At 47.1% G+C, this 57,045-nt stretch carries 41 protein-coding genes (1 of these 41 cut by a window edge); 23 read left to right on the top strand and 18 right to left on the bottom strand.

The window, feature by feature from the left end; all coding sequences use genetic code 11:
- Positions 1-175: 175 nt before the first annotated feature.
- On the bottom strand, positions 176-1,930 hold the full coding sequence (locus QUA47_RS05955) for a CapA family protein (protein WP_333430054.1): 1,755 nt from the start codon (positions 1,928-1,930) through the stop codon (positions 176-178).
- Positions 1,931-2,844: 914 nt separating this feature from the next.
- On the opposite strand from QUA47_RS05955, the gene QUA47_RS05950 reads away from it, so the two are divergent.
- The 10 genes from QUA47_RS05950 (at position 2,845) to QUA47_RS05905 (ending at position 14,176) form a co-directional block, all read left to right on the top strand.
- Positions 2,845-4,038: a HEAT repeat domain-containing protein gene (locus tag QUA47_RS05950; RefSeq protein ID WP_333430053.1), complete on the top strand. Its 1,194-nt coding sequence runs from the start codon at positions 2,845-2,847 to the stop codon at positions 4,036-4,038.
- 107 nt (positions 4,039-4,145) lie between these two features.
- A complete protein-coding gene (locus QUA47_RS05945) occupies positions 4,146-5,231 on the top strand; it encodes a glycosyltransferase family 4 protein (RefSeq protein WP_333430052.1) in 1,086 nt (361 codons plus the stop codon).
- A gap of 133 nt (positions 5,232-5,364) precedes the next feature.
- On the top strand, positions 5,365-6,126 hold the full coding sequence (gene map, locus QUA47_RS05940) for a type I methionyl aminopeptidase (RefSeq protein WP_333430051.1): 762 nt from the start codon (positions 5,365-5,367) through the stop codon (positions 6,124-6,126).
- 312 nt (positions 6,127-6,438) lie between these two features.
- A complete protein-coding gene (locus tag QUA47_RS05935) occupies positions 6,439-7,368 on the top strand; it encodes an LD-carboxypeptidase (protein ID WP_333430050.1) in 930 nt (309 codons plus the stop codon).
- A gap of 165 nt (positions 7,369-7,533) precedes the next feature.
- On the top strand, positions 7,534-8,316 hold the full coding sequence (locus QUA47_RS05930) for a hypothetical protein (protein ID WP_333430049.1): 783 nt from the start codon (positions 7,534-7,536) through the stop codon (positions 8,314-8,316).
- Between the two features lie 239 nt (positions 8,317-8,555).
- The gene (gene hemE, locus QUA47_RS05925) at positions 8,556-9,620 is read left to right on the top strand and encodes a uroporphyrinogen decarboxylase (RefSeq protein ID WP_333430048.1); all 1,065 of its coding nucleotides are present in this window, start codon (positions 8,556-8,558) and stop codon (positions 9,618-9,620) included.
- 409 nt (positions 9,621-10,029) lie between these two features.
- Positions 10,030-10,995, top strand: a complete 966-nt coding sequence (locus QUA47_RS05920) for an NAD(P)-dependent oxidoreductase (protein WP_333430047.1) — start codon at positions 10,030-10,032, stop codon at positions 10,993-10,995.
- Positions 10,996-11,374: 379 nt separating this feature from the next.
- On the top strand, positions 11,375-12,967 hold the full coding sequence (locus QUA47_RS05915) for a B12-binding domain-containing radical SAM protein (protein WP_333402994.1): 1,593 nt from the start codon (positions 11,375-11,377) through the stop codon (positions 12,965-12,967).
- A 99-nt stretch (positions 12,968-13,066) separates the two neighbouring features.
- Positions 13,067-13,231 carry a hypothetical protein gene (locus tag QUA47_RS05910; protein ID WP_333430046.1) on the top strand — a complete coding sequence of 55 codons (165 nt, stop codon included), beginning with the start codon at positions 13,067-13,069 and terminating at the stop codon, positions 13,229-13,231.
- Positions 13,232-13,276: 45 nt separating this feature from the next.
- A complete protein-coding gene (locus tag QUA47_RS05905) occupies positions 13,277-14,176 on the top strand; it encodes a M48 family metalloprotease (protein ID WP_190738289.1) in 900 nt (299 codons plus the stop codon).
- Positions 14,177-14,357: 181 nt separating this feature from the next.
- On the opposite strand, the gene QUA47_RS05900 is transcribed toward QUA47_RS05905, so the two are convergent.
- From QUA47_RS05900 to QUA47_RS05880, 5 genes are all read right to left on the bottom strand, one after another.
- Entirely contained in the window at positions 14,358-14,882 is a 525-nt protein-coding gene (locus QUA47_RS05900; protein WP_333430045.1) for a hypothetical protein, read from the bottom strand.
- A gap of 30 nt (positions 14,883-14,912) precedes the next feature.
- Positions 14,913-15,356, bottom strand: a complete 444-nt coding sequence (locus tag QUA47_RS05895) for a Tse2 family ADP-ribosyltransferase toxin (protein WP_333430044.1) — start codon at positions 15,354-15,356, stop codon at positions 14,913-14,915.
- A 309-nt stretch (positions 15,357-15,665) separates the two neighbouring features.
- Entirely contained in the window at positions 15,666-17,534 is a 1,869-nt protein-coding gene (ftsH4, locus tag QUA47_RS05890; protein ID WP_333280849.1) for an ATP-dependent zinc metalloprotease FtsH4, read from the bottom strand.
- Between the two features lie 226 nt (positions 17,535-17,760).
- Positions 17,761-18,234 (bottom strand): tryptophan-rich sensory protein, encoded by a 474-nt coding sequence (locus tag QUA47_RS05885; protein WP_333430056.1) that lies wholly within the window; start codon positions 18,232-18,234, stop codon positions 17,761-17,763.
- A gap of 112 nt (positions 18,235-18,346) precedes the next feature.
- Complete coding sequence (locus QUA47_RS05880; RefSeq protein ID WP_333430043.1) at positions 18,347-19,192, bottom strand: M48 family metallopeptidase; 846 nt, start codon at positions 19,190-19,192, stop codon at positions 18,347-18,349.
- A 261-nt stretch (positions 19,193-19,453) separates the two neighbouring features.
- Between QUA47_RS05880 and QUA47_RS05875 the strand changes: the two genes are divergently transcribed.
- Both QUA47_RS05875 and QUA47_RS05870 read left to right on the top strand, forming a co-directional pair.
- Positions 19,454-20,818 carry an ATP-binding protein gene (locus QUA47_RS05875; RefSeq protein ID WP_333430042.1) on the top strand — a complete coding sequence of 455 codons (1,365 nt, stop codon included), beginning with the start codon at positions 19,454-19,456 and terminating at the stop codon, positions 20,816-20,818.
- A 181-nt stretch (positions 20,819-20,999) separates the two neighbouring features.
- Positions 21,000-21,578 carry a hypothetical protein gene (locus QUA47_RS05870; protein WP_333280839.1) on the top strand — a complete coding sequence of 193 codons (579 nt, stop codon included), beginning with the start codon at positions 21,000-21,002 and terminating at the stop codon, positions 21,576-21,578.
- Between the two features lie 314 nt (positions 21,579-21,892).
- On the opposite strand, the gene QUA47_RS05865 is transcribed toward QUA47_RS05870, so the two are convergent.
- Both QUA47_RS05865 and QUA47_RS05860 read right to left on the bottom strand, forming a co-directional pair.
- Entirely contained in the window at positions 21,893-23,089 is a 1,197-nt protein-coding gene (locus tag QUA47_RS05865; protein WP_333430041.1) for a GNAT family N-acetyltransferase, read from the bottom strand.
- Positions 23,090-23,367: 278 nt separating this feature from the next.
- Complete coding sequence (locus tag QUA47_RS05860) at positions 23,368-24,198, bottom strand: dihydrofolate reductase family protein (protein WP_333430040.1); 831 nt, start codon at positions 24,196-24,198, stop codon at positions 23,368-23,370.
- A gap of 286 nt (positions 24,199-24,484) precedes the next feature.
- Here QUA47_RS05860 and QUA47_RS05855 point away from each other — a divergent pair, with 286 nt between their 5' ends.
- The 6 genes from QUA47_RS05855 (at position 24,485) to QUA47_RS05830 (ending at position 33,526) form a co-directional block, all read left to right on the top strand.
- Positions 24,485-24,868 carry a photosystem I reaction center subunit IV gene (locus QUA47_RS05855; protein ID WP_333280831.1) on the top strand — a complete coding sequence of 128 codons (384 nt, stop codon included), beginning with the start codon at positions 24,485-24,487 and terminating at the stop codon, positions 24,866-24,868.
- A 2-nt stretch (positions 24,869-24,870) separates the two neighbouring features.
- Positions 24,871-25,803, top strand: coding sequence for a DNA-formamidopyrimidine glycosylase (locus QUA47_RS05850; RefSeq protein WP_333430039.1), 933 nt, complete (start codon positions 24,871-24,873; stop codon positions 25,801-25,803).
- Positions 25,782-25,949 carry a hypothetical protein gene (locus QUA47_RS05845; protein WP_333430038.1) on the top strand — a complete coding sequence of 56 codons (168 nt, stop codon included), beginning with the start codon at positions 25,782-25,784 and terminating at the stop codon, positions 25,947-25,949. Before QUA47_RS05850 ends, QUA47_RS05845 begins: the two co-directional genes overlap by 22 nt.
- A gap of 195 nt (positions 25,950-26,144) precedes the next feature.
- Complete coding sequence (locus tag QUA47_RS05840; RefSeq protein WP_333430037.1) at positions 26,145-26,360, top strand: NAD(P)H-quinone oxidoreductase subunit O; 216 nt, start codon at positions 26,145-26,147, stop codon at positions 26,358-26,360.
- Between the two features lie 123 nt (positions 26,361-26,483).
- A complete protein-coding gene (mdh, locus tag QUA47_RS05835) occupies positions 26,484-27,437 on the top strand; it encodes a malate dehydrogenase (protein ID WP_190659655.1) in 954 nt (317 codons plus the stop codon).
- A 1,529-nt stretch (positions 27,438-28,966) separates the two neighbouring features.
- Positions 28,967-33,526 (top strand): PAS domain S-box protein, encoded by a 4,560-nt coding sequence (locus tag QUA47_RS05830; protein ID WP_333430036.1) that lies wholly within the window; start codon positions 28,967-28,969, stop codon positions 33,524-33,526.
- A gap of 659 nt (positions 33,527-34,185) precedes the next feature.
- Here QUA47_RS05830 and QUA47_RS05825 read toward each other — a convergent pair.
- Positions 34,186-38,316, bottom strand: a complete 4,131-nt coding sequence (locus QUA47_RS05825; protein ID WP_333430035.1) for an EAL domain-containing protein — start codon at positions 38,314-38,316, stop codon at positions 34,186-34,188.
- 573 nt (positions 38,317-38,889) lie between these two features.
- Between QUA47_RS05825 and acnB the strand changes: the two genes are divergently transcribed.
- The 4 genes from acnB (at position 38,890) to QUA47_RS05805 (ending at position 42,952) form a co-directional block, all read left to right on the top strand.
- Positions 38,890-41,505, top strand: a complete 2,616-nt coding sequence (acnB, locus tag QUA47_RS05820) for a bifunctional aconitate hydratase 2/2-methylisocitrate dehydratase (RefSeq protein ID WP_333280815.1) — start codon at positions 38,890-38,892, stop codon at positions 41,503-41,505.
- Positions 41,506-41,664: 159 nt separating this feature from the next.
- Entirely contained in the window at positions 41,665-42,021 is a 357-nt protein-coding gene (locus tag QUA47_RS05815; protein ID WP_333430034.1) for a hypothetical protein, read from the top strand.
- 9 nt (positions 42,022-42,030) lie between these two features.
- On the top strand, positions 42,031-42,486 hold the full coding sequence (locus tag QUA47_RS05810) for a nucleic acid-binding protein (protein WP_333430033.1): 456 nt from the start codon (positions 42,031-42,033) through the stop codon (positions 42,484-42,486).
- An 85-nt stretch (positions 42,487-42,571) separates the two neighbouring features.
- Entirely contained in the window at positions 42,572-42,952 is a 381-nt protein-coding gene (locus QUA47_RS05805; protein WP_333165736.1) for a cupin domain-containing protein, read from the top strand.
- Positions 42,953-43,227: 275 nt separating this feature from the next.
- Here QUA47_RS05805 and QUA47_RS05800 read toward each other — a convergent pair whose 3' ends face one another.
- From QUA47_RS05800 to QUA47_RS05760, 9 genes are all read right to left on the bottom strand, one after another.
- The gene (locus QUA47_RS05800; protein WP_333430032.1) at positions 43,228-43,887 is read right to left on the bottom strand and encodes a pentapeptide repeat-containing protein; all 660 of its coding nucleotides are present in this window, start codon (positions 43,885-43,887) and stop codon (positions 43,228-43,230) included.
- A 161-nt stretch (positions 43,888-44,048) separates the two neighbouring features.
- A complete protein-coding gene (locus tag QUA47_RS05795; RefSeq protein ID WP_333430031.1) occupies positions 44,049-45,698 on the bottom strand; it encodes an ABC transporter substrate-binding protein in 1,650 nt (549 codons plus the stop codon).
- Between the two features lie 59 nt (positions 45,699-45,757).
- Positions 45,758-45,889: a hypothetical protein gene (locus QUA47_RS05790; RefSeq protein WP_333137299.1), complete on the bottom strand. Its 132-nt coding sequence runs from the start codon at positions 45,887-45,889 to the stop codon at positions 45,758-45,760.
- Entirely contained in the window at positions 45,864-50,696 is a 4,833-nt protein-coding gene (locus QUA47_RS05785) for a PAS domain S-box protein (RefSeq protein ID WP_333430030.1), read from the bottom strand. Before QUA47_RS05785 ends, QUA47_RS05790 begins: the two co-directional genes overlap by 26 nt.
- Positions 50,697-51,547: 851 nt before the next feature.
- On the bottom strand, positions 51,548-53,023 hold the full coding sequence (locus QUA47_RS05780) for an adenylate/guanylate cyclase domain-containing protein (protein ID WP_333430029.1): 1,476 nt from the start codon (positions 53,021-53,023) through the stop codon (positions 51,548-51,550).
- Positions 53,024-53,093: 70 nt separating this feature from the next.
- Positions 53,094-53,438 (bottom strand): slr1659 superfamily regulator, encoded by a 345-nt coding sequence (locus QUA47_RS05775; protein WP_190659765.1) that lies wholly within the window; start codon positions 53,436-53,438, stop codon positions 53,094-53,096.
- A 46-nt stretch (positions 53,439-53,484) separates the two neighbouring features.
- Complete coding sequence (locus QUA47_RS05770; RefSeq protein WP_333430028.1) at positions 53,485-54,063, bottom strand: DUF6272 family protein; 579 nt, start codon at positions 54,061-54,063, stop codon at positions 53,485-53,487.
- 77 nt (positions 54,064-54,140) lie between these two features.
- Positions 54,141-55,646 carry a PP2C family protein-serine/threonine phosphatase gene (locus tag QUA47_RS05765; protein WP_333430027.1) on the bottom strand — a complete coding sequence of 502 codons (1,506 nt, stop codon included), beginning with the start codon at positions 55,644-55,646 and terminating at the stop codon, positions 54,141-54,143.
- Positions 55,647-55,664: 18 nt separating this feature from the next.
- A complete protein-coding gene (locus tag QUA47_RS05760) occupies positions 55,665-56,084 on the bottom strand; it encodes a hypothetical protein (protein WP_333430026.1) in 420 nt (139 codons plus the stop codon).
- A gap of 558 nt (positions 56,085-56,642) precedes the next feature.
- Here QUA47_RS05760 and QUA47_RS05755 point away from each other — a divergent pair.
- A protein-coding gene (locus QUA47_RS05755; RefSeq protein WP_333430025.1) for a hypothetical protein crosses the window boundary here: on the top strand, positions 56,643-57,045 show its 5' portion. The gene runs 182 nt beyond the window's last position; the window shows 403 of its 585 coding nt (coding positions 1-403); it begins with the start codon at positions 56,643-56,645; the stop codon falls past the right edge of the window.

The following is a 57,045-nucleotide window of genomic DNA, read 5'->3' as shown; positions in this document are numbered from 1 at the left end:
GGCAGGTTTTTTTTCATAATTGCTATATTCTACTTTCCAGGATCACACTTGTCAATACCCACCACCTGAATCCTTACTTTCGGACGTTGATTAGAGCAGCGGGTCACAATAGTTTTATTACTGGTTCCCAGCCCAAGCCTGGGAACCAGTTATTGTTGAGGGCGACGCACCCTACTCACTTACTCTTTTTCAAAATTTGTCCCTTGTCATCAATTGTCAAACCGCTATTGGGAAAATCGCTCTTTGTCAAACGGTCAATTAACCCCACAGTCCTAAAATTGTTATCAACAGCCGGCACACCTCGCCCGTCAAGTTGGATGGGGATAATCTTACCAGAAACAAAATCCCCTTGCGGAGTCATTTTCACATCCAAAATTAGAGATTTACCGAGTGCTCCTGCTGAGGACAAAGTGCGATAACCCAAAAAATTGCCCAGCGAATAAGCAACCAATTTCCCTTTATAAAGTTCCATAGCTCTGGGAACGTGCGGGCCATGTCCCAAAATCAAATCTGCTCCCGCATCAATCATCGTCCGCGAAAACAAAACCATATTTCCCCGGTTTTCTCCGTAAAAGAACTCAGTTTTATTTCTCACATTCAGAGCTCCCGTTCCTTCAGAGCCAGCATGAACTGATATCACTACAATATCAGCTTTTTCCTTAGCTTTTTTGACAACTTCGGCTCCTGCTTTCAGTTCCAGCAAAGAATTGTGAACGTCGCCGTAGTTGCTGAAACCGATAAATGCAAAATTCACACCCTTGACATTTTTATAAACAATTTGATCTCTTTTGCCAACAGCCTTCATGCCATTGCTGTCGATGTTTTTAATCGTGTCATTAAATCCCTGCTCGTGAAAATCGTAAGAGTGATTGTTGGCAATACTCAAAATATCAAAACCAACATCTTTGAAGATTTTGGCATAACTCGGAGGCGTCCGAAAGGCAATCAGCATTCGTCCGCCGCCTGCTTTGGAACTGTAAGGATAATCGGTCATCGTGCTTTCAAAATTGCCAAACAGAATATCAGCTCCTTTGAGGTACGGTTTTACCGACTCTAATAACATCTCTTTTTTTGCCGGCAGTTTGTTGTAGGGATAATTTGTACCGGGAACCATGTCGCCAACTGCTTTGATGCTGACAGTTGCGGGCACAGTGGCAGGTTTTTTGGCAGCCGGGGAGGGCGATTTTGGATCTGGAAGGGGTTTGGCTGCGGCTGCTGGTGCTGGTGTCGAGATCACTTCTTGTACCGCAGGCTTGGACGTTAGAGGGTTATTAGTAGCGGTGGTTGAGGATTTGTAAAGTTGAGAAGCCAGCACAAAGCCGGATATCGGCACGAGAATTAGACTCAGAGCACCGAGTGACAGCCCAGATTTTTTAGTTTTAGTGCGGGCTAACTCTGGCTGGGGTGATTGCTTTTGCTGCCCTTGGTTTGTGGGTTTTGGGGTGGGGATTTTAGGGGGTTGGGGCGGAGATTTTTCTGGTGTTGGAGGGGGCGCAGTTGTGACATTTTGAGGTTCTTCTAGCTTGGGCAAAGTTACAGGAATGGGAGAAGCGGGTAGACTCGCGGCTACTGCTACACTCGCAGCTACTGCGGCATTCACGGCAACTAATGGACTCACGGGTTCGGAAGTCAAGCGTTTTTTTAATTCTACCGTCTGAGTCCAAGCGGGTAATTGCTGGCCGCCCTGCCGCCCGTAAACTGTCACTGAGTAAAGGTTATTTGGTTGCAGCCGCTGCAACCCTTTGACTGCGACTCGGAGACAGGCTTCTTCTGCGGGCAATTGTTCTGCTTCCAGCAGCAGGTGCAGGGTGTCATTTTCCCGGCTGGCTTTAGCCGTGACGCCGAAGCTTTGGAGTGCTTGGCCGATCAGAAATGCGATCGCCCTAGCATCGCCTTCTTTTGCTAAATTTAAAATATCTTGTTGGCTCACAAACGCCTCTACTCTCACACTAGAAATTTAGCTCGATCTTATATCAAATTTGGCGGCACAGCATTAAATACCGATTGATTTAACTTAAATAAGTGGGTAGAAATAAACAAAACGTTGGCATAGGACGCCTGCGTGAAAGGGTCTACTCGCTGTCACTATAGCTCCTAACTAAATCCGACCCTACTTTTACAAGATAGTATGATTTTTGGCGCTGGCTAGCTGAATACAATATTTCCTAACGGTTATCTTAGCCGATCGCCCAAACACTTCTATCCGGCATAATTGCCCCCTTCAAATTAACATCTGTCAAATCAGCGCTCTCTTTCTTACAGCATTTTTGGTAAATAAAACTGGTTTACGATCTCCAGAGTGCGTCCTTGAATGTACTGAAAATATGCGGTTTAGTAGCGAAGAATTAACGAAAAAACCAGGTTTCTCGTTTCCAGTGCCAATCCCCCTGTCCCACTTCCGCCCAAATTCAGACAAAAACGATCGACCCGCAGGCTCGGAAGCTTGTTAAACTCTTGGTCATACCACGCTATTAGTGAGAAATCGACGGCGAGCCACAATCGTCTGCTAGTGCCCCCGCAGTGCTGCGCTGCGGGGCCTGCACTGCACACTGCACGTAGGTGAGATTAGCTGCAATCAACTTTCGGGATGCCGCGGCTAAAGTCGCGGCCGCCGATGTAGTTGTTCGTTTTAAACTAATTAAACTAATGATTTAAAGGAGTTGCACGTCAATGACACAATTGTGGTTATGAGAGCTGGCTCGGTGCCCTCTCAAACCAGGGTTTTTCGTTAGTCTGGTGCTATTAGTGAGTTAGTTAAGTCCATAGCAGCTAGGATCGAGCTAACTCAAGGTTAAACTAAAGCTCGTCATGCGGCGTTGCCTCTCAAAACCCGGATTGAGTCTTATGGCGCATTACCGCTCCTCTGTATGTTTGTTCACCTGCATTGCCTGTCTGGGCGCTGCGTTCAGTCCAAGTGCGGACGGAAAGCACCAGGCTCTCAATGCTTCCTACCGGGCTGTTTCCCCAGAAATTGCTCAGGCGAACTCTCCCCCGGGCGATCGCCAGGATTCCAAGCCTTCAAAACTGTCTCCAGCGCCCGATAAAAACAAATCTCAGCCGTCCAAAACGTCCAAATCTAATTCTAAGATCCCGAAATCAGTATCCAATTTGATCGTCATTTTGTCTCGTCAGCGGGGGTTCTTAATGTTGGGTTTGGCAGCAGTTGTCGTCACGGCAGCGGCAGTATTTATCATGCTCAAATTAGTTAGCAGTGACGAGTCAAATTATTCTAAGCGAAGACGGGGAAGATTTGAGCGCCACAACCAAAGAAACTCTCAATTTACTAATTCCGATTCTCCTACAAACTCGCACGCAATTACACAGCAAGAGGCTTCTTTTGGGCTATCAAAACCGCTGTCAGCCTTGCCCTACCCTTTGGATTTGCCAAAAGACAACAGTCTCGACAGCAGCGATCGGCCTTTTATCCTGGAATCCGGGGCATCAGAATCCGACGATGCAGCATTCGAGGGCGATGGAATTAATTCCGACACCTCGCCCTTGGAACATCACAGCAATGGGTACAGCAACACAGGTTTCAACATTCCCGAAACAACTAATCAAGGCGATTCCCTAGCGAGTCCCAAGAAAGATATTGCCCTTCCCGAAACGGATGGTAGACCTAAAGTTGATATTATTGAAGCACTGATTGAAGATTTGCAGCACCTAAATCCGGCAAAGAGGGGCAAAGCAATTTGGGAACTCGGCCAGCGGGGAGATTCCAGAGCAGTTGAGCCGTTGCTCGATTTGCTAGCAAATTCCGACTCCAAGCAGTACAGTTTAATTTTGGCAAGTCTCTCGGAAATTGGCATTCGCACGCTCAAACCCATGAATAATGCGTGGTCAATTTCGCTGCAGAATGAAAATCCCGAAGTGCGTAAAAATGCAATTCGCGACTTGACGCGGATTTACGAATTGGTGAATCAAATCAGTTACTTGTTGCACCGTGCGACGGACGATCCAGATCCCGAAGTTCAGGAAGTTGCTCGCTGGGCAATCAATCAGTTGAATCGCCTCCGTCCGCGTTCTGGGAGGGATTAATAAATGTAGCAATTTTAAAATTATTTTAAAATTGAGATTTGAGATGGGAGAATTTATAATTTAGATTATGTTAAAATTAGTGAATGCTGACTAATGATTAAGGATTAATGACTAATAACCCTTTAAAACTATTGTTCCTGTCAACTTCTGTCGGTCAACTAGGTTCGGGGTTGGGTGGCGGTGTCGAACTTACAGTCCTTAACATTGCTAAAGAATTGCAGAGTCGCGGTCATAAAATAGCAGTTGTAGCGCCGATAGGTTCAGTCTTAGAATCAATTCCAGTAATCGAAATAACGGGCGATTTGCAAGTAACCGCCCAAACACAAGATTACAACGATCCTATTGTGATGCCCGCAGATTCTGTGCTGGCGAATATGTGGGAATATGCTCGCCAAGTTCAGGATGAATGGGATGTCATTGTTAACTTTGCCTACGATTGGCTGCCGTTTTATTTGACACCATTTTTTAGGACTCCGATCGCACATTTGATCAGCATGGGCTCCCTTTCCGCAGCCCTCGATCGCATTGCCGGACAAACCGCCCTCCAGTTTCCTGGTACGATCGGAGTTCACACCGCTTCTCAAGCCAAAACATTCGCCTTTGCCGATGAATGTCAGTTGTTGGGAAATGGCATAGATTTATCCCTGTACGAATTTTGCAACAAACCGCAGTCTAAATTAGCTTGGCTAGGCCGCATCGCCCCGGAGAAAGGCTTAGAAGATGCAGTAGCAGCAGCGAAAATTACAGGCATTCCCCTAAAAATTATGGGCAAAATGCAAGATGAGGATTATTGGCAAAAAATTTGTGCAGATTACCCGGATGCTCCGGTAGAATATTTAGGGTTTCTGACAACAACCCAAATGCAAGAGCAAGTCCGTCAGTGCCAAGCATTGTTGATGACACCACGTTGGGTGGAAGCTTTCGGAAATGTCGCGATCGAGGCTTTAGCGTGCGGTGTGCCCGTGATTGCTTACGAGCGCGGGGGGCCGGCAGAAATTGTTAGAGACGGACTGACGGGCTTTTTAGTGGAGCCTGATAGTGTAAATGGCTTGGTAGGTGCGATCGCCCACTTAGACCAAATTGACCGCAGCGCTTGCAGGCGACAAGCAGAGGTAGAATATTCTTTAGCAGCTTTGGGCGATCGTTGTGAACACTGGTTCAAATCTATCACTGCTAGTAGGGTGTGTAAGTAATAATACTGGCCAAATTTTACCAATATTCCCTGACGGACGCACCTTACAAGTTTATTGAACAGCAATTCAAATCTATTCTAAAATTGAGTTAAATTAACTCTTAAGCGACTACACAAAAAAACAAAAAAAAACCATGGCAACCGAACGTTTAGTGCTTTTATCCAGTAGAGAAATCGAAAAAATGCGCCAAGCAGGCCGTTTAGCGGCCGAACTTCTGCTACATCTCGAACCGATGGTTAAACCGGGAGTAAGCACTTTAGAAATTAACGATGAAGCCGAACGCTGGACTTTGGCACACGGAGCAAAAAGCGCTCCGCTAGGCTATAAAGGATTTCCAAAATCTCTGTGTGCTAGCGTCAATGAAGTAGTCTGTCACGGCATCCCCAATGCGAAACAAATTCTGAAAGAAGGTGACATTGTTAATATTGATGTAACACCTTTAGTTGATGGTTATCATGGCGATACTTCCAAAACTTTTTTTGTGGGAAAACCTTCACCTGTAGCGAAAAAGTTAGTTGAAGTAACCGAGGAATGTTTAAGAAGAGGTATTGCGGAAGTCAAACCGGGTGCTCGTACCGGCGACATCGGTGCAGCGATTCAAGAATATGCTGAAGCACAGGGCTTTTCGGTAGTGCGAAATTTTGCGGGACACGGGATTCACCGAGTCTTTCACACTGAACCGGAAATTCTGCACTACGGCAAACGGGGCACAGGAAAAAAGCTCAGACAAGGCATGGTTTTTACGATAGAGCCGATGATTAATGAGGGTACTTGGGAAGTGGAAATTCTCGCCGATGGTTGGACATCTATCACCAAGGATGGAAAGCTTTCGGCTCAATTCGAGCACACTCTGGCTGTGACTGATTCTGGGGTGGAAATTCTGACTTTACCGTAGTAATGATTAACAAACAATCTGAAAAACTCACTCCTAAATCAATAATCAACCATATCCCCTAGGGGCGGGTTTCACCGACAATATCTAACGATTATCAACAATCTAGATCGACCCGCCCCGCCACAACCGATAAGCTACATCAACCTGAAAATTGCATCGAATCCGAAAATGTAGGTTTGTATTTATGGATGGGTGGGGGCGGGTTGTCGAGATTGTCTGTTTCAGTCAGAAATGGTCTGTAAAACGCGCCCCTACAGAATTAGGCTCGATTCACCAAACACGATATAACTAATAACTAATAACTAATAACTAATGACTGACATACAATTTCTGCAACCAGGAGATTTGCTCAAAGTAATTGCCCCTAGTGGCACTTTGCGAGAATCAACTAACTTTGAAAAGGGTGTAGAAATTTGGAAATCCCGCGGCTATCGAATTGAATTAACACCGGGTTTTGACGATCGCTGGGGCTATTTGGCCGGTTCCGACGAAAACCGCGTCCGACAGTTGGCAGATGCCCTTAATGACCCGGATTGTCGCGGTATTCTCTGTGTTCGAGGCGGTTTCGGCAGCACTCGACTTTTGGAAAAAGGAAATGTGGGAAAGGCGGAAAATTCCCAATTTCCAACTCCCGATTCCCATTCGCCGAAATGGTTAATCGGCTTTTCAGATATTACTGCTTTGCTGTGGAATCAGGCTAAATTGGGTGTTTGGGGTGTTCACGGGCCGATGCTGACAACTTTGGCTGCTGAACCGGATTGGTCTGTCGATCGACTTTTTGACTGCATAGAAGGTCGTCCCTTACAATCTTTGCAAGGTAAAGGATGGGGCAGCTCAAAAGCCACCGGGCGGCTGTTTCCTGCGAATCTGACGGTCGCTTCTCATTTGCTCGGAACCCCGTATCAACCGGATTTGACCGGGGTTATTCTCGCATTTGAGGATGTTTCCGAGGCTCCTTACAGGGTCGATCGAATGCTGACTCACTGGCGGATGGCGGGGGCTTTCGCTGGGGTGCGAGGCATTGCTTTGGGACGTTTCAGCCACTGCGAGATTGACCCGAGTATTCCCAGTTTTAGCATTGAAGAAGTTTTGCGCGATCGGCTGGGGGACTTGAATATTCCCATTGTCTCGGATTTGCCCTTCGGGCACGAGGGGGTTAACGCTGCTTTACCTATGGGAATCATGGCTTGTCTCGACGCTGAATCGGGATTGCTGATTTGCGGCGATAAATCGCAACTTTAGATTACAGATCAACGTCTATAACTTTAACTTGAGATTTTCCACCAGCTAAATAGCGGGGTTGGGTGAGGTTGACACGGTTGGCAGAAATTACATTTAAAATGGATTGTGTATGCAAATGTCGGCGCCAAGAAAGCAAAAAGATTTTAAATTTTTCCAGAGGTTGATATGAGAACGCACAACTTGTTAAACAGTATTGCGGCCACTGTGCTAGTTGCAGGATTGGCACTCACTGGCATTTCGTCTAGTGCAGTTGGCGAACAGATAGGGAATAACGATCGCATAGATGGAGTAATTCGCCGCACTTCCCCGATTTACCGTTTCCGAAATATGTGGGTTCCGGGTTCTCCGACGGAAGAATTGCGCGGCCAAGAATATACATTCAGCGCTCGGGAAGGCGATAACATTGAAGTGTTTTTAGACACAGATACAAGGAGCGGTTTTGCTCCCGTCATGGTGCTGTTTTACGGGAACAACAAACAAGTCGCTTTTACCCAAGAGCGTTCTTTTAATTATCAAATTCCCCGTAGCGGCGATTATAAACTGTTAGTGTTAGCAAAAGATGCTGCCAGAGGCGGTAGCTACACGCTGGAAGTTGCGGGAATTGATGGGGGCGGCAGACAATCTCGCAATTCGCGGGACGATTGGTACACGAGGCGAGATGACGGTCGATATGACGGTCAATATGACAGAGCACAGCTTCTGCAAGATGATTTTGGCTTGCGGTCTGTTGATTGTCGCGAGAGACGTTCTATGGTGAGAGTCAGGTTTGACGATGCTAATCAAGACTCGACTTACTGCGCTGTCCCGACTAGAAACTTTCCGGCGGGAGATTATTATTACAATTCGCGGACTAGAGATTTAGACTCGGCGAGGCGGAATGATAGTAGATTCGATGCGGGCCGAGATCAATGTCGGGTAGTGGTGGGCGGAGTCTGCGTGACGAGGTAAGTAGGTCAAACTGTAGCGCGGAATCAGAAACCGGGTTTCTACGAAGAAACCCGGTTTCTGAGCCTATACACAGGACTTATACACTCCTTTATATACGAGTCGATGTCTGGCTATCGCCTCACTTTCTTTGGCAGTGACAAAATACACATTTGTACACACAACGATTTTGTCAAAAAGGACGATCGCACAGTGGTAAGCTACCAAAGGCATTGAAATATCTAAGGTAGAGAAAAGTTAAAATGTCGGCATTAAATGAAGTTCCCTTGTTGTTGCGGGCAGCCCGCGGCGAAACCCTAGACCGCCCGCCCGTGTGGATGATGCGTCAAGCCGGCCGCTACATGAAGGCTTATCGAGATTTGCGAGAAAAGTATCCCTCGTTTCGCGAACGTTCCGAAATTCCCGAAGTTGCGATCGAAGTTTCCCTTCAGCCGTGGCGCGCGTTTCAACCAGACGGCGTAATTCTGTTTTCCGATATTGTCACCCCCATGCCGGGTTTGGGCATCGACATGGACATCGCCGAAGGTAAAGGCCCGATTATCCACGCACCCATCCGCACTCAGCAGCAAATCGACAACCTGCAACCGCTGAACCCGGAAGAAAGCTTGCCGTTTATCAAAACAATCCTGAAATCCCTGCGCGAGGAAGTCGGCAACAAATCCACCGTGCTCGGTTTTGTGGGCGCGCCGTGGACGCTGGCGGCCTATGCCGTTGAGGGCAAAGGTTCTAAAGATTATGCCATCATCAAAAACATGGCATTTTCCGATCCAACTTTACTGCATCAGTTGCTGTCGAAATTCGCCGATGCGATCGCCGTTTACGTGCGCTATCAAATCGACTGTGGCGCGCAAGTAGTGCAAATGTTCGACTCCTGGGCCGGCCAACTCTCCCCGCAGGACTACGACACCTTCGCTCTACCTTACCAGAAACAAGTATTCGAGCAAGTCAAAAAAACCCATCCCGACACACCGCTAATTCTGTTAGTCACTGGAAGTGCCGGCATCCTCGAACGTATGGCAACATCCGGCGCGGATATCGTCAGCGTCGATTGGACGGTTGACATGGCCGACGCGCGCCGACGTTTGGGCCCGAATATGAACGTTCAAGGAAATCTCGATCCGGGCGTGTTGTTTGGTTCTCAACCGTTTATTCGCGATCGAATTCTTGATACAATTCGCAAAGCCGGTCCTCGCGGACACATCCTCAATTTGGGACACGGTGTCTTACCGGGAACTCCCGAAGATAACGTGCGTTTCTTCTTTGAAACCGCAAAACAAGCCGACAAATTGCTTGCAGTTGCTGCTTAATTTGATTTCGATTGTAGAATCCGATCAAATCCGGTTAATTGCACCTGATACTTGTAGGGAGACGGCATTGCCGTCTCCCTACCGTGGAAAAAGATTATATAATCGGAGCGAATCCGGTTAATTGCACCTGATAGTTGTAGGACACTCCAAGAGCCCATTAGTGTCAACTTAACGTAAAACCGACCGTATCTCTTGTTTGTATCAAAGTCTAGATCCCCCCTAACCCCCCTTAATAAGGCGGGGACCTGAAGCACTCAAAGTCCCCCTTCTTAAGGGGGATTTAGGGGGATCGGGACTCGAATAAAAGCGGTATTCCTCATGGACTGTAGGCTTAAGTGGACACTCATAGGCTATGCCGTGTCCCTACCGTTGAAAAAGCGTCAAATCCTCCCTCTTCCCCTGCGGCAAAATGAACTCCAAAAAAATTTTTGTGACGGGTGCAAGTGGCTGTATCGGTCACTACATGGCCGAAACTTTGATTCAAGAGACAAACCACGAACTTTACCTCTTAGTTCGCAACCCCGAAAAATTAAAATTTGATTGGAAAGCCCGCCCCGGCATCCATATATTACAAGGCGATATGCGAGATATCGATCGACACGCCGAACTTCTGCAAACAATTAATGTCGCAATTTTAGCTGCCACTGCTTGGGGAGGAACTCAAGAAGTGTTGGACGTTAACGTAACCAAAACTCTGCGCCTAATTCAACTACTTTCGCCACAGACTTGCCAGCAAGTAATTTATTTTTCAACGGCCAGCATTCTCGGTAGAGACAACAATTTGCTCAAAGAAGCCGGGGAACTGGGGACAGATTATATTAGCTCAAAGTACAAGTGTATGGTGCATTTGTCAGCCTTGACAAATGTGCCTCCGATTACTGCACTTTACCCGACATTAGTATTGGGAGGAGACGCAGAAAAACCCGTCTCTCACTTGTCATCTGGCTTGCCACTTGTCGCAAAATGGATTGGTTTGATTCGCTGGTTTAAGGCAGATGGCAGTTTTCACTTCATCCACGGCGCAGATATTGCTAAAGTAGTTAATTATTTAGTTGAACATCCGCCGGCTTCCGAGGAACCGCGACATTTTGTGCTAGGAAATCCGGCGATTACAGCTAACGAAGTGGTAGAACAAGCTTGCCAGTATTTGAATAAAAATATATTTTTTCGGATTACTCTGTCACCTTGGCTGGCCGATTTCTTTATTTGGCTGTTCCGAATTCAGGTGGCTGCTTGGGATAGATTTTGCATCACCTACCGCCATTTTACCTATCAAAATCTTGTGAATCCCGAAAGCATAGGAATGCCGAGTTACTGCGGCACAGTGGCCGATATGTTAAAAACTAGCGGGATTCCGGGCAAAGATTCAAATTAGGTGAGAAGGAAGAGGGAAGAAGGAAGAGGGAAGAAGGAATGTGCACCAAACGAGTAATCTAGGGTGATCCGTGCACACCAAACGACTAATTTACTGTTTCCAGTTCTTTTTTGCCTTAATCCTATGCTTTTTAAATGCGATTATCGTCAATTAAGGGTCAAATACGATAAGATATCAGCATTTGCAAACTTTAACAGGGAACTGCAAGCTAAAAATTGCGCTCATTGTGTGTGGCTTAGGGGGTGTCACCCCTCGCCAGATATTCGATCGAGTGCAAGATCGTAATTTTAGCCTTAACATTAAGTCTTGAGAGTCGATCGAACTCTCAAACACGCCAGCCCGATCGCAAGTTGTTTACTGATGTGAGGTTTAACATATAATGCGAGTTCTTCTAGTTTACCCGCTGTTTCCGAAAACATTTTGGTCTTACGAGAAAATTTTAGAATTAGTCGATCGTAAAGTTCTGCTGCCACCGCTGGGTTTGGTAACGGTAGCAGCTATTTTACCCCAAGAATGGGAATTTAAGTTAGTCGATCGCAACATCAGACAAATCACCGAAGCAGAATGGGAATGGGCAGAGCTCGTTATTCTGTCCGCAATGATTGTCCAAAAAGAAGATTTGCTAGACATCATTCGCGAAGCAAAACGGCGCGGTAAATCCGTAGCTTGCGGCGGCCCCTACCCGACTTCCGTACCCGAAGAACCTCAAGCAGCGGGCATAGATTACCTGATTCTCGACGAAGGCGAAATCACCTTGCCGATGTTCGTCGAAGCAATAGCGCGCGGCGAAAAAAGCGGAATTTATCGATCGGACGGCGTAAAACCCGATGTTACCACAACCCCAATCCCCCGCTTCGATTTGCTGGAATTAGACGCCTACGATTCGATGTCGATTCAATTTTCCCGAGGTTGTCCCTTCCAGTGCGAATTCTGCGACATCATCGTCCTCTACGGCCGCAAACCCCGCACCAAAAACCCCCAACAATTGATAGCAGAATTAGACTATCTCTACAACTTGGGCTGGCGGCGCGGCGTGTTCATGGTAGACGACAATTTTATCGGCAACAAACGCAGCGTCAAACTGTTGCTAAAAGACTTACAAGTCTGGCAAGAAGAACACAAATTCCCGTTTACTTTCAACACAGAAGCATCCATCGATTTAGCCCAAGACCAAGAATTGATGGATATGATGGTAGCGTGCAATTTTAATGCAGTATTTCTAGGGATTGAAACTCCCGACGAAGAAAGCCTGCAAATGACGAAAAAATTCCAAAATACCCGCAATTCCCTGATCGAATCCGTAGAGTTAATTGCCAAATCCGGTTTGCGAGTAATGGCCGGATTTATCATCGGATTTGACGGCGAAAAACCCGGTGCCGGTCAGCGGATTGTCCAGTTTGCCGAAGCAGCCGCCATTCCGAGCACAACCTTTGGAATGCTGCAAGCTTTGCCGCACACTGCATTGTCTCACAGACTAGCAAAAGAAGGGCGGTTGCGCGACAAATCTGGCAACCTCAACCAGACTACTTTGATGAACTTTATCCCGACGCGGCCTCTCGAAGATATTGCCCGCGAATATGTCGAGGCATTCTGCGAAGTGTACGATGCTGAGAAATATTTAGACCGGACTTATCGCCATTTCTTAATGTTGGGTGCACCTACAGCAAATATACCTGCAAGAATTCCCAGTTGGATCGATTTGCGAGCACTGCTAACTGTGGTTTGGCGGCAGGGAGTCAAGCGCAAAACTCGCTGGAAGTTTTGGCATCATTTGTTTAGCATTCTCAAGCGCAATCCTGCGGTTTGGGATCATTATTTAACAGTGTGTGCTCACAACGAGCATTTCCTGGAATACCGCCAGATTGTGCGGGATGAAATCGAAGCTCAATTGGCCGAGTTTTTGGCTAATGAGTCTCAAACTGTATATCAAGAACCTGTTGCTGTTGAGGAAAAGCAAGTACAAGCTGTTTAGGGTTGGAGAATTCAACCGCAGATGAACGCAGACAAACGCAGATGAATGTAAGATTCTCTGCGTTTATTTTGTTGATTTAATCTGGTTTCCAGTCAGAGGGTGGAAATCTCATATCCGGTGGCTGTGTCGCCTGTTGAGAGCAGCCTGAGAGAGCATCCCGATATCCCTTCGGAGTCTATAACTGAACAGGTAATATACTACTATTGGCGGCAGCAGTTATTTCGGCAGATAGAGGCGCGATCGCCCGCAGTTATGAAAATCTAATTACAAGATAAAAAATATCAAAATAGCGATCGCCCTCAACCCGCCATGCTAGGAACCAATCAACTCAGAACAGCCGCTCTCTTAGGACTTCTAAGCGGCCTTCTCGTTTTAGGAAGTTATTATTTAATCGGCAACGAGCAAGGACTTTACATCGGTTTAGCGCTAGCCGCCTTCTCAAGTTTTAGCTCTTGGTACTATTCCGACACCGCCGCGTTAATGGCTTACCGCGCTCAGCCGATCGCCCGCAGCGAAGCACCAGAAATCTACGATATGGTAGCATCGCTGAGCGAAAAAGCCCAAATTCCGGTGCCGAAAATATTTCTAGTTCCCACTCAATCTCCCAACGCATTCGCAACAGGAAGAGACCCGGAACACGCGACAATAGCAGTTACTGAAGGCATCATCAAGCTGCTTTCCCGCGAAGAATTGGAAGGGGTTTTAGCGCACGAACTTACCCACATCCGCAACCGCGATACCCTCACTCAAGCAGTTGCAGGAACAATTGCCGGCGCGATTACATTTGTCGGGCGAATTCTGACTTTTGGAGCGCTTTACGGCCCGGTAACGCGGGACAGCAGACAAGGCGCGAATCCGTTTGGTTTGCTGTTTTTAATCATTTTAGCACCGCTATCAGCAACCGTAATTCAATTGGCGATTTCTCGAACGAGGGAATTTGCAGCAGACAGCGGTGCGGTAGAAATTACCAATAACCCGATCGGCTTAGCAAACGCGCTGCAGAAATTGGAGAAACTGGGTCATGAAATTCCCATGCACGGCAATCCTGCGATGTCGCCGCTGCTGATTGTGAATCCTTTTTCGACTAAAGGTTTGCAGTCACTTTTCCGCACTCACCCGCCGACAGAGGATCGCATTCAACGCCTTTTGGAAATCGCGCAGCAGCAGCAGCAAGGTACTCCAGTTATGGCCTACGTGCCCGGAATTTAATCGGTCGAAAATGCAGCAACAATATTTAGAAACCCGGTTGTTTGAAGCAGCCGGGTTTCTGTGTGTTTATAACGATCGCTGTATGGAGCGATTAATTAGATAGGTAGGGGCGATCGCTATTTCCGTAAACATCGCAGTGTTTGGTATTTACTGTGAGAGGTGATGCCTGCATTGAAAGGATTTACCCCACGCTCAGCAATTCATCAAGCTTGTTCTTTAAGTCCGGTGATGCTAGTAGTGGTCTATAAACTTCACCTTCATAGGGCTTCCAAACATATCCAAGACTGAACGATCGAAAAACCGAAGATGCTCCCGTTGCTTGCCAAACAGCTTCAGCTAAAACCAATCCCGGAAAAACCAAGGCAGGCTCTTCAATCAATTCGCTGTAGGTTCTAAACTCATCTACTTCCATACCCACTAAAGCATACCGAAACGGTGGAGCAAACCGCAAACTCTGATACAGAAATATACCTATTTCCGTCATTAAATAAGCACTTTCGGGAGTGTCAATTCCAATCTCACTGATGCCACTTGGACAAACTCGACACCACCAATTTTCTTCTATGTCCTGAAAACTTTCTGCCCGACATTGGGAATGTCTACCGTTTGAGATCACCCAGGAAATTTCATTGAAATATTGAGCAAATTGCTGTGCTTCAGATTGCTTTGTGCCACATTCAGCCGATAAGCTAAACACCCATGCCATTGCTGTTCTCCCGTTGACTAAATTAAACTATCAAACTTTCTCCCATTCGTTCTGTGTCTGGGCCAGGGCTGCTTCATATTTCTCTAAAAGCATTGTAGCGCTTGGCAAAATACTGACATGAGTTGGACTATCTTGCACAGCTTCAATATCTCCGAGGATCTTGCTGTCGTCAATCTGCCAAAGAGGATCTTTTCCTGTTCCGCCAAATTTTGGGGGTTTGCGGAATGGTGGTAAGCCCTCGATAGAGAGGGAGACAGACATTCCTTTTGTGTTTCTAATGGCTACAGTGACAGACTCCTCTGAAGACTTGCGCTCTGTTTCTGGTAGTAAATAACCTTGTTCATCCAACCAGTCTTTGGGCACTTGCTCAACATCAATGTCAATACTGGGTCTGACTCCCAGTAGCCTCGCGTTGCGTCCCATTTTGGGTTTACCGTTCTCTTCTGCCATGCCTCGATAATAGAGTCTTGCCATTAGCCTTTTATCAGCCCAACTCGATCGCCAGACCAATCATAATGTAATTGCTGCATTGGTTGGATGCGATCGCTCTTTGTTTTTGCCGCTAATTCGTGAGATGTCACTGCTCATTTATTTTGATTTGAGTATCAGGGAGAGCGCCCTGTGATAGCTCTCCCTTAATACGATTACTTGCGATCGCACAAACGCGGGTTTGTCCGTTTGCCGTTGTCTGTTTCAGTCGGCTCATCGTGGAGTGCGATCAAAAAACGCAGATGATTTGGAATCATCTGCGTTCATCGGCGGTTTAATTAAACCCTATTAAACTCAAGCCGCAACCTTATCTAAAGGCCGCACTTGACGGAGGAATTCGCGAAGTGAATCACCTTCCACCACCTCAGTTTCCAACAGTTTCTGCGTAATTGTTTCCAACAATTCTCGATTTGCTTTCAGAATATCCAAAGCTTGCTGATGTGCAGTTTCGACAATTTCCTTCACTTCTTGGTCGATCGCCTCAGCAGTCTGAGCACTTACCGCACGGCGGGCATTTCCCATACCGTCATTGAGGAACATTGATTGTTGACCTCGATCGTAAGCTAGAGGCCCCAAAACCTTACTCATCCCGTAAGTTGTCACCATCCGTTCAGCTAAATCAGTCGCCCTTTGCAAGTCATTTGAAGCGCCAGTAGTAATGCTACCAAACACGACTTCCTCAGCCGATCGCCCGCCCAACAAAGTCGCAATTTGACCCCGCAATTCCGATTCATCTAACAAGAAACGGTCTTCAGTCGGTAACTGCAAAGTATAACCCAAAGCAGCCATACCGCGAGGGACGATCGAGATTTTCGCAACTTCGCCATTACCAGTCATCAGAGCACCCACCATCGCGTGGCCGACTTCGTGATAAGCAACGATGGTTTTCTCTTTTTCATTGAGCACGCGACTTTTCTTTTCCAAGCCAGCCACAATTCGTTCGATCGCCTCTGCAAAGTCTTCCTGTGCTACAGTTAGGCGTTTGTTGCGTGCCGCCAACAAAGCTGCTTCATTCACCAAATTTGCCAAATCTGCGCCGGAAAAACCGGGGGTGCGAGTGGCGATCGCCTTCAAATTAATATCCGGGCCCAACTTCACTTTTTGAGCGTGAATGTTCAAAATTTCTTCGCGGCCAGATAAATCGGGGCGATCGACTAAAACTTGGCGATCGAAACGACCAGGGCGCAACAAAGCAGCATCCAAACTTTCCGGGCGGTTAGTTGCAGCAAGCACAATTACCGTAGTATTGCCCGCAGCAAAACCGTCCATTTCAGTTAACAGTTGATTGAGAGTTTGTTCGCGTTCGTCATTCCCACCGAAGCTAGCGTTACTGCTACGAGATTTGCCGATCGCGTCCAATTCATCAATGAAAATAATACAAGGAGCCTGTTTCTTAGCCTGCTCGAATAAATCTCTAACTCTTGCAGAACCAACACCTACAAACAGTTCCACAAACTCCGAACCCGAGATGCTAAAGAACGGCACGCCAGCTTCACCAGCCACTGCTTTTGCTAACAGCGTTTTGCCAGTTCCCGGAGGCCCGACTAACAGCACACCTTTCGGAATTCGCGCGCCAATTGCCGTAAATCTGTCAGGAGTTTTCAGGAATTCAACAACTTCGACTAATTCAGTTTTAGCCTCTTCTACTCCAGCCACATCAGCAAAAGTAATTTTCGCCGATTCGCCTTCTACATAGACCTTAGCTTTGCTTTTGCCGAGCGAGAGCGCACCCTGAGGCCCGCCACCCTGTCTGTTCATGAAAAATTGAAAAATCGCCACAAAAATCAGCGGCGGAACCACCCAGCTTAAAACACTGCCGATCCAGCCATTTTTGGCAGGGGGAGTTGCCGCAAATTCAACGCCTTTTTCTTGCAAAAGTTTAGGAAGTTCCAGGTCAAAAATCGGCGTAGTTGACAGCACTTGACCGGGTTGGTCTCCTTCGCCTTTTAGTTGGTAGCGAATTTCATTTTGGCCTACCGAAGCTCGGACTACATCTTGTTCTTGAACCTGATGGACGAACAAGCTGTAAGGCACTTGGGGAATTTGGGGGCCGAACAAATTCGGTAAAAAGATGTTTGCCAACAGGAACAAACTTGAGAGCAATAACAAGACATTGCTAATTTGTCGAAAACGAGGTGGTTGGGGCTGGTCTTTAATGGCCATTGATAGCTGTCATCCTTTGATTTAAAGCAGTTTTATTCATCTATTTTCTCATCAACTAGGCAGACAATGTTAAGCGGATTTCCTCACTTTATCGGGTGGGTTAACCCGCTAGCACGGATTTGCTATTATTAACAATGCTTTTTTTAATGAACCGCGAAGATGCTACGGACACGAAGGAAGAGAAGAGCGTTATAGTATGTAGGGTGCGCCGAAGAACACCAACTATTTATGCAGCTTCTGGGTTTAATTGAATCATTTCCCAAGTAGTATAAGTGCCGATCGCACCCCAAATCACGTAAGGCAAAAGTAACAAAGCCGCAGTTTGAGAAATCGGCAAAACAGCCAACGTCAACACAGCTCCCACAATCTCACCAGCCCCTCCCAAAATTGTCCCTACTTTGAGACTTTTGGCTCTGAGAGTAGCAGGAATATAAGCAACTGTGACAATTTCTAAAAGCAAGTACAAAGCCATCAGCAGCCAACTTTTAAGGCTCCCTGGCTCCTGTTCCCACACGAAAGTAGCGCTGCCGGCCCCGCAAGCAAAAATCACCGTCCAAATTAACGGAATAGCAGGCTCAAAAAACATCCAATCCGGTCTTTGAAGTTTGACGGCCCAGTTAATATCGCGGAGTTTAAAAAACAGAGTGCCGAAGGCGACTGAGAAAGTCACGCCGCCGATAATCATCCAAGATTCGATCATGGTTTTCAACTTTCAAATTGCTCGATCGCTCATTAACTTGATCGTGTCAAATAGAAGCCGAACTTAGATCCGCCTTTAGTAATAACTTTTGTAAAGCCCGATGCAATTATCGCTAACCGCCAGACAAATTCTTAGCAAACTCTTCACGTCCAGACACCAAATTAGCTGGAATGCCGTTCGGGTAATTTTGCGCGATTAAAGCTTGCAACTTTTCAACTCGGTTTTCAGGGTTGGGGTGAGAACTCAAAAACTCCGGTGGCGCTTCGCCCTTCCTAGCGGCACCGAGAATTTGCATCACCTCAACAATAGCTCTAGGATCGTAACCCGCCTCCGTCATAAACCGAAAACCGAGCCGATCGCTCTCCAGTTCGTCGGATCTACCGTACCGCAAACCGACCACTTGATTGACAGCTTGAGCAATTAATGCTGCCTGCTGGCCACCCCCGCGCTCGTCGCTAGTAGCCACCCCAACCGCCGTTACCAAAGCCCTGCCCAACTGCTGTTTTGCCAAGTGTTCCGCACCGTGCCGGCCCACCACGTGACCGGCCTCGTGCCCCAGTACAGCAGCCAACTGAGCCTCGGAATTCAGGCGCTGCAGAAGTGCGGCGGTAATGAAAACTTGTCCCCCCGGTAAAGCAAAAGCATTGACAGTTTGGGGGTCTCGCAGCAGGTGGAATTCAAACGGATAACCCGCTTGTTTCGCCGCCGAACTGTTGACAACTCGTTCGCCGACTCGATCGATATACTGCTGAATACTCTGGCTGGGATAAAGCCCCCCGTGCTTGGCGGCCATTTGATCTCGCGCCTGCAATCCCAAAACTATCTCTTGGCGGGGAGAAAGCTGCACCCGCTGTCTCTCTCCAGTTACCGGATTTTGTACGTCGTTTGTAAAATAGGTAATTGCCCCAAAAAATGCCATTAACAGCCCGATCGCGGCCCTGAATAAAAATTTTGTCACAGACTTTTACCTAAAAAGTTTCGCGATTAGAATACTAGGGTGACAGCTACCTCCACATCTGTCTGAAGTATCAAGAATGGAAAGTGGTTAGAGTTTTTTGGAATAATTTGCGAACAAGGCTTTTTTTAACGAACCGCGAAGGCGCGAAGGGCACGAAGGAAGAGAAGAAGAGAAGAAGATAATAGAAGAAGGTTATAGTTATTAAATCGGTTAAATCTGTTGAATCAATTACACAATCCGTTGCCGAACTTCCTTCGCAATATGTTCCAAGCTACCCGCCGCCGCCTCGCTATTTGGTACACTGCCGTTACTGCTGTATTGTTACTGGTATTCGCCACAGGTTTCTATTTCTACGTCCGCAATACTTTGATCGATCGCATTGATGACACCCTCAATCATGTTGTCGAAGTAATAGAGCGAACTCTCGTTATCGAACCGCTAAGTTTCCCTACTATCAAAGATAAAAATAAGTGGCAAGTTAATATTCAAGCCAGTTTTCCAGATAGCACCGATGCAGTAGAAGACGACCACATTGATTTAGAATGGTTCAGTCCTACGGGCGAATTGCTGTGGTCTACATTATTGGAACCGTTGAATATTCCCATTCACGCTAACCGCACCGGCGAAACAGTTTGGATAATTAATAATAAGTTGCGGTCGGATCAAAACTACTCCCTCAGACAAGTAACGCAGCGAGTACAAATCGGACGCCAAGTTCTGGGATATTTGCGAGTCAGCCATCCTTGGTTTGAAGTGACAAAACCCATCCGCCAATTAATTCTCGATTTGATTTTGGGCGCGAGTTTAACTCTAATTTGCGTTGCAGCTATTGGCTGGCTGCTGTCGGGATTGGCTATGAAACCTGTGCGGGAATCTTATCAGCGTCTCAAACAGTTTACTGCTGATGCTTCTCACGAACTCCGAAATCCGATCGCCACTATTCAAACTAACGTCCAAGTAGCTTTAGCGGAACCGGATATCGAACCGCAGCAGCATCAACAGCTACAAGTTATCGAACGCCTAACGCGCCGTTTGGGGCGCTTGGTTGACGATTTGCTGTTTTTAGCCCGACAAGATAGCGGTATCGTGCAGCAGCAGTGGATTGAGGTTCCTCTCGATGCTTTGCTGATGGAGGTAATTGAAGAACAACAGGCGATCGCCACTACCCAAAATCTCTCTCTTTCTTTGGAAATTGTCGATCTGCCCAACGCTGAGGACAACTTTACACTGTTGGGAGACTGGGATCAATTAGCCCGACTGTTTACCAATCTCGTCAGCAACGCCGTGCAGTACACCCCCTCTGGCGGTCAAATTCAAGTAGAATTGCAGCTTGCAGCTAAAAACAAAAGAAATTCGGCGATGTTAAATCCTGCGCTGCAAATAAAAGTAACAGACACCGGCATCGGAATTTCCGCAGAAGCCCTGCCGCATTTGTTTGATCGATTCTACCGCGCAGATCCCGCCCGCACCCACCGCAGCGCCGCCGGTTCCGGTTTAGGATTAGCCATCGCCAAAGCTATTGTCGAAAATCACCGAGGCCAAATCCGCATTGACAGCCAAGTCGATCGAGGTACCGCCGTTACCGTGACCCTCCCCGCCTACAAATCAGAAGCATCTCGCCTCTAAAAATTCCTCTCTTCCCCTCATCCTCTGCGCCCTCTGCGCCCTCGGCGGTTAAAAAAAAATCTACCCCTCAAGCCTGGTTCTTCTTACCTCTGGCCCAAACCCACCTATTAAAATTCAATTCACGCATAGATTAACATGAACTTTGTTGGAAAACCTCGATCGAACTTGTGAGGAGTTATTTATGTTTCGCCACAATCTACCGTTAAAAAAAATCAGCTTGCTAGCAGCCACCTGCGGAGGTTTACTCGTTAGTCTCGCAACACTTTCCCACGCCGGCGGCCCACCGCCCCAACAAGGAAAACCGGTTTCCCAACCCGCAGAGACTCCCTCAGAGACTCCCGCAGCCACTGAAGAACCCGTCAGCGAACCAACTCCGGCTGCAAGTCCGGGCCTCAGCGGGATGCCATCTACACCCACAGACGCGCCTCCCCGCTTTCCCCTGCCAAGTGCGCGAGTTACGCCTGCCGAAGGCGGGATAGTAATTAAACTGGTGAATACCACCAATGCTGTCATCAATTATCAAATCGTAGGCGTTACCCAGCCGCGCACTCTGGGCGAACAATCTGAAATTTTGCTTCAAACCCTCCCAGTGCCAATCACCCTCACTTACCAGCGCCCAGACGGCGGATTGGTGCTGGTTCGCCCCCAAGCAACCGCGATGCCGGGAATGTTGCAAGTCAGTTTCGGCGCGACAACTGAGGTGGCCGCTGATACAAAATCCCTGGAAATTCAGGAAGATGGGAGAGTATTTGTGAATTAGGTTAATTGGTTGACGGTGGACTGTTACCATTCGTGTCAACTTAAGACTAAAATCCCTAATAAATATCGTTTATAGTTGAGTTTCGATCCCCCCTAACCCCCCTTAATAAGGGGGGGACAATAGTATTGTTACGTCCCCTCTAACTCCCATTAATAAAGGGGGAAGAGCATTCAAATTCCCCCTTATTAAGGGGGATTTAGGGGGAGCGAAACTTCGATACAAACGAGATATTATACACAGGGTTTTAGTATTATGTTGACACCGATAGGCTGTTACTAATTCCCAATTTCCAATTCCACATTCACAGTCAACCGTCAATCGCCGAGTACCAAAGGAGGTAACTTAGTAAAAGGTAAATCCTCGTTGACGGCATCAATTTCTTGCTGTTCTCTTTCGTTGATTTGACCGATATAAGACTTGAGAATTTGCGCCAGACGGTTGTTATAAAATCGGTGCAAACTATAATTGGGCGTAGCTGGAAAGCCGCGCCGTTTTTTGTGCCGCCCACCGGCACCGGGATCGAAGCTTTGGATGCCCCGATCGATCGCCCATTCGATCGGCGTATAGTAACAAGCATCGAAGTGCAAGCAGTCGATTTCCTGCAAACTGCCCCAATAACGCCCGTAAAGTCGATCGCCCTTATACAAACAAAAAGACATACCCACCGGCTCTCTCTCATCTTCCTTGTCGTAGGCGGCTACAAATAAAACTCGATCGCGATAATTGTGGTGCAACTGTTCAAAAAATCGCTTAGTCAGATACTTGCTGCCCCACCAACCAAATTTGTCGCAAGTATTCTCATAAAAAGCATACATTTGAGCAAACATGGCTTGGGGAATTTCATCGCCCGTCAGCGTTTTTATCAACAAACCAGCTTGGTCAACTGCTTTGCGTTCGCGTTTGATATTGCGGCGCTGGTTGGCATTAAATGCGCCTAAATAATTGTCAAAATTTTGATAGCCTTGATTTTGCCAAATATAGCTGTGGTGCAGCCAACTGCTGAAACCGTGGCGTTCCATTCTTTCTCGCCATTCTGGATCGACATAAAGGAAATTGCAGCCGGAGATATTGTGGCGATCGCAAAAATGGTCGATCGCGCTTACCATTACTCCGGTTAACTCGTCTTCATCTTCCCCCTCGGCAATCAAAAACCGATAGCCTTCAGCCGGAGTAAACGGCGTCATTCCCATCAATTTGGGATAATAGTGAACACCCAAACGTTGGGCTAAATCCGCCCACTGATTATCGAATACAAATTCCCCGTAACTGTGACTTTTGACATAAAGTGGCGCGCAAGCAATCAACTGTTTGTCTCGCCAGACTGTTAAGTGATGCGGTAGCCAACCGGTTTTACCTGTTGCACTGCCCGAGATTTCGAGATTGTTCAGCCAATCCCATTCCAGAAAAGGAGTTTTTAGTGGCATCGCCAAGGCATCCCACGACGCTTGCGGGATTTCGCCTATTTTGCTAATCCAGGCTACAGAATATTCAGGTTTTGGCTGTTTCAGCATAGGGAGATTTGAGCGTAGAGCGATCGAACTTCATTTAAGTTAATACAATTATTCGATCGCTGGGAAAGCTGAATGGCAACTGGTGTCAACTGAACCTTGAAACCTCACAAATCTCGCTTTTGTCCGAAACCCGATCCCCCTAAATCCCCCTTAAGAAGGGGGACTTTGAGTGCCTCCGGTTCCCCCCTTCGTAGGGGCGGTGCCCCCGTGCCCGCCCTTGGCTAGGGGGGATCGGAGGGCTTAATCGTCAAACCCTAGTCTCGGAGTACGCTTGAGCTTCAGTTAGTTCGATCGACCCGATAATGCAAAAATACCTCTTGTCCCACCTGTTTAACCGCCAAAAGCTCCAATTTCGGCGCTACATCCGCCAAAAAACCCTCTCCCTCAACAGCCGTCGGTGCATCCGCGCCGCCCAAAATTAACGGGCACACCGTCAGCCAAAGTTCGTCTACCAAGCCTGCCGCCAGCACAGAGGCTACCAGTTTTCCCCCGCCCAGAATCGCCAAGCGTGTGATACCTAAGCTTGCTAGCTGTTGAAACGCATCAATCCAATCAATCTCTCCACCTCTGGTTTTCGCATAGATAATTCGATCGAATTGAGATGTTGCACCATTCTCAATAAGCCTTTTATGAACAGGCAAGATGCCTGTTCCACAAGAAAATTCATCTTTTGTGGAACGGGCATCTTGCCCGTTCTTGAGAATGGTGCCAGATGTGCGATCGAACTTAGTGTCTTTCGTCGGAAGAGGAGACGGCAATGCCGTTTCCCTACTGTCTTGCCCCGTCAGCAGCCAGCGAGGCACCGGTTGCTGGAAAAATCGCAAGTTTGGGTCAAATTGGGACGATCGCGAACATACAATTTGCACCGGTTGTGGGGGCTTCCCTTGCAGTTGCCTCTGTTTGACCAATTCCGGCGAAATCACTCTCATCGTCGTCCCATAAGCCTGTAAAGTGCCGTTGCCGAACAAAACGGCGTCACTTGCTGCTACTTGCTGTTCGAGGTGGGCTTTGTCGTTGGCAGAACCGAATCTCGCGGGCGATCGCACTGCATCGGCAATTTTACCGTCCGCACTAATCGCGAGTATTACTGTGGCGTAAGGTTCAGTCATAACTTATCAGAATTTCCCAGAACATTAAACTGTAGCAATTCACAACTATTTGTAAAGTTTGTTTTCAACTCGATCGTACTGGTTTTATTTGACGGATAATGTGGGTTTATTTATTTTGCAACCGCAGCGATCGCCCTACCAAAGTATTTACTTTTCTTTACAAACAGCAGACAAAAAACGGCGCGGGAGGTAAAAAATTCGTTGCAGACTTTAAATGCGCCGCGCGATCGACTAGAGTAAAAAAAATGGCTTGATCCGTTTATTCATCGCAAAGGAAAAAAAGCTCATGGTTCAACGCGGTTCTACAGTCCGGATTCTCCGCAAAGAATCCTACTGGTATCAAGAAGTGGGCACCGTTGCTACGGTAGACCAAAGCGGCATTAAATACCCAGTTATCGTTCGCTTTAACAGCGTAAATTATGCAGGCGTCAACACCAACAACTACGCCCAAAGCGAATTAGTGGAAGTGGCACCACCCACAGCAAAATCGAAAACAGGGACTCCAGTAGCTTCCGGCGGCAAACAAACCACGCTCGACGAGAGAACTCGGCAAACCGGCCAGGGTACCCCCTCGCAGCAGCCGAAAACTTCTACGGACAGCAAACCGGGCTCCGAAACGCCGGGCACGGTCCAAGGTTCGCCTCAAGGTCAAGGAACAGAACAACGCTAATTGTGCCAGAACTGCCAGAAGTTGAAACTATTTGCCGGGGTTTGAATCAAGCGACCCTCGATCGAGAAATGTTGGGCGGGGACGTGTTGTTAAACAGCACGATCGCCCGCTCAATATCTGCGACCGATTTTTTGACAAAACTCAAAGGAAAGTCGATCGCCCGCTGGTACAGACGCGGCAAATATCTACTGGCAGAACTATCTCAATTCCCAGAAGGAGAAAGAGAGAAAGGGAAAGGGGGAGAATTTAGGGCTCAAACTCCAAGCTCTTCCGCTCTTCCTTCTTCCTTCCTCCTTCCTTCAAAAGCCGGCTGGTTGGGCGTTCACCTGCGGATGACCGGGCAACTGCTGTGGGTGAACCGATCCGAACCCCTGCAAAAACACGCGCGAGTACGGCTGTTCTTTGAAGGAAACCAAGAATTGCGGTTTGTAGACCAGCGCACCTTCGGGCAAATGTGGTACGTGCCAGCAGAAACCGAGGTTTCCAGCACAGTCATCGGCCTCAAACTCTTAGGCCCCGAACCGTTTTCCGACGAGTTTACAACAGAATATTTGGCCCGCAAGCTGCACCGGCGGGCGCGACCCATTAAAACAGCTTTGCTAGACCAGGCACTGATAGCTGGTTTGGGCAATATTTACGCAGACGAAACTTTGTTTTTGTCGGGAGTGATGCCCACAACTCTCTGTGCAGATTTGACGGCAGAGCAAATTGGGCGCATCCATACAGCTATTATTCAAGTTTTACAGAAGGCGATCGAATCCGGCGGCACTACTTTTAGCAATTTTCTCAACGTCCAAGGTGTCAACGGCAACTACGGCGGCGTTGCTTGGGTGTACAATCGCGCCGGTCAACCCTGTCGCACTTGCTCCACAACCATCGAACGTATAAAATTAGCAGGGCGATCGACTCATTTTTGCCCCGCCTGCCAGCAATAAGCAGAAGGAAGAAGGAAGAGGGAAGAAGGAAGAAGGAAGAAGGAAGAAGGAAGAGGGATGAAGGAAGAAGGAAGAAGGAAGAAGGAAGAAGGAAGAGGGATGAAGGAAGAAGGCGGAAGAGGGAAGAAGGAAGAAGGAAGAACTGATATCTTCTACCCTTGTGAATAAGGCTGTCACGGGCGGGCGGGGCACCCAGCCCCCAAGAATATTGAACTATGGTGGAACAGGTGGGAAATCCTGTTAAGCGAGAATGGTGCCAGATGTCAGAAGAAAGAAGAAGTCCTTTCCAGCCCAATCTAGATTAAAATTTGTATAGTTTTTTAAACTAAACAAAGCAAGTTATGGCAATCAAGAAAGGCAGTATAGTTCGCGCTGTACGCGAAAAATTGGAAAACACTCTAGAAGCCAAAGCCAGCGACCAGCGCTTTTCCTCGTATATATTTGAAACAAAGGGCGAAGTGATGGATGTTCGCGGCGACTATGCCTTCGTCAAATTTGGCAAAGTACCCACCCCCAATATTTGGCTGCGGGTAGACCAACTCGAAGATTTTAACTAACTCACCAAAACTAAACATCACTGTTCTTAATGTAGCGAAGGGTGCACACCGCGCACCTTTCCCCAATTAAGCTCATTGCTCAAATCTAAAATCTAAAATCTAAAATCTAAAATCTAAAATCCAATGAATTCTCCATCAAACCGCGTATCAATTATTGGTGCAGGCAAAGTCGGCAGTACGTTAGCCCAGCGAATTGCCGAGAAAAATCTGGCAGATGTAGTATTGCTAGATATTGTGGAGGGTTGGCCGCAGGGCGTTGCTTTGGATTTGATGGAAGCCAGGGGAGTGGAACGCCACGATCGCCAAATTGTCGGTACAAATGATTATACAGATACAGCAAACTCAAATATCATAGTAATTGCCGCCGGAGTGCCGCGCAAACCCGGTATCAATCGGGAAGATTTAATTAAAATCAATGCTCGAATTGTCACCGAAGCCACAAAACAAGCGATCGAGCATTCTCCCGAAGCAATCTTAATCACAGTCACAAATCCCCTAGATATCATGACTTATTTAGCGTGGGAAGCAGCGGATTTGCCAAAACACCGAGTCATGGGTATGGGGGGAGTTCTCGACTCCGCCCGCTTTGAAACTTTTATAGCAATGGAATTGGGCGTTTCAATTGCTGAAATCAATGCAACTGTCATCGGTTCTCACGGCGATTTGATGGTTCCTTTGCCCCGCTATTCTACTGTCAACGGTATTCCCATCAATCAACTTATGGATGCTGGGGCGATCGATCGACTCGTACAGCGGACTCGCCACGGCGGCGCAGAAATTGTAGAATTGATGAAGACTGGTAGTGCTTATTTTGCACCCGCATCTGCTGTCTGTTTGATGGTAGAATCTATTTTATTTAATCAGTCGCGACTCTTGCCTTGCTGCGTTTATTTGCACGGCGAATACGGCCTGCAAGATATCTTTTTAGGAGTGCCCTGCCGCTTGGGATATCAGGGAGTCGAACAAATAGTGGAACTCGAACTCAGCGATACTGAAAGAGCAGCCTTTATCGAGTCGGGCAAATTGGTTGCCCAAAATATTGAGGAAGCCAGGGCAATACTGAAAAAGGCTTCTTAAGTTTGTAGCAGTTCGTCGATCAGAGCAGCCTGCTCCCCACTTCAATATAATAATTTATATCGAGTATGGCAGTGCGATCGCTCGGTATGAAATAGGCTTACTGGCTCTCAATCCCACTTTTATAAATATCATTGAAAATGCTTTTTATGCTGCATTTTAAAAGCAGAAAAATGGCAGCAAGGAACCGATCGCTAAACTGAAAGTTTTATTATATCAACTCCGGTAGCATCGGAATTAATATTACCTGCAGTCAGGAGACGGCTTGGCCGTCCCTACAATTAATCGGGGTAGGGACGGCCAAGCCGTCTCCTCGGTATCATTCCGATGCAACCGGAAACGATATTATCCAAAATTTGGTAAAAATGCCAAAACTGGCAAAAGCACTTGAACTTTTTATCCCCGAAAACAACCTCAGAATTTCTCTAAAAAGCCAAGAAAAAATTTAGCCTTTCTTTACTACTAAACCGACAGCAGAAGCCATCAGTTTTGGATTGTCTCTGACTCGCGATATTATTGCCCGACAGCAGGGTGGCCCTTTAAATATACAAAGCGCAATGCGAGTTTATACGCAATTTATCATTACTTTGCCCAAACTTTAATCCTCGCTATCCCCATTTCTGTTCATCAAGCTTGAAAGACCTTGACTTTAGTCAAAAATGTGATACCCTAAATCTTAGTATTATCTAAAAATTTCTACACTTCTCAAAAAATGCAAAAATTGGGTAAAAACTGTTCGTAAAGCGAAGCTATCCCGAACCCGGGTGCGTTCGGTGAAGGGTAGGGAATCGCCCTTGAGTTCAGCCAATTTAACCATACTCTGCAACTACCTCAAGTGTTTAACTTAAAACTGATCTCTGCTGCGGTGGATTTTAATAAGTTTAAAAAATCAAATCGATAGCATAAAACAATTAGAAGGCTAGGAAAATTCTCTAAAATATCGGATTGCCCGAAAGTCTGTATTAAATTTAATTTAGGACAGATAAATCGAAATTAGCGAAAACCATAGAAAAGGCGAGCCCCTAAATTTAAACAAATTTTCATACAGGCGCTCCCAACAGGATATTCGAGCGCCCAACCAAGGAAACCATAGATCGAGTTGGCCGTAATAATAAAAAGGTGACAATTGCAACCGAAGGCGAGCGAAAAAAATGTCAAAATTAGTCAGGATGCTCCCCAGGCTCCTGGCATGAAAGGCTGTTTCTTGTTTCCACTTTCGGAACTTCCCGGACTTAATTACCTTAAGAAACCGGGTTTATGTTTAAGCTTTGTTGCCATTATTCTCAATAATTGCCAATTTATTAAGTAACAAATTATGCCATTTTTTCAGTAAAAATACAGGAGCTAACATGGTCAATTGACCATTCAATCTAGAAAAAATACGGAAATGCAGCGTGAGTAGCTGCTAAGTGGAGCAGAAGGAAGAGAATATGTTCTTTGCCTTTTTGAGTTACCAGGCTCAACTTGCATATCGCTATGGAGATGCCATCAACCTCGATACCAAACCGCAAAATAACTAAAGAAAAAGCATTATGTTTCATGAATACCTGTATCACGAAGTCAACCACCTGCGCGAGAAACTAGCTCACCTAGAAAGACAAACGCAGTCTCAAACGTGGTTCAAAAAGCTGCAAGCGCTGATGGGAGTTATTAGCAAAATTCGTGAATCCCTAGACTTAGAAACAATATTCAAAATTACAGCCACCGAAGTTCGGCAACTCCTAAATGCCGATCGAGTCGCCGTCTACCGCTTTCTTCCCGAATCCGAATGGAATGAGGGCGAAGTAGTGTCCGAAGACGTACTGCCCCAATACAGCCCATCTTTGGGAGCAAGAGTCAGCGACTACTGTTTCGGCGAACAATTTGCCGCCAACTATGCCAAAGGATACGTTCAAGCAGTCACGGACATTTACAAAGCCCGGTTGAGCCCTTGTCACCTCAAAATCCTCAAGCGATTTCAAATCCGAGCCAACTTAGTCGTACCGCTGCTGCAAGGGCAACACCTGTGGGGATTGCTGTGCATCCACTCCTGCGGTCAACCCCGCCAGTGGCAAGAAGACGAAATCGAATTTGCCAGACAAGTAGGCGACCATTTAGCAGTTGCCATCCACCAAGCCGAACTGCACTTGCAAACCCAGAGGCAAATAGCACAAATCGAAGCGGCACAGCAGAAACTCCGCGACAGCGAGGAAAAATATCACCAAATTCTCGATTCGATCGGCGATATGGTATTAGTCAAAGGCCCCAAATCCAAAATTGTTTGGGCAAATCAAGCGTTCCGCGACTATTACGGCATGACTGAAGAGGAACTTCAAGACATAGTAGACGCACCTTTCGCCGATACCGACAATACTCTCCAGTACATCAAAGATGACGCCTTCGTATTTGAAACCGGACAGACTCTGCAAATTTCCGAAGAACCGGTGACGCGCTACGACGGAGAAGTGCGGCTGTTCAGCACCGTCAAAACACCGATTCGCAACGCAGACGGCCAAATCGTCATGACTGTCGGCGTCTCCCGCGACATGACGGAACGCAAAAAAACAGAAGAAGCCGTCAAAGCCAGTGAAAGCAAATACCGGAGCCTGGTAGAAACCTCCCAAGACATGATTTGGTCGGTCGATGCTTTAGGACGCTATACCTTCGTCAACCCAGCAGTTAAGTACATTTACGGTTACGAACCAGAAGAAATGATCGGTAGGCCGTTCTCCGACTTTGCGACACCAGAACAAAGCCAGAAAGATTTAGAAGTTTTCGCCCGCCTGTTTGCCGGAGAATCAGTTTTCCAGTACGAAAGCACCCACATCGCCAAAGACGGCAGCATGAAACATTTGATGTTTAACGCCATCGCCCTCTACGACGAAACCGGAAAGTTCCTCGGCACCACCGGTACAGCTACCGACATTACCGATCGCAAGCGCGCAGAGTCCGCATTGCAACACGCCAACGCAGAACTAGAGCGCCGAGTAGAAGCACGCACGGCAGAACTGCGCCAGACTTTTGCCGCCCTCACCGCCAGCGAAGCCAAGTTTCGGACGATCGCGGCCACCATGCCCGGAGCCCTGTTCCAGTTTTGCAACCGTGACGGAGTTTGGCGCATTGACTACATGAGCGATCGCATAGAAGATATCAGCGGCGTTACAGCAGCAGAAATGACGCAAGACATGAATACATTCATTTCCCGGGTCCACCCTGAAGACTTGGAAAGCTACATCGCCTCTGTCTGCGAAGCCGTAGAAAACCTCTCCCTGTGGCACTATGAAGGGCGGTTAGTCAAGCCCGACGGTGAGATTCGCTGGTGGCAGGGCGACTCCATGCCCACCCGCAGCGAGAACGGCGAAATAATATTTTGTGGCGTATTGTTCGACATCACCGATCGCAAAGTTGCCGAAACCGCCATCCGCAACAGCCAGCGGCAGCTACAAGAAGCCCAGAGACTCGCCCACGTCGGCAATTGGGAACTCGACGCAACAATGGGAACCGTCACTTGGTCAGAGGAACTCTTCCGCATCTTCGGACTCGAACCGGCCGAAAGCGCGCCCAACCTAGCCGAACAGGTCGCTCTGATCCATCCAGAAGATTTGGAATTGTGGCAAACTCAAGTGCAGCGGGGACTCACAGCAGGCATCCCCTTTGATTTGGACTTCCGCCTTTGCCGTCCCGACGGCACGCTGCGGCATCTCAACGCCGTAGGCCGCGCTGAAACCGATGCCAGTGGCAAAGTGCTAAAATTGTTCGGCACGGCGCTCGACATTACCGATCGCAAAGCCGCCGAAGCCGCCCTGCGGCAAGCAGCAGCCGAGTTAGAAGACAGAGTGAGCGAGCGCACGGCCGAACTTTCCCAAGCAGTCACGCAATTAGAACAAGAAATTAGCGATCGCAAACAGGCAGAAGCAGCGCTGCAAGTTTCCGAGCAAAACCTACGAACCATATTTAACAATGTCTACGATGCTATTTTCATTCACGATTTAGAAGGCAACATTCTCGATGTCAATAATCGAATGTTAGAAATGTACGGAGTGAGCCAGGAACAAGCAACAAAATTATCAACTAAAAATGACTATTCAAGTAGCGACAATCCCATTGAACAAATGGGAGAACTTTGGGAAAGAGTATTAGCCGGCGAAACAGGTCGCGTGGAATGGAAAGCGAGGCGTCCCAACGACGGTTCAACCTTTGATGCAGAAATTGCCCTGTCCAGAATTCATCTCAACGGCAATCTCAGCGTCATTGCCAACGTCCGAGATATTAGCGATCGCAAACAGGCAGAAGCAGAACTGCAACAGGCTCAACAGTTTATGGAATCAGTGCTCAACACCATACCCGTCGCAGTAGTTGTCAAGGAGGCCCAAGAACTGCGGTTTGTACTGTGGAACCCAGTCGCCGAACAGGTGCTCGGTTACAGTTCAGCAGAAGTTATGGGCAAAAAGGACTCCGACGTTTTGCCCAGAGAACAAGCCGACTTTGTCACCGCCAAAGACCGGGAAGCGCTCGCCAGGGGGCAAATTGTAGACATTCCCGAAGAACTGATTCAAACAAGAGAAGGCGATACTCGCATATTTCATACGAAGAAAAGCGCAATTCTCGATGCTGATGGCAAACCGCAATATCTATTAGTTGTCACTGAAGACATTACCGATCGCAAGCGGGGAGAAATTGCCTTGAGGCGATCGGAAGCCCGACTCAGACAGCAGGCCGATCGAGAAAAATTGCTCAACAGTCTCACCGCTCAAATCCGTAATTCCCTCGATTTCGACAGCATCATTGCTGTCGCCGTCCAAGAAATTCGCGCTTTCCTGCAGATCGATCGTTGCAACTTTAGCTGGTATCGCTGCGACGGGGAGGAACCTTTCTGGGAAATTATTAAAGAATCTTGCCTTCCCGAACTTCCCGATTTAATAGGTCGCTATAAAGCTTCTGACTTCGGCGCTGTAGGAGAACCAATCTTGCGTCTAGAAACGCTGCAAATCGATGATGTCGAAGCAATCGCAGACCCTGTTTGGAGAAAGTCTCTTCGTTCTATGGGCTACCAATCTATATTGGCAATTCCGATGCAGGCACTTTCGGGAGTCCTGAGTGTTGTTACCTGCTCCCACTCCGCTTGTGTGCGGCATTGGAGCGACAGCGAAGTAGAATTGTTGCAAGCGATTACAGTTCAATTGGCGATCGCTCTCAACCAAGCCGATCTTTACGCCCAAACTCGCAATAAAGCTCTCGAATTAGAACAAACCTTGCAGCAATTAACCAGCACTCAATCGCAGTTAATTCAAAATGAAAAAATGTCGAGTCTCGGTCAACTTGTGGCAGGAGTCGCCCACGAAATTAACAACCCAGTTAACTTTATTTACGGCAATCTCACCCACGCTAACGACTATACTCAAGACTTGCTACACCTGATCGAACTTTACCAAAATCACTATCCCGATCCAGTCCCGGAAATTCAAGAGGAAGTAGACACTATTGAACTCGACTTTCTGATGGAAGACCTGCCAAAGTTGCTTTCTTCAATGAAAGTCGGTGCAGACAGAATTCAACAAATTGTTGCTTCTCTCCGCACATTTTCCCGCATGGACGAAGCGGAAATGAAAGCAGTCAACATCCACGACGGCATAGATAGCACCCTGATGATTTTGCAGCACCGGCTCAAAGCTAAACACAATCATCCAGAAATTGAGGTGATTAAAGAATACGGTCAACTGCCCTTAGTAGAATGTTATGCCGGACAGTTAAATCAAGTATTTATGAACATCTTGAGCAATGCTTTGGATGCTTTGGAAGAACGGGATCTGCGCCGTTCTGCTGAGGAAATGCGGGAACAGCCGAGCCACATCCGCATCCGCACTGAAATATCGCCAGCGGGCAAGGTAATTATTCGGATTGCTGACAACGGGCCGGGAATACCGGAGGCTGTCGGCACTCGGCTTTTTGACCCGTTTTTTACCACTAAACCTGTGGGTAAAGGTACTGGGATGGGGTTGTCAATTAGCTATCAAATTGTTACAGACAGACACAATGGGTCGCTGAAATGCAGTTCTTCACCGGGAAAGGGTACAGAATTGACGATCGAGATTCCCCTCAAAGCTAATTGTTAATGGGGAGTTGGTAAGTTGTAATTGGCAATTGGTCATTGCGAAAGCGTTACTGTGCGTCAGTTGGGTAATTTTTCAACCCGATCAAATCCGGTAGCATCGTCAGGCGTAAAATCCAGTCAATAGTCAACAATCAGCGACTGTGCAACCGGGATTGATAGAATTCATCTGCGTTAATGTGTGTTTATCTGCCCTCATCTGCGGTTAAAAAAAGAGAAGTTATTAACCGCAGATGACAATGGATTAATGCGGATTCATGCAGATGCCGAGAATAGATAGATGAATATAGCAATCCTTGCAGGAGTCGTAAATTTTTGACCCCACCCCAACCCTCCCCTTATCAAGGGGAGGGAGTAAGAAATTCACAAATGATTTAGGATGGCTATAATTCCGATGCTAACAGATTGGATATCATCACCGAAAATCTAATTTTGATGCACCATTTATTCCCTCGTGCATGAGTTGGGAGATTGTGAGTTTGTAGCAAAAATGTCTCCACGGGGTGATATCAAATCCGTTAGCATCGGAATAGTAAATTCGAGTTCACTGTTGACGGTTGACTGTTCACGGCGTCAACAGTCAACAGTCAACAGTCAACCGTCAACATCATTCCGGTGTAACCGGAAATGATATGACGCACTATTTACCAATCTGTACCTCACTCAGTCCATAATTGCTCTATTACCGAGATTTATCAGGATTTGTGTCACGGTGGAACTGTCCAAAGGTTTAGAAAACCAATATCCCTGAGCTAATTCGCAGTCGAGTTCTCGAAGCTGTGCTAACTGTTCGCCTGTCTCTACACCTTCGGCGATCGCATTCAATCCCAAATTGTGAGCCAAAGTTACGATCGCCCGCACAATCTGTAAAGGCTGACCCCCGTCGTCACCATTTTCGCCAGCCCCCAAGCGGCTCACAAAAGATCGATCGATCTTCAGTGTATCCAGCGGAAAACGGTGCAAGTAACTTAAAGACGAATAGCCAGTACCGAAATCGTCGATCGACAATCGAATATTTCTAGCTTTTAATTCGGCTAGCACAATATTGGCTTTCTTCACATTTTCCACGATCGCGCTTTCAGTAATCTCCAATTTTAAACAGCTCGGATTGCAGCCCGTTTCTGCTAAAATTTCATCGATTTCCTCGATTAAATTCGGCATACCTAACTGTTTAGGAGAGAGATTGACGCTCATTGTTAATTGCGAAGGAGCAATAATTGGTAATTTAAAATTCGGAATTGGTACCTGGGAAGTTGTACTGAACGTAGCCGAAGTATTGGTAATTGGGAATTGGGAATTGGTAATAGATGAGTGGAAATCGGTAATCGGGAATTGGTAACTGGGAAGTGGTAATTTTTTACCGATTCTTTCTTCCCTGTGACCAATACTGGGGCTAACCTCAGTAAAAGTTCCGTGTTCCTCATTCCCTGTATGTGTTACATCAGTTAAATCCCCTACATTGCCCGTTGCCATCTTCCCTGTTGTTACCCTGACCGAAGTCGAAGCGCCTTCTTCCTTTTTGTTACCCTGAGCGACTTGCCCTGAGTGAAGCCAAAGGGAGTCGAAGGGCCTTATTCCGACTTCCATTGGACTTCTTCTCTGTTGCTCCGTTAACATTTCTTGCCAAATCCGCAATTGCTGACAAGCTTCCCGCAACACCCAGGCTCCCAGAGGCACGATCAAACCTGTTTCTTCAGCTACAGGGATAAAAGTAGACGGCGGAACTAGACCCCGAACTGGGTGGTGCCAGCGCACTAAGGCCTCAAAACCTTCGAGCGCACCGCTGGCGATCGAAACAATCGGTTGGTAGTGCACAATAAAGTGCGAACATTGATCCTTGCTCTGTCCTAATTCCTCCTTCCCCAAAATAGCCAAGCGCAGGTCAGTTTCTAACTGCAACAGCGACATAGTTTGGTCGTGCATCGCCAAATTAAAGACTTCGTGGCGGGCCTTACCCAAAGCTTTAGCGCGGTACATAGCGATGTCAGCATCGCGTAGGAATTCTTCCGGGTGAGTGTACGAATTTGATTCGCCACTGGCGGTGGCGTCGCCTCGACTGAAAACAATGCCAATGCTAGCGGTGGTAAATACTTCGTGCCCTTCAAGATGAAACGGCTTCGTCAGTTCTGTTTGTATCTTTTTAGCTGCGAGGGTGGCGTCGCTGAGGCTCTGAATGTGGTCTAGCAGGATGGTGAATTCGTCTCCCCCCAGCCGGGCGACGGTATCAGAAACCCGGACGCAGTTTTGCAGTCGCTGCGCGAGGGCGATTAGCAGTTTGTCTCCTAAAACGTGTCCTAAAGAATCATTAACTACTTTGAAGCGGTCTAAATCTAGGAAAAGTAAACCAAATTTGTAATCGGGGGACTGATGGGATCGGCGGATGGCTTGTCCTAGCCTGTCTAGGAACAAAAGGCGGTTGGGCAAACCTGTCAGCGCATCGTGAAAAGCGCCGTGCAGCAGTTCCCGTTCTACTCGCTTGCGCTCGGTGACATCTCGGATAATAATCTGGGCGGCGGTCAAGCCTTGATAAGTAGCGGGGATGCCGGCAACTTCAACGTCTATTATTTGTCCATCGAACCGAATCAGTTTTTGTTCGGCAAGGTCGAGCGGCTGATTTTCTGTCTCGACTAGCCGAATGCGCTCTCTGGCTGTTTCCACATAGTTTGGATGGACGAAATGCAATACCGGAAAGCCGATTAGCGCCTCGGGAGAACTCGCACCGAGGAGTTTAGCGCCCGCAGCATTGATGTAGGCGATTTTCCCTTGGCTGTGAACTGCGATCGCTTCGGGAGATAGTTCTACTAAACGGCGATAGCGTTCTTCACTTTCTTTGAGAGATACTATCAACTCGCATCGCTCTTTTTCAGCTTGCTGGCGTTCGACTTCCATTTGGTGAACCGCCAGAATTTTGCCAATACTTTGAGCCATCAGTTCTATAATTTCTATCTCCTCGTACTGAAACTTTTTTTTCTTTATTTCTCTAGAGCTAAAACTCAAAGTGCCGTAAGTTTTGTTATTAACAAATATCGGCGTCCCGATGTAAGATTCCGAGGGGCATTTTTGATAAGCTGGATGTTGGCGCATCTCAGGCTCTGCTCCTATATGAGAATACGCAACTGTTTTGTTAAGTTGAATGACGGCAGCGCAGTAAGTATCGCTGAGGTTCAATTCACAGCCTCGCACTAAGTATTCTAAATCAGTTTTCGCTGCTCGTACAATAAAAGTCTCGCGGTCAACTTCAGCCATGATGCCCCTAGAAAGTCCAAACATCAAACAGCCTGCTGTTAGATAATCGTCAACCAGTTCTTCAAAGTTTTGATAATGATAAGTTGTAATCCGGTGCAAGTGTTTGAGATTAGCGCTAAAAGTTGCTAAAGCTTGAGAATTTAAAAATAATTCTTCTTCCGAGCGCTGGCGGTCGGTAATGTCTGTTTGTACTCCAATAAAGTGGGTTAAGTGTCGCCGCGAGTTGTAAACCGGAGCGATCGACAGTTCGTGCCAAAAAGGCGTGCCGTCTTTCCGAAAGTTGCGTAATATAACTTGAGATTCTCTGCCTTCTTCAATCGCAGTTCGCAATTGTTTGGCAGCGGGGCTGTCAGTGTCTGTGCCCTGCAAAAATCGGCAATTTTTGCCGATTAACTCGTCTCTGCGATAACCAGTAATCCGCTCAAAACTGGGATTGACATAAATAATCGGATTATCTGCAACGGTTGCGTCGGTGATTGCAATGCCGTTGCTGCAACTTTCGATCGCCCGTTCCATCATTTGTAAGCGCTCTTGCGATAGAATGCGCTCGATCGCCGCAGCTAACAAGTTGGCGATGGCTTCTACAAAATAAACGTCATCTTGGCTGAAAACCCGCCTTTGGCTGGTATGAACCCCCAAAATGCCCCAGGCCTGCGAGGAGGAACTGTTCGTTGGTTCTGCTTGTCCCCAGTGGCTTCCCAGTTTTCGATTGCCGGGAATAATTACAGTAACGCCGCTGACAGCCCGGTGGTTGTGCAGTAGCGGCAACTCGCTAAAGCGCGTTTCCACCCGCAAATCTTCGACGATAGTCGGTTCGCCCACTAGCAATGTGTAACCTGCTTGCGATCGGGCAGAAGCGGCAACAGTAGCGCTGCCGACGAGGCCCTGCTGCCAGCCAACCCCCGCTCGCAGCAGAAAAGCATGACCAGAGGGCAACAGTTCTAACAACTGGCAATAATCAACGTCCAAGGTTTGAGCAATTAAAACCGCAGCTTTGTCCATCAGTGCAGACAAATCTGTTTCGGCCAGGGCCTGCTGCCCCAAGTAAGCGACGGCCGCTTGCTGGCGGGCCCGCGAGTGGATTGACGCGAGCAATTCCTGCTCCTTCGCGGCCGCTCGTTTCCGAGCCGTAATGTCGCTGAACACCGACAGAACAGCTTTCCCCGACACCAATGTCAGATAGCGCATGGATACACTTGCCCAAAACAGCGTGCCGTCAGCTTTTTTAAGCCGGACTTCTGTCTCGCAGACCTGTTCGTTGCGGGCGAGCCGCAACAGCAATTCCTGGCGATCTGCAGGTTTGTGGTAGAGTATTTCGGCTTTTTGGCCGTCGATCGACTTGAAGGCTGTGAACCCGAAAGCCTGACGGCATAAATCGTTACTATAAAGAATTGTGCTGTCCGCCAGACTGCTGACGATCAGTGGCATTGGCATCGAGTGGGCGATCGTCAGCAGTAATTCTTTGGTTCCTTGCAGCTCTTTGTACAAGTCTGGCTGGGAGGCCCAGCCGTGACAGTTTTCAGAGTTTTTAGGGATAAAACTTTCCATTGTTTAATCGATCCATTAGCAGGACAACTTTTTTAAACTTGTGGTAAATGACGATTTCCGATGCAGAGCATTGGTAACAACTGAAGGACTTAATTTCATTTGTCAATCAGTAAGATTACTCAAAAAAACTGCTTTTCTAGGAGTAGAAAATTCGCGATTTGGGAGTGGGTGAGCCTAAATATGGCACTCGGCATGATTCCTCGATCGCGCCAATCTGAGTTTTGTACCCACAATCCGAGTAAATTCTGAGCATAATTGCTCACTGACAAATGGTTCCCTAGCTTTAGCTGTTAGGGATGGATGCAGAGGACGATCGATCGTAGCCCACTACACATTAATCTTAACCACAACAATGCAACTGACGGCCTCTACACTGCTCGGCTGGAGTGCGATCTCGTACACTCGGAATGGAGAACACATCTATCTTTGGTATGACAATCTACTGTTTTTAAAGTTGCGTTAAGTTTTTATAAGAGCGAGGTACTTTACTCAATGTGCAGCGGAAGCTCCTAATCTAAAAAGTAAAGTCACCTGCTTGCCAACCACTGAATATTATCCGAGGAGAGAGGAGAAATGCTTGAATCTTACCGCCGTACCGCGGCCGTTCGGGCCGCTTTGGGAATTCCACCGCTGCCGCTGGACGCCCAGCAAACGTCGGAACTGTGTGAACTGCTGAAAAATCCGCCGGCTGGAGAAGAAGAAACCTTAATAGAATTATTGCGCGATCGCGTCCCGCCCGGAGTAGACAGCGCCGCCTACGTCAAAGCTGGTTTTCTAACTGGCATTGCTAAAGGTGAAATCCACAGCCCCCTAATTGCTCCCAAATGGGCCGTTTACCTGCTGGGGACAATGATGGGCGGTTACAACGTCCAATCTTTAATCGATTTGCTCAACCCCACTGCCGAGGTCGCCATTCCCGCCACCGCAGCCCGGGCACTGAGCAAAACGTTGTTAGTATTCGACGCTTTCCACGACGTTATAGCTTTGTCGGATACAAATCCCTACGCCAAGCAGGTAGTCGATTCTTGGGCGGATGCTGAGTGGTTTACGGGTCGTCCTGTGTTGCCAGAAGCGATTACCGTTACAGTCTTCAAAGTTCCTGGAGAAACGAATACTGACGACTTGTCGCCAGCACCTCATGCTACCACGCGGCCCGATATTCCCCTGCACGCTTTGGCGATGCTGGAAAGTAAGATGCCTGGGGGTTTGCAAACCATTGCAGAATTGAAGCAAAAAGGCCATCCGGTAGCCTATGTTGGTGATGTTGTCGGTACCGGTTCGTCGCGGAAATCAGCGATTAATTCCGTGCTGTGGCACATTGGCAATGATATTCCGTTTGTGCCCAACAAGCGCAGTGGCGGTTATATTCTGGGAAGTGCGATCGCCCCGATTTTCTTCAATACCGCTGAAGATTCCGGTGCATTGCCGATCGAATGTGATGTCTCCCAAATGGAAACAGGAATGGTAATTACCATCCATCCCTACAAAGGCGAAATCACTAACGAAGCCGGAGAAATTATCTCCACATTCACGCTCAAACCCGACACAATTCTAGACGAAGTTCGCGCCGGCGGTCGAATTCCGCTATTAATTGGACGGACTTTAACCGACAAAACCCGCGCAGCTTTAGGACTAGAACCTAGCACTATTTTTACCCGTCCTACAATCCCAGTAGATACGGGCAAAGGCTTCACTTTAGCACAAAAAATGGTAGGCAAAGCTTGCGGTTTGTCCGGCGTTCGTCCCGGTACATCTTGCGAACCAGCCATGACAACAGTCGGCTCGCAAGATACCACCGGGCCGATGACTCGGGACGAATTGAAAGAACTTGCTTGTTTGGGATTTAGCGCCGATTTGGTAATTCAAAGTTTCTGCCACACCGCCGCTTATCCGAAACCAGTTGATGTCAAAACTCACCATGAATTACCCGATTTCATATCACAGCGTGGCGGCATAGCTTTGCGTCCCGGAGACGGCATAATTCACTCCTGGCTGAATCGAATGTTATTGCCGGATACAGTGGGAACCGGCGGCGATTCTCACACTCGTTTTCCTTTGGGAATTTCCTTTCCTGCGGGATCGGGATTGGTGGCCTTTGCTGCCGCCTTGGGCGTTATGCCTTTGGATATGCCGGAATCGGTTTTAGTGCGGTTTAAAGGTGAATTGCAGCCGGGAGTAACGCTCAGGGATGTTGTGAATGCCATTCCCTATGTAGCAATTCAAAAAGGTTTGCTAACCGTCGAGAAACAGAATAAGAAAAACATCTTTTCTGGGCGGATTATGGAGATTGAAGGTTTGCCGAATTTGAAGGTGGAGCAGGCTTTTGAATTGACCGATGCGACTGCTGAGCGTTCTTGCGCTGGATGCACGATTAAACTGAGCGTGGAGACTGTTTCCGAGTACATTCGTTCCAATGTCGCGCTGCTGAAAAACATGGTGGCGCGGGGCTATCAAGATGCGCGGACGATGATGCGCCGGGTAGCGAAGATGGAGGAATGGCTGGCAAATCCGGTACTGCTGGAGGCTGATGCTGATGCGGAATACGTTGAAATCATCGAAATCGATTTGAACGAGATTAAAGAGCCAATTGTGGCTGCCCCCAATGACCCGGATAATGTTAAGTTGTTGAGTGAGGTTGCGGGCGATCGGGTTGACGAAGTATTTGTCGGTTCTTGCATGACAAATATCGGTCACTACCGCGCCACTGCGAAGGTGTTGGAAGGTGCAGGGGAAGTGAAAACTCGCCTGTGGATTTGTCCGCCCACTCGCATGGACGAACAGCAACTCAAAGAAGAAGGTTTCTACAGCATTTTTGGAGCCGCTGGAGCTCGCACAGAAATGCCGGGTTGCAGTCTTTGTATGGGCAATCAAGCCCGGGTTAAAGATGCGACAACGGTTTTTTCCACTTCTACTCGCAACTTTAACAACCGCATGGGCAAAGATGCACAAGTTTATCTCGGTTCGGCGGAATTGGCGGCCGTTTGTTCGCTGTTAGGTCGCATTCCTACAGTCGAAGAATACAATGACATTGTGTCGAAGAGAATCGATCCTTTTGCTGGCGATTTGTATCGGTATTTGAATTTCGATCAAATTGCTGGTTTTGAGGATGAAGGGCGAGTGATTGCTTTGGAAGATATGCCTCGCATTGAGGATATTTTGGGGATTCCCGATGGTGTGTTGAGCAAGTAAAAAGTGTGGCGGGCTACGGCCCGCCCTTTGTTTATAATAGGAGTAGGGGTTCACGCTTGCATCTCTAATTCACGTCCACGATATTGATCGACCCGCCCCCCTCCCCTTTTAGTAAATCAATTGAACTTCATATAAATCTGAGAAAGGAGAAAAGTGATTATGCCTGAGCAAGCTTTAATCAGCGAAAGCCAAGCAACAGCAACTTCAGCGCCAGAAACTCGCATAGGCGAAGAAATTGTAGATTTTTTGCGGGAGATTCAGCAAACTCCGAGAGAATATTGGCCAAACTTACTTCAGATGATTCGGCTATTTCGCGAAACATTAGAAATGAAGCCAGGAACCCCCGATACTTCGATAAAAGCTACAGACGAAATTAAGACCATCGATCCCCTACAGCAGCACGAAGCTCTGAGCAAATTGCTACAGTCTTGGGTTGACGATGGAGATGAACAGGAGCAAACAGAAACCGCTGAAGTTCTCCGCAAGGCACTAGAAGAAAATCCCGTGCATATATAAGAGCATTCCATGAGCAGAATAGTGTTCTTAGATTCTGGGCCGTTAGGAATTGTTACCAATCCCAAAGCCACCTCTCCTTTATATCAAGAGGGCAAACTTTGGCTGCAATCTTTGCCCATGAAAGGTTACATTGTAATGCTCCCTGAAATTGCTGACTATGAGGTGAGGCGCGAATTAATTCGTGCAGGTAAGGCGGCAGGCATTAGACGACTTGATGAACTTAAATCGCAACTTCCCTACCGTCATTTGACTACAGAAGTAATGCTTTTAGCAGCTCAGTTGTGGGCTGATTCGAGAAGGAGAGGAAGACCAACAGCCGAACCTAATGCACTTGACGGAGATGTGATTTTGGCGGCTCAAGCAATATTGGAGGCCAGTGAAGGCAATGAGGTGATAATTGCGACAACAAATGTGGGGCATTTGTCGCAATTTGTTGATGCTCGCGAGTGGCGACTAATTCAGTAATCTTTAAATCGATCGCACTTACCTAATCCCTGCTATACTTTCAACTACAGATATTTTTGCAGACACCGTTAGCGAGATAAACAGCATGGTGGAAACAGTGGACACAATCGAAAAAATTGACGATCGCACGCAAACCCGCTACTGGGGTCAAGTTACAGTTATAGACGCGGGCGATCGTTATAAGATCAATCGCATTGAAGTCAAGCCGGGGCATCACATCAGCACCCAAATGCACTATCACCGCAGCGAACACTGGGTTGTCGTCTCCGGTACCGCTAAAGTTATCTGCGACGACAAAGAGACGATTCTCATGCAGAAACAGTCAACCTATGTTCCCATGAATACTGCTCACCGCGTAGAAAATCCAGGCGTTATACCCCTGGTGATGATTGAAATCCAAAATGGTGAATACCTCGGCGATGATGACATTATCCGCTTCGCCCAAGATAGTCACGAGGAAGATTGATCCTAGATCCAAATATGAAGCAATCCCAGACGCTAGGGAAAAGCTTCGCACACCGAACAATGATCGAAAGCATCCAGGATACAAGCCCCCGGATTAATACGTGGGGTCAATGCTTCAATCTAAAATCTAAAATCTAAAATCGATTGACCTACCCAGCGATCGGAAACAAGATAAATCCTACAATTAAAACTGTAGGGGCAATTTCAGAATTGCCCCTACGTTGTTATATTAAGTTTCTTAAGGACTAGAATTTGATATAGCAATTGGCGATCGTCCTACGGCAAAGAAGCGTTTTTCAAATCTACATTTGCCATATTGGCATTCTTTAAATTAGCACCTGTCAAGTCCGAACCGTTCAAATTTGCACCGTTCAAATTTGCATTGGTCAAATTTGCATCCCGCAAGTTGACTCCCTGTACGTCCATTCCCGACAAACTGCCACCTCTGAGGCTGACATTCGCTAAATTCGCTACAGACTGGCGAGCATTTCTCAGGTTTGCACCCGCCAAATTGGCGCTTTCTAAATTAGCGCCGATTAAATTAGCGCTGGTGAGGTTGGTATTTTTCAAACTCGCAATCACTAAACCCGCCATACTTAGATTAGCACGGCTCAAATCCGCACCCTCCAAATTAGCCCCGTGCATTTTAGCCGCAATTAAACTCGCACCTTGCAATTTAGCTTGTTTCAGATTGGCTTCGTTCAGTTTGGCTTCGTCCAAATTTGCACCGTTCAAATTTGCACCTCTGAGATTCGCACCGCTCAAATCTGCCCCGCTCAGATTCATACCAGCAAGTTGCGCTCCCGTCAAGTCACATTGGCTACATTTTTTAGTTTCTAATAGTTGCTTGACGTGGGATACGTTTTCTGCCTTTACTCCCGAGGCCCAGCCCATCGCAATTAGCAGCCCTGTTGTTGTTAAAATTCCAAGTTTCATATACCCACCCTCAGCAAAATCTCTCTTTTAATAATATCCCACATTATTAAAGAGGTTAGGGTGATCAGTCTCTTTGAGAAACTGTGACAATCATCACCCTGTTGTGCACAAAATATGCAATAATTATTGACGTTTCAACTCCCCCAAATTATTGTAACGAATTATTGCTTCTTCAGGAACCAAAAAGGAAAAGATTGCGTCGGTTCGAGACGAACCCCAGCGATGCTGTTCTGAGCAAATGTATAGTCCTTATCCTGCCAAAGAGGGATGAAAGGTACATCTTTACCCAGTATGTCTTGAATTTCGGCAAATATGCCTTTGCGGGTTTCAGGGTTTGTTTCTTTGCGCTGCTGGTCGATCAGTTGATTTACCCGATCGCTATAATAAAACGAACCCTGACTTTGACTTGCACCCTTGGAGCAGCCCCCAGCCTCCGAACCTGTGGCACAATCTAAAAACGGCTGAATGTAATTGTCAGCGTCAAAAAAGTCGGCGGACCAATCCACTAAAACCGCAGGATAAATTCCCTTCTCTATGTTTTGAAACAAAGTCGGAGATTCAACGCTGTTAATTTCTACCTGCATTATCCCGTCCATTTTGAGTTTAGTTTGCGCCTCGATCGTACTGGCGACTAAAGCTCTTTTTCTGGAAGCCGAAGCATACCAAATTGGCAGAACAAAAGGATTTGTAGCCGAGTATCCCGCTTTCGTTAAAAGTTCCTTAGCTTTTGCGGTGTTGGCGTCGCCGTACAGTTCTTTGAAAACCGGTTTTTGAACGTCCAAGGTTGTGGGAATCAGACTGTAAAGCGGTTGTGCTTGTCCCTGCAGTACGCGCTCGTTAATCAGGGGGCGATCCATCACTGATGCGATCGCTTGTCTCACTTCTAACTTATCCAGCGGTTTAGACTGCATATTCAGCGTCATGTAATTAACCGTACTGCTTTCCCCCGCGATTTCCTGCCATTTCCCTTTTTTTGCTCCCTCGTCCAAGCTGCGAACTTGGTCTGCATCCAGAGACAAATAAGCCACATCGACTGCACCAGTCTGAAAAGTATTGAACAAATTTGACGAACTAGAAAGCAGCAAAATGTCAATTCCTTGATTAACCGGCTTTTCCCCCCAATACTTGTCAAACACGTCAAACTTGAGAGAATCGCTGCCGTATTTCGCCAGCTTGTAACGTCCAGTTCCCACAAAGGTATCGGGTTTAAATTTACCCTGCCCAATCTCGTAAGCTTTTGGAGAAACCGCACACATACCGGAAAATGTCAACAGGGAAGGAAAAGCAGCAAAAGGCTTTTTGAGTTGAAAAGTTAATTCGTATTCGCCCGTCGCTTTCACCGATTCCACTGTATCGCTCAACAACAAAGCCGGACTGCCGCCATTTTGGATAAACCGCTGCAAGGAAAATTCCATTGCTGCGGCGTTAAACGGTGTGTCGTCGTGAAAAATAACTCCTTGACGCAAGGGGACTGTATATGTCAATCCGTCTTGGCTAACTTTTGGCATTGCTGTCGCTAAGTGGGGGATTAACTCTGTAGTTCCCGACTTGTAAGTGTAGAGAGTGTCGCCCAAATTTCGCAGCAATTGTCCTGATAAGGTTTCGTAACCGTCTGCAGGGTCGATCGTCCGCAATTTCAAGGTTGTGCCAATAGTAACGCGGTTATTAGCATTTTCGCCGCTCGCAGTCACCGATCTACGTGGTCCCTGTCCGCAACTTGCAGTTAAAAAGCAGCACAGAAAGAACAGAGCTATTGCTTTAATCACTGAAGGTTTTATACGTATTCTAGGCTGCTGCTTGTTAATTCCCATCGTCTTTTTTTGACACTCCAAATTATTGATTATATTATCAGGACTTACGCACTATTAGACTAGAAACCGGATTTATTTGTAGATTCTCCTGCAATACAAATATCGCTGCCTAACCACAGCAACTTAAAAGCTTGGTGATGTTCGATCGGTTTGAGATCCTTCGGCTCAATTTTTATAGCTTGCTGGCTCATGAGTATTCTTGCTAAGAAGTGCGGCGATCGTCTTAATTAATTCATCCGGTGCGATCGGCTTTGCCAGATGTCGGTGGAATCCAGCTTGCAAAGCTTGCTGTTTATTAAACTCGCCCGCATAGGCAGTCAGGGCGATCGCGGGAATCAGCCCACCCCGTTCTGGCGGTAAGGCTCGCACTTGCCGCAACAGCATATAGCCATCCATCCCCGGCATTCCAATGTCGCTCAACAGGACATCGGGCTGGAAATTAGTCAACGCTGTGATGGCTTCTTGAGGGACAGCGACCGTCAGTACCTCTGCACCTGCATCTTCTAGCAAAAAGGAAATCAAGTCTCGCATATCCGGCTCATCATCTACAACCAGTATCCGCATCCCGGATAACGGTTCATCCGCAGTCGATCGTTCCGAAAGTCCTGCAAGAGAGTTTTCTTGTCCCTTTACCTTCCCTGATAGGGGCAGTCTTACAGTAAAGGTAGCTCCTAGCCCTTCACCCGGGCTATCTGCGACAACGGTGCCGCCGTGCAGTTCGACTAGATGGCGCACGATCGCCAGCCCCAATCCCAAGCCACCAAAATTGCGGGTTGTGGCGCCATCTTTTTGCCGGAAGTAGTCAAACACGTAGGGTAAAAACTCGCGTGCGATGCCAATCCCTGTATCCGCCACCGTAATTTGAGCGTGATTGCCAACACGAGTCAAATTCACCTCAACGCGCCCTCCGGCTGAGGTGAATTTGACCGCATTAGAAACAAGATTCCAAACAATCTGCTGCAAACGGCCCGAATCCCCCAAAATCTGTCCCACCTGAGGATCTAACACAGTCCGAATATCAATGGATTTGGCAACTGAAGCCAAATTGACGGTTTCGATCGCCGATTCCACCGTTAAAGCTAAATCGACTGGACGCATATTAAGACTGAGCTTGCCTTGAAGAATTTTCGAGACATCGAGCAAATCTTCAATCAGTTCACTTTGCAGCCTGGCGTTGCGTTCGATCGTCGCTAACGCCTGTGCCGTTTTCGCCGCATCCAGCTTGCCAGTTTGCAGCAGCTTTGACCAGCCCAGGATGGGATTGAGGGGCGATCGCAATTCATGGGATAGTACCGCTAAAAACTCATCCTTGATCCGATTTGCCTGTTTTAGCTGTTCCGCTTGCTGCTGGAGTGAATCGTTCAGGCTTGCCCGTTCCAGAGCGATCGCAATTTGGTCACAGGTCGATCGCAGCAGCTCGATTTCTGCAGGCGTGAAGTGCGTCCGAGTCCGACTGGCAAATGAGAGCGTTCCTAATAACCGCCCTTGAGCGATTAACGGTTGACCCGCGTAAGCCGTGATGCCCATTTCAAAGAGGGCTTTAGCATTTGGATGAGTGGAAATTTGGGCTTGATTCAAGATTAGTTGCTGCTGCGTTTGGGCAACGACTCCACAGAGATATTCACCTAATTCGATCCATGCGATCGCCTGCACCCTTTCTTCAGAGAGGCCGTCGTAGTTTCTCAAATGCAGCATCAGGCGGTTGTCTTTTTCTTCCACCATGAAGTTGTAGTAACAGTGCAGATCGAGTTGCACTGAAAGTTTGCGGAATAGCGCGTGCATCAAAGCCAGAGGCTGTTCTGTCTTCAACAGATCGCGGGTAGTTTCATAAAGCAATTGCAGTCGCTCACTTGCTTGCCGTTGTGCGGTCTTGTCCTGCATGATTTTGACAAATCCCTGGGGATAATCGGCTTCATTAAGCAGGGGCATCATCAATCCACTGGCCCAAAAGCGATTCCCATCTTTGCGGACGTGCCAGCGTTCGTCTTCGGCCCGTCCTTGGAGTAGAGCCGTTTGCTTCTCGCACTCGGCTTGTCCTTGTTCGTTATCTTCGGGCGTGAAGATCATCCGAGCGGGGCAACCAATTGCTTCTGTCTCGGTATAGCCCAACAACCTTTCTGCCCCTGAGTTCCAACTGGCAATGATGCCGTTAAGGTCGAGGGTGAAGATGGCATAATCTTTGGCGCTTTCAAAGATCAGACGGAGGCGGGATTCACTCTGGCGCAGGGATTCCTCAGCTTGTTTGTGGTCTTCAATATCAACACAAGAGCCTATGTAGCCCAAGAACTCACCTTCCCATCCGTACCGAGGAACAGCTTCATCCATAATCCAACGGTATATGCCATCAAAGCGTTTCAAACGATATTCCATCTTGAACGGTTGACGGGCATCAAAGGCAGTCACATAGGTGTGTAAACACCGATCGAGGTCGTCGGGGTGGACTCCTTGTGTCCAACCATTGTCCCTTTCTTGTTCGATCGTGCGTCCCGTAAAGTTTAGCCACGGGAGGTTGAAGTAATAACAGAGTTTATCGGTGCCAGCCATCCAAATCAGCACAGGGGCAGCATCTGCCATCAGCCGGAACCTTTCCTCACTCTCCCGTAGTGTGGCTTCGGCTTGTTTGCGATCGGTGATATCGTTGACCAGTGCTGCAAACCCTTCAACTTTTCCCTGGCTATTGAAGCGGGGAACATAGGTTGCATTGACATAACGGGTTACACCATCTTTGTAGGGAATTTGGGTTTCAAAGGTCACTTCCTCTCCTGCCAAGACTTGCTCAACATAAGGACGAATCCCTTCATAGGCAGTTTCGCCTAAAACCTCTCGGAGGTGCTTGCCAAAGATTTCCGCTGCCGGATGTCCAAACCATTCTTCATATGCTCGATTGTTGAAGCGGTAGCATTGGTCTGAGTCTACAAAGGTGATCAAGGCAGGCACGGCATTGGTAACTAAACGAAGTTCTGCTTCTCGTTGTTGCAATACCTCCTCGGCAAGTTTTCGATCGGTAACATTTCGGAAATAAATGGTAATCCCGTTCGCGGCAGGGTAGGTGCGAACTTCATACCAACGATCGTGGTCCGGATAAAACGCCGTGACTGATAAAGCCACGCGCTCGTTGGCCACGCGCCGATAAACCCGCTCAAACTCGCTGCCCTTGAGTCCTGGGAATTCTTCCCACAAATTCTTCCCAATCAGAGCGCCCGGAGTGCGGTCTAGCAGAATTTCCGCTGACCGATTCAGGTAAGTGAAACGCCAATTCTCATCCAGGGAAAAGAATCCATCATCAATGCTTTCCAGAATGTTCCGACTCTGCTCTTCGCTTTGACGCAACGCTTCTTCGGCTTGTTTGCGATCGCTGATGTCGATGAATACGCCCCGCGTCGAAATTAGGATGCCCTCAGCGTTGTAGGCGCAATCGCCCTTTGCCAAAATCCAACGAACGGTGCCATCGGCCCACAGCGTCCGATATTCTATTTCAGTATGCGCTTGATTCGCTTTTAGCTCACTGATGACGGTGTGAACGAATGGACGATCGTCGGGATGCACAGCTTCTAACAACACCTGCACCGACATTGCTGTACTCACGGGTAAACCAAACATCGCTTTGGCTCTATCCGTAAAACTCATCGTGTCTGTTTCTATATTCCAATACCACAAACCAAAATTGCCGCCTTCGGAAGCGAGTCGGAGCTGTTCTTGGCTCTCGCGCAACGCCTGGAACGATCGATCGCGCTCGAAGGCGATGCTGGCAACTTGGGTGCCGAACTCGGCGAGTTTATATTCCCACTCCGTCGGCCTCCGCGCCTCGCTAAAGCAAAGCATCAGCGACCCCAGAGCTACATTGTCCTGCCCGATCACGGGCTGAGAATGACACCCTAGAATGCCATGAGCCACGCATAAATTTCGCCATGCTTGCGACCAGCCATCGTCGTTGGCAATGTCGGCGCAGGTCACGGGCTGACCGCAATACACTGCTTCGCCGCAGGTTCCAATGCACAAATCGTTAATCGGAGCATCCTTGAGTCCTTCACCAAAAGACGGTGGAAAGTCTGGAGTAATGGAAGCGTTAAACGTCAGTCGCCGATCGTCGGCTAGCAGGAAGCAGGCGCGGGTACCCGGATTTAGTCTGGATACTGAGCCACACACGGCTGCCAGACAGTCGTCTAGTGGCTGTCCGAATGCGATCGACTCCAGCAGTCGTTTCTGCTCGATTAGGATGAGTTCCGCCTGTTTGCGATCGGTGATGTCAGCAAGCAAAACGGTCAGTCCACTGGGCGAAGGGTAAATTCGATGGTCGTGCCAACCATTCCAAGGAGAGTAGAGATAATCAAACTGGAGCGGCTTTTGTTCGCGCATTGCCCGATGAAACTGCACATAAGCATCGGTGTCAACGGCAGCGGGAAATAGCTCCCAAACGTTCTGACCCAGAATCGCTGACCGCGGCATTCCAACCATTTCACAGTAGCGATCGTTGGCATAGGTGTAGCGCCAATCGCGATCGAGGATGTAAAACCCATCGTTGATGCTAGAAAGTACCGTTTCTAGTTGTTCTTTTGCCTCAGTCGCCGCAGCTTGTGCTGCTTCGCCCTGCACCTGTTGTTCTAGTTCCATTGCCTGCTGTAAATTTTGCAAGGCTGCTTTCGCGTTTTTTATAGCAGTGCGCCACGATTGATTGAGTGAAGCGATCAATCCTGCCGCGATCGAAAACATACCCAACCGAACTATTGTCTGTAGATTAGCGCTCTGTAACGAATAGAACGGCTCAATAAAAAAATAGTTGATTGCCAGCGTGGATAAAATTGTTGCCAGCAACCCGGCCCCGAAACTGCCATACCAGGTACTCACTATCACCGCGATGAAAAACAGGGGCGTCGTGGTTGGGTAGATCCACGGTAAAAGCGATCGCGTTAGCCCCAGTGCCAGTGCCACGGAGAGGGTCGCCACACCATAGGGAAATAGTCGAACTCTGAAAATGCTGTTGATTCCCTCTAAACTCACCCTTTGTACTCCTTATCCGAAAAATATCTTCCTCGCTGCGCCTTACTGCAACGCTTCGCGAATGCATTAAGGCGAATTACCTAACTCGTCCAGCAAGATGTAAATTTGCTCGAGTGCCCAGCCAGAAGGGGCAGCGTGTCCATTTTCCCAACGATTAATCGTGGGAATGGTCATCCCTCATTCATCCGCCAACTTTTTCTGAGACAGCTTCAGCGCTTGCCCCAGTTCTCGCCCCCAATTATCGATCGCTGCTTGTTCCGCCCTCAGCCGTTCTATTTTTTTGAGAGGCCTCAGAATTAACAGGTATAAAGCTTTTTATATTTTACACCTTTGACAGAGCCCGGAGGTCAGTCATCTCTCTCAAGATAGGTTTTAGTTGTTGCGGCTTGAACATATAAACGCTTCAGCTTACAAACGCGCGTCTATTACCGGGGACGGTTTGGCTTTGCTTGAAAGTCTCTGGTTTATGCTTGCCCTAAAAGTTCTATTTTTGATGGTGTTGTGCCTGATTTTAAACACGCGATAGGCTTCTGTTTTCTTCATCCCAGAAAGCTCTCGGGCCTTGGATGACTTTGTGACGTAAGTCATAACTGTAGAGTTTGGCCATGAGCGGATTGAACATTATCAAGGTGAGGGACTATCTCTAGTATCTGTCCTAGCAGCCTTGGCGAGTGTTAGTTATATTATTATTATTCGGATGTAAGCGGATTGGATATGATTCATGATTCATGACTCCGCCCAACAACGGATACTTGCTTTCCGAGAGGAGTTGTAAGCAGTTCAAAATTTTAGACCAAACTTCCATGTCCCAGATTCCTCTGTGGAATAAATCTAAAATCGACTAACTTGCTTTAAATTCCTTTGAGGAGCGATCGCCAATCCCGACAGCGTTTCAGGTAAATGCGAGCTACCCGATCGCTCGGATTTGTCCGCAAACATTCTTCAAACAATTTCCCCGCTTCTCGGAAATCCTTGCGATCGCACAGTAACATAGCTTCATTATATACAGGCAAATTTGCTAGCTTGGCAGACAGAATTTCCGGCGGATCTGCATCAAATACCTCATAGACTACGACATATTGAGATTTTCCTTTTACCTGTACTTTATCCACAATCCTAATAGCATAATCGTTCGGATTTCGCAACCGTTCCAAAGTCTGCTGAGAAATTAACAGAGGTACGCCGTAATCTTTGGTCAATCCTTCAATGCGAGATGCTAGATTAACAGCATCGCTAATCACAGTGCTGTCCATTCGGCTTTTACCCCCGACTGTCCCCAGCATCAAAGAACCCGAATTGATGCCAATTCCAATTTGAATCGGGATGTAGCCGACGCCTTGACGGTATTCGTTGTAATTTTTTAGGAGATTTAGCATTGCAATACCCGCTTTCACTGCATCATCTGCAAAGTCACTAAACAAAGCCATAATTGCATCGCCGATGTATTTGTCAATAAACCCGTTATTGCTAGTAATGGCAGGCTCCATCCGCGAAAGATAAGCATTGATAAATTTAAAATTTTGTTGGGGAGTCATAGTTTCTGAAAGCGTCGTGAAATCGCGAATATCCGAAAATAGCACCGACATTTCCTGCTGCACTTGGTCGCCTAGATTGACATCTATAATACTTTCATATCCCAACAAATTTAGAAATTGGTGAGGCACAAATCTACCGTAGGCATCCGTTAACTCTGATTCGGCATCCAGGGATTTTTCTAAATTTTGATTGAGATCAAATAGTTTCTTAATAAATAAATGGCGATCGGCTTCCGCTTCTTTGCGTTCCGTGACATCTTGAAAAACTGCGATCGCAAAAGCAACTTTGCCACCCTCGTCAAAAATTGGCGTTCCCCAAATCTCAAGGGGAATTTTCTTGTGGGATTGATGAATTTCCAGATCCTCAGCCGTCGCGTTTTCGCCCCTCAAAGCTCGGACGATCGGCAAATTCTCGAAAGGGTAAATAGTGTTAGTTCCCGCAATATAAATTTGATAACTTTCTGACAAATCCTCAACTGCATTTAATGGCAAAACTCCTTGACCGAGTAACTGCTGTCCGGCGTGATTTACATAGTAAGGTCTGCCTTGAGAATCCAGCACGAGCACACCTATGGGAATCGCTTCGAGAAATTGAGCCAGCTTGACTTCGCCTTCGCGCACCGCCTCGAATGCACGAGATCGCAACTCAGTTTCAACCGTATCGGAATGTTCAGCAGTAGTTTCCAGCAAGATTTCCAGATCCGCTTTTTCCTCCTTCAAGTCTTCCACTTGCTGGCGCAATCTTTCTATCTCTAAAAGTAGCTGTTCTCTAGATGGTTGTTCTTCCAGCATAACTCGAGAATTGGCGCCTCGACTAACAAAAAATTGCTCAACAGCTCGCACCCTAAAAGTAATCGTGTTTCTAGAAAAATTCCAACTCCAAACCTGGCATCAGGCGCTGGAAATTCTTCAAAGATTTACCGTGCCAAGCTATGCTTTGAGAACCTTGTACCGCCATTTGCACCCTGGCTGTTTTGCGAACCTCGATAATAAACTTCGATAGCATATTGATGCCAGAACTGTTCAAAAATTCTAACTGCTGCAAATTGAGGGTAATTTTCGTCGGTTCCACGTCGGCAACCTTCGCCAGCAACTCCGCTATCGGCGTGTACTCTGCAGGCCCGCTCAGCCTTAGAGATCCAAGAAAACTCACGGTTGCCGTTGCTGGATCGTAACAGATTTGGTAATCTCGTGTATTAATTTCCATAGCCACAAAAAAAAGTCCCTTAGATATTATCGATCGCCAGCGTTGCTTATACTGTTAATTGCACCATAGTTGTCACCGCAATTACTTCCGGGTCTTGGTGCACGGTCTGGAATTTCCAGCCAAGTTTAGCAGTATAATCGGTGAGCATGGTCAACAAACCCAATCCAGAATTGGTACAGCTTTCGTCAGCAGCATTTTTTTCCAGCCGCTGAATGTAAAGTTCGCTTGGCTCCGAGGACAGCAACTGCTGAATATAAGCCTGAAACTTGTCCACAGCTTGCGGAGAGATGCTGTTAGCAACTGAGAAAATCACACCGTCGCTCTCTAATTGCAGTTTAATATCGATCGGGTACTCCGAGGTTTCATCATTAAACTTCATGGCATTTTCTAATAACTCGTTGGCAATGTAGCTAACAGCGCTTTTTATTTCAGCTTGTCTTTCAATTGTCGAGGGATCGTCTTGGTTGCGCGGAAAAAAAGTCGTCAGGTAGTCAGCGAGAAAATCCGCAGACAAACCGTTGTTCCGCCACCGCTGCTTGAGAGGAACCGAACTCGGAGAAAATCCCATTATTAAGTATTCTTGGCTAGCGGGCTGCTCGATGAAATGGCCGAAAATCTGGGTCATATCGGTGTAAGAGCTAAAGTTTGAGATGAGGGGCCTCACTAAATATATTTTAAACTTTAGAAGGGATATCCAAGTAGTTATTTTTGTTTGAGTACCAGCAATGTGATGTCATCAAAAACTTTTTGTTCGCCGATGTGCGATCGCACGTCGTTAATTACAGCCTGCCTGATTTCGGCAGCCGAACGCTGCGAATTAATCTCTATTACCTTAATTAACCGCTCTAAACCATAAAGCAGTTTATCCATATTTTTAGCTTCCGTAATCCCGTCAGTGTACAGCACTACCACATCTCCTGAATACAACTGCACAATAGTTTCAGCAACGAATTCAGCAATATCTGCATCCAGTCCGATCGGGAAACCCAAATCGATCGTATCAAACCGCTCTACACAACCGTTAGACCGCACTACAATCATTTCTTCGTGCTGGCCGCTCAACTTCAGCATTCCCTGCTGATAGTCGAGCAAGGCAAGGCTAGCGTTTCTGTCGCATTTCATCCGCTGGATGTTATCGTAAATTACACTGTTAATAGCGCTGAAAAATTTAACCGGGTCTGATTCATTGTAAGCAAGCAAAGTTCGGACTGCCGTTTGAACCATAATCATTACAACGCCGCTCTCCAATCCATGTCCCGTCACGTCGCCAATGCCAATTATCACTCTACCTTTGTGCTGGAGTACGTCGTAATAGTCGCCCCCTACTTCATCGGCAGCTTCCATAAATCCCGCAATATCTAAGCCCATAACTTCCTTGAGTTCTCGGTCTTTCGGCAGCAGCATCTGCTGAATCTTGCGAGTAACGTCTAGTTCTGCGCTCATTCGGATATTTTCAGCTTTTAAGCGATCGTTGAGAACAGTAATTTCTTGATTAGCAGCAACTAAGGCATCGGCAATTTTGTTAAACGCAGCCACCACTTGCCCCAGTTCATCTCTGTTATCCAAAATAATTTTGTGATCTACATTGCCAGTTGCCATCTTTTTTGAGGCTTCGTCTAGGACAAATACAGTTTGCATAACGCTTCTGTAAAAAGCTACAAATAAATAAATAACTATTAGTAAAGTTATTAACACCAAAACCGAAATAAAAAGTTTTTTTGTAATAAAACTCTCAATACGTTTGTGCAGTAAGAAGTCTAATTCCTTAGAAGTTTCGTCCCATAGTTCAAAACTCGAATCCAGAACTCTATCGCTTCCATCAAGATAGGCATAATATTCCACTAAGGCTGTGGGATTAATCAGTTTATCTAGTTGCGCGGTTAGCAGATCTACTACCGAGTTAAATTTTGTCAATTTATCGCTTAATTTCGATCGCAGATTCCCGTGACGATTATTGCTAAATCCTACCTCCATATTGATTGCTAAATCATGATTAAGTTCTCTCAATTTCCCAGCCAAAGTAATCAGTTTTGCTCTTGTTTCAGGTTTGGCATAGGAAAGCAAGCTGTTTTTTTGAGAAATTAGTCTAATTTCTGATAAAATTTTTTGCATTTCTGGAATCTTCAGCAAAGTTGCATCCATTAAATAATAGGTATCTAAATCAGGGTCTAATATGAGATTGGAAATATCGCCGATGTGAGCGCTCAATCTATTAATATCTTCTGTTTAACTTTGACATACAAAATCGTAAGTTTCTCTACTCCACTGGCGGCGACGAAGTTTAAATTTTTGCCAATTGTGATAGATTTTATTAAAATACTCGCTAGAAACTAATTCTTTTCCTAACTGACGGTCTGTATATACCAGGGATTGAAAGTTCGCGTCAATCTTAGCTTCTAAATCTGCTATCGTATCTTGCGGGCTTAAATTTGTATTTAAAGGCTGATAATTTAACAGTTGAAGTTTTGGTATGTATTGCCTCAACTGGCGGGGCGGGCGCAGGTATTCATTACCGTAAATTTCTTTTTGGGCAAAATCAACCCTGCTATTAATTTCGGAAATCAGCAGGTACATGACTAAGGTTAACGGTATTGCAAATAGAAAACCGATTAGGGTAAATTTTTGAGGATAGCTCAATCGATTCATTAAATGGATTCCCAGGGATTTTCTACTCATAATCGATAGATTTAAAAAATATTGAACTAAAAAACTAACGTTTGCTACTAAAGTATTTCCCGGGACTAGGGCTCTAAAAAACAATAATGCTAATACAATTAATCAGCGATAGCTAGCTAAGTTTATAATGCGTTTCCGTCCTGTAGCAACAAGTTCTGTGGCATCCCTTTCATCTCGTCGGCTCAGCTCGCCTACCACAGTCTAAAACACCTTTAGCAGTTTTGGAACGATGAAAAGTCATTCGTGCTGAGATTGTGGGACACAATTAGAGGAGTTTAAGAATATTTACTTAAGCATAAATTTTTCTTAATACCCCGAGACAAAAAGTAAAAATTAAGTGATAACTGGGTAGTGCAAGTTTCCTGAAACACAACTGCCGGCCGCGAGTAGGAAATACTTGGGCCGCACCAGCAGTCAAGTTAGTTCTGCACAAAGGAACTAGCAGCATCAGCAAAAGTGCCTAAATAAGTATCTGCAGTTGAGTGTTCAGGAGCGATCGCGCATTGTGTAAAGTGAGGCAGAGGGCGTATGATGAAAAGAATCTCCACAAATAAATTTCCCCAGAATAAAAACCGAGACCAAAAGCAGCCCAATCCTGTAATCTTGGCTTTGGTGCTGACAGGAATTCTGGTATGGGAAATGTATCCGGCGCTAAGACACACCGCTGCGGCGAACGCGGGCGCTCTCAAAGATTCCCTTGCCCAGTTGGATAAGCAACAGCAGCAAACCGCGCAGCAATTTTCCTCAGCAGCGCTGCCCCCAAAAATCAGCTATTCGGTATTGGCACTTAATACTCTAATTTCCGAACCGGGCAATTTGGCCGAGGCTACACGCCAAAATCCCCCGAACAAATTGCCCGCAACCGTAGCAGCAGCCGTTCGCCAAGAGTTGTCGGATTCCACTGGCATTGCTGCTGACAAGTTGAAAGTAA

The organism is Microcoleus sp. MON2_D5, from assembly GCF_036701905.1.
Lineage (GTDB): Bacteria > Cyanobacteriota > Cyanobacteriia > Cyanobacteriales > Microcoleaceae > Microcoleus.
The sequence above is the reverse complement of the archived record's forward strand: the minus strand, read 5'-3'. Positions and strand labels throughout refer to the sequence as shown.

Coding starts and splice junctions, on each gene's coding strand:
- QUA47_RS05950 (WP_333430053.1), top strand. CDS start 2,845: ATGGCGCATTACCGCTCCTCTGTATGTTTGTTCACCTGCATTGCCTGT.
- QUA47_RS05945 (WP_333430052.1), top strand. CDS start 4,146: ATGACTAATAACCCTTTAAAACTATTGTTCCTGTCAACTTCTGTCGGT.
- map (WP_333430051.1), top strand. CDS start 5,365: ATGGCAACCGAACGTTTAGTGCTTTTATCCAGTAGAGAAATCGAAAAA.
- QUA47_RS05935 (WP_333430050.1), top strand. CDS start 6,439: ATGACTGACATACAATTTCTGCAACCAGGAGATTTGCTCAAAGTAATT.
- QUA47_RS05930 (WP_333430049.1), top strand. CDS start 7,534: ATGAGAACGCACAACTTGTTAAACAGTATTGCGGCCACTGTGCTAGTT.
- hemE (WP_333430048.1), top strand. CDS start 8,556: ATGTCGGCATTAAATGAAGTTCCCTTGTTGTTGCGGGCAGCCCGCGGC.
- QUA47_RS05920 (WP_333430047.1), top strand. CDS start 10,030: ATGAACTCCAAAAAAATTTTTGTGACGGGTGCAAGTGGCTGTATCGGT.
- QUA47_RS05915 (WP_333402994.1), top strand. CDS start 11,375: ATGCGAGTTCTTCTAGTTTACCCGCTGTTTCCGAAAACATTTTGGTCT.
- QUA47_RS05905 (WP_190738289.1), top strand. CDS start 13,277: ATGCTAGGAACCAATCAACTCAGAACAGCCGCTCTCTTAGGACTTCTA.
- QUA47_RS05900 (WP_333430045.1), bottom strand. CDS start 14,882: ATGGCATGGGTGTTTAGCTTATCGGCTGAATGTGGCACAAAGCAATCT.
- QUA47_RS05895 (WP_333430044.1), bottom strand. CDS start 15,356: ATGGCAAGACTCTATTATCGAGGCATGGCAGAAGAGAACGGTAAACCC.
- ftsH4 (WP_333280849.1), bottom strand. CDS start 17,534: ATGGCCATTAAAGACCAGCCCCAACCACCTCGTTTTCGACAAATTAGC.
- QUA47_RS05885 (WP_333430056.1), bottom strand. CDS start 18,234: ATGATCGAATCTTGGATGATTATCGGCGGCGTGACTTTCTCAGTCGCC.
- QUA47_RS05875 (WP_333430042.1), top strand. CDS start 19,454: ATGTTCCAAGCTACCCGCCGCCGCCTCGCTATTTGGTACACTGCCGTT.
- QUA47_RS05870 (WP_333280839.1), top strand. CDS start 21,000: ATGTTTCGCCACAATCTACCGTTAAAAAAAATCAGCTTGCTAGCAGCC.
- QUA47_RS05865 (WP_333430041.1), bottom strand. CDS start 23,089: ATGCTGAAACAGCCAAAACCTGAATATTCTGTAGCCTGGATTAGCAAA.
- QUA47_RS05860 (WP_333430040.1), bottom strand. CDS start 24,198: ATGACTGAACCTTACGCCACAGTAATACTCGCGATTAGTGCGGACGGT.
- QUA47_RS05855 (WP_333280831.1), top strand. CDS start 24,485: ATGGTTCAACGCGGTTCTACAGTCCGGATTCTCCGCAAAGAATCCTAC.
- QUA47_RS05840 (WP_333430037.1), top strand. CDS start 26,145: ATGGCAATCAAGAAAGGCAGTATAGTTCGCGCTGTACGCGAAAAATTG.
- mdh (WP_190659655.1), top strand. CDS start 26,484: ATGAATTCTCCATCAAACCGCGTATCAATTATTGGTGCAGGCAAAGTC.
- QUA47_RS05830 (WP_333430036.1), top strand. CDS start 28,967: ATGTTTCATGAATACCTGTATCACGAAGTCAACCACCTGCGCGAGAAA.
- QUA47_RS05825 (WP_333430035.1), bottom strand. CDS start 38,316: ATGGAAAGTTTTATCCCTAAAAACTCTGAAAACTGTCACGGCTGGGCC.
- acnB (WP_333280815.1), top strand. CDS start 38,890: ATGCTTGAATCTTACCGCCGTACCGCGGCCGTTCGGGCCGCTTTGGGA.
- QUA47_RS05815 (WP_333430034.1), top strand. CDS start 41,665: ATGCCTGAGCAAGCTTTAATCAGCGAAAGCCAAGCAACAGCAACTTCA.
- QUA47_RS05810 (WP_333430033.1), top strand. CDS start 42,031: ATGAGCAGAATAGTGTTCTTAGATTCTGGGCCGTTAGGAATTGTTACC.
- QUA47_RS05805 (WP_333165736.1), top strand. CDS start 42,572: ATGGTGGAAACAGTGGACACAATCGAAAAAATTGACGATCGCACGCAA.
- QUA47_RS05800 (WP_333430032.1), bottom strand. CDS start 43,887: ATGAAACTTGGAATTTTAACAACAACAGGGCTGCTAATTGCGATGGGC.
- QUA47_RS05795 (WP_333430031.1), bottom strand. CDS start 45,698: ATGGGAATTAACAAGCAGCAGCCTAGAATACGTATAAAACCTTCAGTG.
- QUA47_RS05790 (WP_333137299.1), bottom strand. CDS start 45,889: ATGAGCCAGCAAGCTATAAAAATTGAGCCGAAGGATCTCAAACCGATC.
- QUA47_RS05780 (WP_333430029.1), bottom strand. CDS start 53,023: ATGCTGGAAGAACAACCATCTAGAGAACAGCTACTTTTAGAGATAGAA.
- QUA47_RS05775 (WP_190659765.1), bottom strand. CDS start 53,438: ATGGAAATTAATACACGAGATTACCAAATCTGTTACGATCCAGCAACG.
- QUA47_RS05770 (WP_333430028.1), bottom strand. CDS start 54,063: ATGACCCAGATTTTCGGCCATTTCATCGAGCAGCCCGCTAGCCAAGAA.
- QUA47_RS05760 (WP_333430026.1), bottom strand. CDS start 56,084: ATGAATCGATTGAGCTATCCTCAAAAATTTACCCTAATCGGTTTTCTA.